This window comes from Alteromonas sp. WD8-37, from assembly GCF_055326825.1.
Map to the genome: position 1 here is coordinate 230685 of NZ_JBUZOV010000004.1, position 57671 is coordinate 288355.

53 protein-coding genes (1 of these 53 only partly in view) are annotated in these 57671 nt (G+C 53.2%); 33 read left to right on the top strand and 20 right to left on the bottom strand.

Annotation, left to right across the window (positions count from 1 at the left end):
- Both ACTUJZ_RS11695 and ruvX read left to right on the top strand, forming a co-directional pair.
- Positions 1-317: the 3' portion of a YqgE/AlgH family protein gene (locus tag ACTUJZ_RS11695; RefSeq protein ID WP_463636495.1), read on the top strand. Its footprint begins 250 nt before the window's first position; only the last 317 of its 567 coding nucleotides appear in the window; the start codon falls outside the window, past its left edge; the stop codon is at positions 315-317.
- On the top strand, positions 310-741 hold the full coding sequence (gene ruvX, locus ACTUJZ_RS11700; RefSeq protein WP_463636496.1) for a Holliday junction resolvase RuvX: 432 nt from the start codon (positions 310-312) through the stop codon (positions 739-741). Before ACTUJZ_RS11695 ends, ruvX begins: the two co-directional genes overlap by 8 nt.
- On the opposite strand, the gene ACTUJZ_RS11705 is transcribed toward ruvX, so the two are convergent.
- From ACTUJZ_RS11705 to ACTUJZ_RS11715, 3 genes are read right to left on the bottom strand one after another with little or no spacing between them, the layout of a single operon-like run.
- A complete protein-coding gene (locus ACTUJZ_RS11705; RefSeq protein WP_463636497.1) occupies positions 738-1103 on the bottom strand; it encodes a putative signal transducing protein in 366 nt (121 codons plus the stop codon). The genes ruvX and ACTUJZ_RS11705 overlap by 4 nt on opposite strands.
- 2 nt (positions 1104-1105) lie before the next feature.
- Positions 1106-2212 (bottom strand): PilT/PilU family type 4a pilus ATPase, encoded by a 1107-nt coding sequence (locus tag ACTUJZ_RS11710; protein ID WP_463636498.1) that lies wholly within the window; start codon positions 2210-2212, stop codon positions 1106-1108.
- A gap of 24 nt (positions 2213-2236) precedes the next feature.
- Positions 2237-3262 carry a type IV pilus twitching motility protein PilT gene (locus tag ACTUJZ_RS11715; RefSeq protein WP_463636499.1) on the bottom strand — a complete coding sequence of 342 codons (1026 nt, stop codon included), beginning with the start codon at positions 3260-3262 and terminating at the stop codon, positions 2237-2239.
- Between the two features lie 29 nt (positions 3263-3291).
- Between ACTUJZ_RS11715 and ACTUJZ_RS11720 the strand changes: the two genes are divergently transcribed.
- The 4 genes from ACTUJZ_RS11720 (at position 3292) to ACTUJZ_RS11735 (ending at position 5868) form a co-directional block, all read left to right on the top strand.
- On the top strand, positions 3292-3984 hold the full coding sequence (locus tag ACTUJZ_RS11720; RefSeq protein ID WP_463636500.1) for a YggS family pyridoxal phosphate-dependent enzyme: 693 nt from the start codon (positions 3292-3294) through the stop codon (positions 3982-3984).
- Between the two features lie 36 nt (positions 3985-4020).
- Positions 4021-4842 carry a pyrroline-5-carboxylate reductase gene (proC, locus tag ACTUJZ_RS11725; protein WP_463636501.1) on the top strand — a complete coding sequence of 274 codons (822 nt, stop codon included), beginning with the start codon at positions 4021-4023 and terminating at the stop codon, positions 4840-4842.
- Between the two features lie 21 nt (positions 4843-4863).
- Positions 4864-5406, top strand: a complete 543-nt coding sequence (locus ACTUJZ_RS11730; protein ID WP_463636502.1) for a YggT family protein — start codon at positions 4864-4866, stop codon at positions 5404-5406.
- Between the two features lie 63 nt (positions 5407-5469).
- Positions 5470-5868: a DUF4426 domain-containing protein gene (locus ACTUJZ_RS11735; RefSeq protein WP_463636578.1), complete on the top strand. Its 399-nt coding sequence runs from the start codon at positions 5470-5472 to the stop codon at positions 5866-5868.
- Between the two features lie 17 nt (positions 5869-5885).
- On the opposite strand, the gene yaaA is transcribed toward ACTUJZ_RS11735, so the two are convergent.
- Positions 5886-6662 carry a peroxide stress protein YaaA gene (gene yaaA, locus ACTUJZ_RS11740; RefSeq protein ID WP_463636503.1) on the bottom strand — a complete coding sequence of 259 codons (777 nt, stop codon included), beginning with the start codon at positions 6660-6662 and terminating at the stop codon, positions 5886-5888.
- A 305-nt stretch (positions 6663-6967) separates the two neighbouring features.
- Between yaaA and tal the strand changes: the two genes are divergently transcribed.
- The 3 genes from tal to ACTUJZ_RS11755 all read left to right on the top strand — a co-directional run bounded on the left by tal (position 6968) and on the right by ACTUJZ_RS11755 (position 10064).
- A complete protein-coding gene (gene tal, locus ACTUJZ_RS11745; protein WP_463636504.1) occupies positions 6968-7927 on the top strand; it encodes a transaldolase in 960 nt (319 codons plus the stop codon).
- A gap of 96 nt (positions 7928-8023) precedes the next feature.
- Positions 8024-9673, top strand: a complete 1650-nt coding sequence (gene pgi / locus ACTUJZ_RS11750) for a glucose-6-phosphate isomerase (RefSeq protein WP_463636505.1) — start codon at positions 8024-8026, stop codon at positions 9671-9673.
- Between the two features lie 214 nt (positions 9674-9887).
- Positions 9888-10064 (top strand): DUF3545 family protein, encoded by a 177-nt coding sequence (locus tag ACTUJZ_RS11755; protein ID WP_463636506.1) that lies wholly within the window; start codon positions 9888-9890, stop codon positions 10062-10064.
- A gap of 278 nt (positions 10065-10342) precedes the next feature.
- On the opposite strand, the gene ung is transcribed toward ACTUJZ_RS11755, so the two are convergent.
- Genes ung through thrA form a run of 4 tightly spaced genes read right to left on the bottom strand, consistent with a single transcriptional unit; the run spans position 10343 to position 15746 of the window.
- Positions 10343-10999: a uracil-DNA glycosylase gene (gene ung, locus ACTUJZ_RS11760; RefSeq protein WP_463636507.1), complete on the bottom strand. Its 657-nt coding sequence runs from the start codon at positions 10997-10999 to the stop codon at positions 10343-10345.
- Positions 10996-12288 (bottom strand): threonine synthase, encoded by a 1293-nt coding sequence (gene thrC, locus ACTUJZ_RS11765; RefSeq protein WP_463636508.1) that lies wholly within the window; start codon positions 12286-12288, stop codon positions 10996-10998. The genes ung and thrC overlap by 4 nt, the downstream gene beginning before the upstream one ends.
- Positions 12289-12312: 24 nt before the next feature.
- Complete coding sequence (thrB, locus tag ACTUJZ_RS11770; RefSeq protein WP_463636509.1) at positions 12313-13269, bottom strand: homoserine kinase; 957 nt, start codon at positions 13267-13269, stop codon at positions 12313-12315.
- Between the two features lie 11 nt (positions 13270-13280).
- Positions 13281-15746, bottom strand: coding sequence for a bifunctional aspartate kinase/homoserine dehydrogenase I (gene thrA / locus ACTUJZ_RS11775; protein WP_463636510.1), 2466 nt, complete (start codon positions 15744-15746; stop codon positions 13281-13283).
- 443 nt (positions 15747-16189) lie between these two features.
- Here thrA and ACTUJZ_RS11780 point away from each other — a divergent pair, with 443 nt between their 5' ends.
- Complete coding sequence (locus ACTUJZ_RS11780) at positions 16190-16972, top strand: hypothetical protein (RefSeq protein WP_463636511.1); 783 nt, start codon at positions 16190-16192, stop codon at positions 16970-16972.
- A 93-nt stretch (positions 16973-17065) separates the two neighbouring features.
- Here the strand turns inward: ACTUJZ_RS11780 and ACTUJZ_RS11785 are convergent, their stop codons facing one another.
- From ACTUJZ_RS11785 to ACTUJZ_RS11795, 3 genes are all read right to left on the bottom strand, one after another.
- Positions 17066-17275 (bottom strand): hypothetical protein, encoded by a 210-nt coding sequence (locus ACTUJZ_RS11785; protein WP_463636512.1) that lies wholly within the window; start codon positions 17273-17275, stop codon positions 17066-17068.
- Complete coding sequence (locus tag ACTUJZ_RS11790; RefSeq protein WP_463636513.1) at positions 17251-17658, bottom strand: hypothetical protein; 408 nt, start codon at positions 17656-17658, stop codon at positions 17251-17253. The genes ACTUJZ_RS11785 and ACTUJZ_RS11790 overlap by 25 nt, the downstream gene beginning before the upstream one ends.
- Positions 17659-17941: 283 nt before the next feature.
- Positions 17942-18277, bottom strand: coding sequence for a zinc ribbon domain-containing protein YjdM (locus ACTUJZ_RS11795; RefSeq protein WP_463636514.1), 336 nt, complete (start codon positions 18275-18277; stop codon positions 17942-17944).
- A 197-nt stretch (positions 18278-18474) separates the two neighbouring features.
- Between ACTUJZ_RS11795 and ACTUJZ_RS11800 the strand changes: the two genes are divergently transcribed.
- The 3 genes from ACTUJZ_RS11800 to ACTUJZ_RS11810 all read left to right on the top strand — a co-directional run bounded on the left by ACTUJZ_RS11800 (position 18475) and on the right by ACTUJZ_RS11810 (position 22431).
- Positions 18475-20505 carry a TonB-dependent receptor gene (locus ACTUJZ_RS11800; RefSeq protein WP_463636515.1) on the top strand — a complete coding sequence of 677 codons (2031 nt, stop codon included), beginning with the start codon at positions 18475-18477 and terminating at the stop codon, positions 20503-20505.
- A gap of 4 nt (positions 20506-20509) precedes the next feature.
- Positions 20510-21553: a PepSY-associated TM helix domain-containing protein gene (locus ACTUJZ_RS11805; protein ID WP_463636516.1), complete on the top strand. Its 1044-nt coding sequence runs from the start codon at positions 20510-20512 to the stop codon at positions 21551-21553.
- Between the two features lie 197 nt (positions 21554-21750).
- Entirely contained in the window at positions 21751-22431 is a 681-nt protein-coding gene (locus ACTUJZ_RS11810; protein WP_463636517.1) for an SDR family oxidoreductase, read from the top strand.
- A gap of 27 nt (positions 22432-22458) precedes the next feature.
- Here the strand turns inward: ACTUJZ_RS11810 and ACTUJZ_RS11815 are convergent, their stop codons facing one another.
- The gene (locus tag ACTUJZ_RS11815) at positions 22459-22824 is read right to left on the bottom strand and encodes a response regulator (protein WP_463636518.1); all 366 of its coding nucleotides are present in this window, start codon (positions 22822-22824) and stop codon (positions 22459-22461) included.
- A 151-nt stretch (positions 22825-22975) separates the two neighbouring features.
- Between ACTUJZ_RS11815 and aceK the strand changes: the two genes are divergently transcribed.
- From aceK to ACTUJZ_RS11830, 3 genes are all read left to right on the top strand, one after another.
- Entirely contained in the window at positions 22976-24697 is a 1722-nt protein-coding gene (gene aceK / locus ACTUJZ_RS11820) for a bifunctional isocitrate dehydrogenase kinase/phosphatase (protein WP_463636519.1), read from the top strand.
- Between the two features lie 125 nt (positions 24698-24822).
- The gene (locus ACTUJZ_RS11825; RefSeq protein WP_463636520.1) at positions 24823-25497 is read left to right on the top strand and encodes a response regulator transcription factor; all 675 of its coding nucleotides are present in this window, start codon (positions 24823-24825) and stop codon (positions 25495-25497) included.
- Between the two features lie 74 nt (positions 25498-25571).
- The gene (locus ACTUJZ_RS11830) at positions 25572-26912 is read left to right on the top strand and encodes a sensor histidine kinase (protein WP_463636521.1); all 1341 of its coding nucleotides are present in this window, start codon (positions 25572-25574) and stop codon (positions 26910-26912) included.
- A 27-nt stretch (positions 26913-26939) separates the two neighbouring features.
- Here ACTUJZ_RS11830 and ACTUJZ_RS11835 read toward each other — a convergent pair whose 3' ends face one another.
- Both ACTUJZ_RS11835 and ACTUJZ_RS11840 read right to left on the bottom strand, forming a co-directional pair.
- Positions 26940-27479 (bottom strand): DUF3833 family protein, encoded by a 540-nt coding sequence (locus tag ACTUJZ_RS11835; RefSeq protein WP_463636522.1) that lies wholly within the window; start codon positions 27477-27479, stop codon positions 26940-26942.
- Positions 27479-27991 (bottom strand): chalcone isomerase family protein, encoded by a 513-nt coding sequence (locus ACTUJZ_RS11840; RefSeq protein WP_463636523.1) that lies wholly within the window; start codon positions 27989-27991, stop codon positions 27479-27481. The genes ACTUJZ_RS11835 and ACTUJZ_RS11840 overlap by 1 nt, the downstream gene beginning before the upstream one ends.
- An 84-nt stretch (positions 27992-28075) precedes the next feature.
- Between ACTUJZ_RS11840 and ACTUJZ_RS11845 the strand changes: the two genes are divergently transcribed.
- The 4 genes from ACTUJZ_RS11845 (at position 28076) to nspC (ending at position 32057) form a co-directional block, all read left to right on the top strand.
- A complete protein-coding gene (locus ACTUJZ_RS11845; protein ID WP_463636524.1) occupies positions 28076-28993 on the top strand; it encodes a 1-aminocyclopropane-1-carboxylate deaminase/D-cysteine desulfhydrase in 918 nt (305 codons plus the stop codon).
- A 129-nt stretch (positions 28994-29122) separates the two neighbouring features.
- Positions 29123-29527: a hypothetical protein gene (locus tag ACTUJZ_RS11850; protein WP_463636525.1), complete on the top strand. Its 405-nt coding sequence runs from the start codon at positions 29123-29125 to the stop codon at positions 29525-29527.
- A gap of 182 nt (positions 29528-29709) precedes the next feature.
- Positions 29710-30912, top strand: a complete 1203-nt coding sequence (locus tag ACTUJZ_RS11855; RefSeq protein WP_463636526.1) for a saccharopine dehydrogenase family protein — start codon at positions 29710-29712, stop codon at positions 30910-30912.
- Between the two features lie 14 nt (positions 30913-30926).
- Positions 30927-32057 (top strand): carboxynorspermidine decarboxylase, encoded by a 1131-nt coding sequence (gene nspC, locus ACTUJZ_RS11860; protein WP_463636527.1) that lies wholly within the window; start codon positions 30927-30929, stop codon positions 32055-32057.
- Between the two features lie 53 nt (positions 32058-32110).
- Here the strand turns inward: nspC and ACTUJZ_RS11865 are convergent, their stop codons facing one another.
- Positions 32111-32377: a hypothetical protein gene (locus ACTUJZ_RS11865; protein WP_463636528.1), complete on the bottom strand. Its 267-nt coding sequence runs from the start codon at positions 32375-32377 to the stop codon at positions 32111-32113.
- Between the two features lie 115 nt (positions 32378-32492).
- Entirely contained in the window at positions 32493-33332 is an 840-nt protein-coding gene (gene rsmI, locus ACTUJZ_RS11870) for a 16S rRNA (cytidine(1402)-2'-O)-methyltransferase (protein WP_463636529.1), read from the bottom strand.
- 125 nt (positions 33333-33457) lie between these two features.
- On the opposite strand from rsmI, the gene ACTUJZ_RS11875 reads away from it, so the two are divergent.
- From ACTUJZ_RS11875 to prpF, 11 genes are all read left to right on the top strand, one after another.
- A complete protein-coding gene (locus tag ACTUJZ_RS11875; RefSeq protein ID WP_463636530.1) occupies positions 33458-35383 on the top strand; it encodes a penicillin-binding protein activator in 1926 nt (641 codons plus the stop codon).
- 3 nt (positions 35384-35386) lie between these two features.
- Complete coding sequence (locus ACTUJZ_RS11880; RefSeq protein WP_463636531.1) at positions 35387-35728, top strand: YraN family protein; 342 nt, start codon at positions 35387-35389, stop codon at positions 35726-35728.
- Positions 35729-35754: 26 nt separating this feature from the next.
- A complete protein-coding gene (locus tag ACTUJZ_RS11885; protein ID WP_463636532.1) occupies positions 35755-36354 on the top strand; it encodes a phosphoheptose isomerase in 600 nt (199 codons plus the stop codon).
- Between the two features lies 1 nt (position 36355).
- Positions 36356-36937, top strand: coding sequence for a BON domain-containing protein (locus tag ACTUJZ_RS11890; RefSeq protein ID WP_463636533.1), 582 nt, complete (start codon positions 36356-36358; stop codon positions 36935-36937).
- A 110-nt stretch (positions 36938-37047) separates the two neighbouring features.
- Positions 37048-38496, top strand: a complete 1449-nt coding sequence (locus ACTUJZ_RS11895) for an MFS transporter (RefSeq protein WP_463636534.1) — start codon at positions 37048-37050, stop codon at positions 38494-38496.
- A 209-nt stretch (positions 38497-38705) separates the two neighbouring features.
- Positions 38706-39362, top strand: coding sequence for a hypothetical protein (locus ACTUJZ_RS11900; protein ID WP_463636535.1), 657 nt, complete (start codon positions 38706-38708; stop codon positions 39360-39362).
- 168 nt (positions 39363-39530) lie between these two features.
- A complete protein-coding gene (locus tag ACTUJZ_RS11905) occupies positions 39531-40193 on the top strand; it encodes a GntR family transcriptional regulator (RefSeq protein WP_463636536.1) in 663 nt (220 codons plus the stop codon).
- Positions 40194-40215: 22 nt separating this feature from the next.
- Positions 40216-41097 (top strand): methylisocitrate lyase, encoded by an 882-nt coding sequence (prpB, locus tag ACTUJZ_RS11910; RefSeq protein ID WP_463636537.1) that lies wholly within the window; start codon positions 40216-40218, stop codon positions 41095-41097.
- 48 nt (positions 41098-41145) lie between these two features.
- Positions 41146-42270, top strand: coding sequence for a bifunctional 2-methylcitrate synthase/citrate synthase (gene prpC, locus ACTUJZ_RS11915; protein ID WP_463636538.1), 1125 nt, complete (start codon positions 41146-41148; stop codon positions 42268-42270).
- Between the two features lie 61 nt (positions 42271-42331).
- Positions 42332-44926 (top strand): Fe/S-dependent 2-methylisocitrate dehydratase AcnD, encoded by a 2595-nt coding sequence (gene acnD, locus ACTUJZ_RS11920; RefSeq protein ID WP_463636539.1) that lies wholly within the window; start codon positions 42332-42334, stop codon positions 44924-44926.
- 55 nt (positions 44927-44981) lie between these two features.
- Entirely contained in the window at positions 44982-46157 is a 1176-nt protein-coding gene (gene prpF / locus ACTUJZ_RS11925) for a 2-methylaconitate cis-trans isomerase PrpF (protein ID WP_463636540.1), read from the top strand.
- 1 nt (position 46158) lies between these two features.
- On the opposite strand, the gene ACTUJZ_RS11930 is transcribed toward prpF, so the two are convergent.
- From ACTUJZ_RS11930 to ACTUJZ_RS11945, 4 genes are all read right to left on the bottom strand, one after another.
- Positions 46159-47712, bottom strand: a complete 1554-nt coding sequence (locus ACTUJZ_RS11930) for a PH domain-containing protein (RefSeq protein ID WP_463636541.1) — start codon at positions 47710-47712, stop codon at positions 46159-46161.
- Between the two features lie 10 nt (positions 47713-47722).
- Positions 47723-48274, bottom strand: a complete 552-nt coding sequence (locus ACTUJZ_RS11935) for a PH domain-containing protein (RefSeq protein WP_463636542.1) — start codon at positions 48272-48274, stop codon at positions 47723-47725.
- Positions 48274-50634, bottom strand: coding sequence for an aerobic respiration two-component sensor histidine kinase ArcB (gene arcB / locus ACTUJZ_RS11940; protein WP_463636543.1), 2361 nt, complete (start codon positions 50632-50634; stop codon positions 48274-48276). Before arcB ends, ACTUJZ_RS11935 begins: the two co-directional genes overlap by 1 nt.
- Positions 50635-50927: 293 nt before the next feature.
- A complete protein-coding gene (locus ACTUJZ_RS11945; protein ID WP_463636544.1) occupies positions 50928-51098 on the bottom strand; it encodes a hypothetical protein in 171 nt (56 codons plus the stop codon).
- A gap of 552 nt (positions 51099-51650) precedes the next feature.
- On the opposite strand from ACTUJZ_RS11945, the gene gltB reads away from it, so the two are divergent.
- Together gltB and ACTUJZ_RS11955 are read left to right on the top strand one after the other, a co-directional pair.
- A complete protein-coding gene (gene gltB / locus ACTUJZ_RS11950; RefSeq protein WP_463636545.1) occupies positions 51651-56117 on the top strand; it encodes a glutamate synthase large subunit in 4467 nt (1488 codons plus the stop codon).
- A gap of 8 nt (positions 56118-56125) precedes the next feature.
- Complete coding sequence (locus tag ACTUJZ_RS11955; protein ID WP_463636546.1) at positions 56126-57541, top strand: FAD-dependent oxidoreductase; 1416 nt, start codon at positions 56126-56128, stop codon at positions 57539-57541.
- Positions 57542-57671 lie beyond the last annotated feature (130 nt).

Below are 57671 nucleotides of genomic sequence, written 5' to 3' on the forward strand. Positions count from 1 at the left end.
GGTTTGTGTTGCATTCTGACCAGGGCCAGTGGGGTTCCAGCCTGACGCTGGGGGACAACATTGTGGTGACCACCTCGCGTGATATATTATCGGCCATCGGCACGAACAAAGGCCCGGACAGCGCGCTGATTGCGTTAGGCTATGCCGGCTGGTCGGCCGGCCAGCTGGAAAAAGAATTGCAGGAAAATGCCTGGCTGACCATAGAAGCCGACACGGACTTATTGTTCAACACTCCCATCCATGCCAAATGGCAGGCTGCAGTAAACAAGCTGGGTGTGGATGTATGGCAGCTGACACCGGGTGTGGGCCATGCGTGAGGCCGGCCAGCGTACCGTGCTGGCATTTGATTTTGGCACCCGCAGTATTGGGGTCGCAGTCGGCCAGGAAGTCACCGGCACCGCCTCGCCGCTGGCAGCGTTAAAAGCCAACGACGGCATCCCGGACTGGCAGCAAATTGAAACTTTGTATAATGACTGGCAGCCGGATTTAGTGGTAGTGGGCTTACCGCTCAATATGGATGGTACCGAGCAGGATGTGACGCAGCGGGCCAAAAAGTTTGCCAACCGCCTGCATGGCCGCTTTCGTCGCCCGGTGGAAACCTGGGATGAACGGCTGTCCACCGCCGATGCCAAAGCCATGCTGTTTGAGCTGGGCGGCTATAAAAAGCTGACTAAGCAAAAAATCGACAGTGTGTCGGCCTGTGTGATCTTTACCAGCTGGGCTGAAAACCAGTACAGCTAGCCTTTTTCACCGGCGGCCTTGGCTGCCACCGGGTGGCAGCATGGCTCATGTTTGGGCGCCTGACATTGCCAGCAGATGGCAAAGGCGCCTTCATTGATTTCCAGGCACTGCTCACATTGCCAGTCAGAATTTTCGCAATAGCAACGCCCACCTTCACTTAAGCTTTCGACCACTTTGCTGGCCTGATGCAACCAGCTGTCATCCAGCAACCACACTTCTTGTTGCACATCCTGCCACGGCAGCTCCCCCACCGCGCCACCCACATATTCATTTTTAATCAAATACGGGATCCCGGCTTCTTCCAGTTCGCTGCGCAGGCGCTGAATCAAAAAGCGCTCATCGCTACCAAACAGCTTATGCATAATCAGTCCATATCAATTGACACATTACTCAGTGAGCCCAGCTCTGAGCCCCCCTGAGACGACAGCTTTATCATCAGGCGCAGGTCATTGGGTGAATCGGCATGATGCAGCGCCTGTTCTAATTCGATCACATCCTGCTGATAGAGTTCATACAATGCCATATCAAAGGTTTGCATGCCCATATCTTTGCTCTTTTTCATCGCTTCTTTGAGCTCGCCGATACGGCCGCTTTGGATCAGTTCACTGACAAACGGAGAATTGAGCAAGATTTCGATAGCCGCAGCCCGCCCGCCACTTTTGGTGGGCACCAATTGTTGCGCCACGATGGCGCGCAGGTTGAGGCTCAAATCAAACCGCAGTTTATCGTGCAAATCTTTAGGCGCTAAGTGCATGATGCGCTCAATGGCCTGGTTGGCATTATTGGCGTGCAATGTGGCCACACACAAATGCCCGGTATCAGCAAACGACATGGCATATTCCATGGTTTCCATGCTGCGGATCTCACCAATCAAAATCACATCCGGGGCCTGGCGCAGCGAGCTTTTAAGTGCTTCATCAAACGAGTGCGTGTCGACCCCCACTTCACGCTGGGTCACCACACACTGGCCATGCTGATGGACAAACTCGATGGGATCTTCGATGGTCAGGATATGGCCGTGGGAATTGTGATTGCGATGGTCAATCAGCGCTGCCAGTGAGGTGGATTTACCGGTGCCGGTGGCCCCCACCATTAACACCAACCCGCGCTTGCTCATGATCACATCTTTGAGCACAGACGGTAGACCGAGGGCGTCGGCCTTGGGGATGTCGGTGACAATCCGGCGCACCACCATGCCCACGGCATCACGCTGCCAAAATGCACTGCAACGAAACCGGCCCAGCCCATCAATGCCCACCGCAAAATTGGCTTCTTTGTGAGTATTGAGCTCCTCGATATAACGCGGCTCCATGATGCTGTGCACCAGCGCTTTGGCCTCATCAGCACTCAAACCGGTGTCGTTGAGCGGCGTCAATTTACCATTAATTTTGGCACTGACCGGAAAGCCAGACGTGATAAAAATATCTGACGCCCCCTGGGTTGTAGCTTGTTCTAAATATGGCGTGAGCACCCTGATGATCCTTATGCTGAATGATTATTTGTCGATGGCTTTGGCGGCGGCATCCTGCTGGGATACTACACCCTGGGCCACCAAGCGCTGTAGGCTTTGCTCCATGGTTTGCATGCCCTGGGCCTGACCGGTTTGGATCACCGAATACATCTGCGGCACTTTGTCTTCACGAATCAGGTTACGAATGGCCGGTACACCCAGCATGATTTCATGGGCCGCCACCCGGCCGCCGCCAATTTTTTGCAGCAGAGTCTGGGAAATTACCGCTCGTAATGATTCTGATAGCATCGAACGGATCATGGATTTTTCTTCGGCCGGGAACACATCGATGATCCGGTCGATGGTTTTAGGCGCTGAGTTGGTGTGCAGGGTGCCAAACACCAGGTGGCCGGTTTCGGCTGCTGACATGGCCAAACGAATGGTTTCCAGGTCCCGCAGCTCGCCCACCAGAATCACATCCGGATCTTCACGCAGCGCTGAACGCAGGGCAGCATTAAAGCTGCGGGTATCGCGGTGCACTTCACGCTGGTTAAGCAGGCTAAGCTTGTTATCGTGAACAAATTCGATAGGATCTTCGATAGTCAGAATATGTTCACGCTTATAGGTGTTGATATGGTCAATCATCGCGGCCAGCGTGGTACTTTTACCCGACCCGGTGGCCCCGGTCACCAGCACCAGGCCGGTAGGCTGATTGATGATCTGTTTGAAGATTTCCGGCGCACCCAGTTCATCTAAAGTCAGCACCCGGGACGGGATGGTCCGCAGGACGGCTGCCGCACCGCGGTTTTGTACAAACGCATTAACCCGGAAGCGCGACAAGTCTTTTACTTCGAAGGAAAAATCGACTTCCAGTTTTTCTTCGTATTCTTTACGCTGCGCATCATTCATCAGCTCGTAAATCAGGCCCTGGACCTGTTTATGATCAAGCTCGGGGACATTCAACCGCCGCATCTGGCCATCCACCCGGATGATAGGCGGCAGGCCGGCTGACAGGTGCAAGTCTGATGCGTTATTCTTAACACTGAATGCTAAAAGTTCGGTAATATCCACGATTACATCTCCATATCGTCAGGTGCACAATGCAAACAATAGCAGAACGACTGCAATTAGCCTACGCGCAGGTAGATGAGGCGACTGCTCAGGCTCATCGTGCAAAAAATTCGGTGCAAATACTAGCGGTATCAAAGACAAAACCGGTATCTGATATCAGGCAAGCGTATGAAGCGGGACAACGTTTGTTTGGCGAAAATTATGTTCAGGAAGGTGTTGAAAAAGTCCAGGCCCTGGCTGATTTACCCGACCTGCAGTGGCATATGATTGGCCCGATTCAGTCCAACAAAACCCGGCTGGTGGCAGAACATTTTGACTGGGTGCAGTCGGTAGACCGGCTTAAAATCGCCCGTCGGCTCAATGAGCAGCGTCCACCGCGTATGGCGCCGCTCAATATCTGCCTGCAACTCAACCTGGAGCAGGAAGCCAGCAAAGCGGGCTTGCTACCGGCGCAGTTGCCGGAGCTAATTGACGCTATCGGTGACATGCCGCGCCTGCAGTTACGCGGGCTGATGGCAATCCCGGCCACCGGGGTCAGCGACCAGCAGCAAGCCGACACCCTGGCGCAGCTGGCAGAATTATTCGGCCAATACCGTACAAAGCTGAGCAATTTTGATACCCTATCCGTAGGTATGAGTGGTGATTTGGACGCAGCCATCGCCCATGGGTCCACCATGGTTCGCCTTGGCACGGCCATCTTTGGCCCCCGCGCCGATTCGTGACGATCACCCATTTTCACATCAACATTGAGGATCCCCATGCAACAGAAAAAACTCGCTTTTATTGGTGCCGGTAATATGAGCCGTAGCATTATCAGTGGCCTGATCAGCTCTGGATACGATCCATCTCACATCGTAGCCAGCAACCCCACAACTAAGCGACTGGATGCATTGCGTGAAGAGTTTGGTATCCAAACCACCCAATCTAACGATGAGGCGTGTGTCTTTGCCGATGCCATTGTTTTATCTGTTAAACCGCAAATTATGGGTGATATGTGTAAAGCCTTGCGTGAAAATAACGCCCTGGAAGGCAAACTGTTTATCTCGATTGCCGCCGGTCTGCCCATCAAACGCCTGCGTGAAATGCTTGGCGGCGATTACCCGGTGGTACGCGTGATGCCCAATACGCCGAGCTTACTGGGCAAAGGCATGTCTGGCCTGTATGCCGATGACAGTATCAGCGATGAGGCTCGCCAGTATGTCGAAGACATGATGAATGGCGTGGGTGAAACGGTCTGGACGCAAACCGAAGATGATATTAATGGCGTGATTGCCGCTGCTGGCTCCAGCCCGGCCTACTTTTTTCTGTTTCTGCAAGCCATGCAGGAAGAAGCCATGAACATGGGCTTTGAAAAAGACGCGGCCCGTATTATGGTTCAGCAAGCCATGCTAGGCGCGGCTGAAATGGTGTGTAACAACCCGGATCTGGAATTGAGCGAATTGCGCGCCCAGGTCACCTCTAAAGGAGGCACTACTGCCGAAGCGGTCAATACACTGATTGACGAAGGCTTGTCTGACATTGTTGCCAAAGCAATGCGGGCGGCAGTCACCCGCGCCGAAGAAATGGCCAAGCAACTTTAACTACAGGCAGGATAATTACGCATGAGCGCATCGGTATTTTTGATCTCCACCATTTTCAATTTGTATCTCATGGTGGTGATTTTACGATTGTGGCTACAGTTGGCGCAGGCCGACTTTTATAACCCCTTGAGCCAGTTTGTGGTCAAAGCCACCCACCCCATCGTGGGCCCGTTGCGCCGTGTGATCCCGTCACTCGGCCGCTTCGACACTGCTACCTTTGTGCTGGCGGTGATCGTGGCCTTTGCCAAGATTGCTATTTTATACACGCTGTTTGGACCGGGCATCAACAACCCCCTGGTGTTGCTATTGTTTGCTTGTATTGATGTGGTCAAAGAAGCCTTTTCGCTGATATTTTGGGTGCTGATTTTGCGGGCCATCCTTAGCTGGGTATCGCAAGGCAACAACCCCATTGAATATGTACTGCATCAGCTGACCGAGCCGTTTTTGGCCCCCATCCGCAAAATCATCCCGCCCATTGGCGGCCTTGATCTTTCGGTATTAGTGGCTATTGTTTTACTACAATTTATTCAAATTTTACTTCAGAACACCTTTGGCCTGGTCTAGGCCAAAGACGGTGACCTAAACATGAACATCCCACACACCCGGTGGTTTTTTATTGTGTTAAGTATGCTGGCTGGCCTGGTCAGCAGCCATGCGCAAGCCGAACAAAAAGCCACCCTGGGGCCGTGGGATGTGCATTATATGGTCATCAACACCACCTTTTTGACCCCTGAAGTGGCTCAGCGCTACGACCTGGTGCGCAGTAAATACAGTGCCCTGGTCAATATCACCGTGCTGGACAAAGAGTCAGGCATGCCGCAGACGGTCAGCGTCTCGGGCACCGCCACCAATTTATTGGGTACCAAGCACAGCCTGAAATTTAAAAAGGTAGAAGAATCTCCGGCTGTTTACTATCTAGCTCCGCTGTCCTTCAACAACCAGGAAACCTTCCGGTTTGCCATCGATATTCAGCATGGCGATACCCAGCAAACCTTGCGCTTTAAACAGCAATTGCTGGTGGAATAACACCAGCCTTACTCACATTATGCTTGTTCTTCGCGCAAAAACACCGGCGCAGTCTGGGTGCTGTCCTCTTCACTGTAGTAATAGCCCTGCCAGTTAAAGGCTTGCAGGCCGGCGACATCCTCAACCTGATTCTCCAGAATAAACCGGGCCATGGCACCACGCGCTTTTTTGGCGTAGAAGCTGATTACCTTGTACTGGCCATTTTTCTTATCTTTAAATTGCGGCGTGATAATCATGCCATCCAGCTGTTTCTTTTTAACCGATTTAAAATACTCGTTGGACGCCAGGTTCACCAGCACATTGTCGCCCTGTGCTGCCAGCGCTTTATTCAATGCATGAGTGATGATGTCGCCCCAAAACGCGTACAAATCTTTGCCCCGCTCGTTGTCCAGCTTGGTGCCCATTTCCAACCGGTAAGCCTGCATCAAATCCAGCGGGCGCAGTACTCCATACAAGCCGGATAAAATGCGCAGATGCGCTTGCGCGTACTCAAGCGTGGCAGGTTGCATAGAATATGCATCAAGCCCGCTGTACACGTCCCCATTAAAAGCAAACAGCGCCTGGCGTGCATTGTCGGCGGTAAACGGCAGACTAAAGTCAGCAAAACGCTCAGCATTTAACACTGCCAGTTTGTCACTGATACTCATCAATGAGCCCAGCTGGGCCGGTGACAGTTCGCGGCTACGCTCAACCAGTTTTACCGTATCATCCATCAGCGCCGGCTGGGTGGCGGTGTTCGTCGGTACGTGTGAGTCATAGTCCAGATTTTTGGCAGGTGATAACACCACTAACATAGGTTGCTCCTCTATCTTTTGCTGGTCGCTAGTGTACTGGCCTTACGCAGGCTGATAAAGTCGAATAAATATATCGGTTTAATCAGGTAAACTGGTTGAATCATTCGCCTGGCGACCCAATGTGAATAGCTTATAGGGATTCGGCCTGGACCCATGATTAAAAAAGCCTCATGTTGGCGATCTGGATGGACATTGCGGCCATACCTAACAAGCCAGGCACCTGACCCTATGGTGACCCCAGATTTTCAGGCGGGCCGAACCCGGCACTGCCTATGCCTTATTGATGGATAAATACAGAGAGTATTATGAGTAATCAGTTACAAGCCTTACGCGATATGACCACAGTGGTTGCTGATACCGGCGACATTGAAGCAATCAAAAAATACCAGCCGGAAGATGCTACCACCAATCCGTCGCTACTGCTCAAAGCCGCCAGCCTGCCCCACTATCAGGAACTGATTGAAGATGCGGTGGCCTGGGCCAAGCTACAGTCAAAAGACTATGATCAGCAACTGGTGGACGCTGCGGACAAATTGGCTGTACTGATTGGTAAAGAGATTTCAGAAACGGTGCCGGGCCGCATCTCTACGGAGGTGGATGCGCGTTTATCATTTGATACCGAAGCCACCATCAAAAAGGCCGAGCGCCTGATTGAGCTGTACAGCGATGAAGGTATCGACAAATCACGCATCCTGATCAAAATCGCCTCCACCTGGGAAGGGATCCGCGCGGCTCAGCAGTTAGAGCAAAAAGGTATCAACTGTAACCTGACTCTGCTGTTCAGCTTTGCCCAGGCGCGCGCCTGTGCCGAAGCCGGCGTGTTTTTGATTTCACCCTTTGTGGGCCGTATTCTGGATTGGTACAAAGCCAATACCGAACAAAAAGAATACAGCGCCATGGAAGATCCAGGCGTGCAGTCGGTCACTGAAATCTACAATTTTTATAAAGACCACGGCTACAGCACTATCGTAATGGGTGCCAGCTTCCGTAATATTGGTGAGATTCAGGCGCTGGCCGGTTGCGACCGCTTAACCATAAGCCCAGCGCTGCTTGAAGAGCTGGCCAACCAGACAGATGAGTTGCCACGTCAGCTTAATACAAAAGAAGCCACCAAAACCCCGGGTGACCCGCTGACTGAAATCGAGTTTCGATGGATGATGAACGAAGATCCGATGGCAACAGAAAAACTGGCTGAAGGCATTCGTAATTTTGCTGCTGACCAGAAAAAGCTGGAAGATATGTTACAGGCTAAGCTTGAAGCGTAAGCTGCCACATTTGCACAAAATTTGATTGCTTAAAAAGGTTATACTCCACGGGTATAACCTTTTTTGTTTTTATCTATCGAGATACAGGAACTGTTTATGAGCACCTTAACCAGTAAGCCCGAGTGGCAACATTTGTCATCATTAGCCAAATCCCTTGAACAAGCACATATGCGCGACTGGTTTGCCCAGGACGCGACACGCGCCGACCGGATGCAGGCGCAGGCCTGTGGCATTTTTCTGGATTATTCAAAAAACCGGGTAACCGACGAGGTGCTGAAAGGGCTGTTTGACCTGGCTGAAGCCCAGGATGTGGCTGGCCAGCGCGATAAGATGTTCAACGGCAGCCCCATCAATGCTACTGAAGGCCGTGCGGTATTGCATACTGCATTACGCAACCGTAGCGATGAAGCGGTGCTGGTGGATGGCGAAGATGTGATGCCAGAAGTACGCGCCACCCTGGATAAGATGCGCCAGTTCACCGACGCTGTGCACAGCGGTGCACATACCGGCTATACCGGCAAGCCCATCCGTCATGTGGTAGCGATTGGCATCGGCGGGTCTTTTTTAGGCCCTAAGATCATGACAGAGGCACTGCGCCCGTATCGCAATCAAGCCCTGAAGGTGCACTTTGTGGCCAATGTGGATGGTTCACACATTCATGATGTGTTGAGCGAACTGGACCATGAAGAAACCCTGGTGGTGATGTCATCTAAGTCGTTCTCCACCCAGGAAACCCTGCAAAACACGGTGACCGCCAAACAGTGGTTTTTAGGTCGCGGCGGCAACCAGCAGGATATTGCTAAACATTTTGTAGCGGTATCATCAAACGTACACGCGGCTACTGACTTTGGCATTGCCGAAGAAAATATCTTCCCTATGTGGGACTGGGTCGGCGGCCGTTATTCCCTGTGGTCAGCCATTGGCCTGCCTATTTGCCTGGCGTTGGGCTTCAACCACTTTGAAGCCATGCTCGAAGGCGCTTTTGCCATGGACACCCACTTTCGCGAAGCCCCGGCGCAGGAAAACCTGCCGATGCTGCTAGGCTTGTTAGGTGTGTGGTATCGTAATTTTTGTGGTGCGCAGTCCCATGTATTGCTGCCCTACTATCATTATCTGCGCGGTTTCCCGGCGTATGTACAGCAGTTGGATATGGAAAGCAATGGTAAACAGGTCACGCAGGCGGGTGATGTGGTGGATTATGCCACCGGTCCGGTTATCTGGGGCAGCGAAGGCACCAATGGCCAGCACAGTTTTCACCAGCTGATCCACCAGGGTACCACCCTGATCCCGGCGGACTTTTTATTGCCGCTTAAAGTTCCTAATCAAAATCACACTCATCATGCGATGCTGGCATCGAACTGCTTTGGTCAGACCCAGGCTCTGATGCAGGGCAAAACCTTTGATGAATGCTATGCCGATCTGGCTGGTCAGGATCTGCCCGAGACAGAACGCGAGGCTCTGGCCCAGCACAAGACCATGCCGGGTAATAAGCCCAGCAATACCTTGTTGTTCGATCAGCTAGACCCCTTCACCCTTGGCGCACTGGTTGCAATGTATGAACACAAAGTGTTTGTGCAGGGTGCCATCTGGCAGGTCAATTCATTTGATCAATGGGGTGTAGAACTGGGTAAAGTATTGGGTAATCAAGTACTTGATGGTATTCATGGGCAGGCCGACACGGCCAGTTTTGATGCCTCAACCGCTCAATTGATTGCTCGCTTTAAGGGCAGAAACGCGCCCGAATAGTGCAAGCCCCGGCGGCGGGCATCGCTCGTCGCCAGCCCCCCCCCCACAGGTTCTCCTGCCTGACACTTTATGTATGTCATTAAGATGTCACAGCTTGTTAACAAAAGGTAAACTTTAATATTTTATTTTTGCCGCAGCTGTGATACAAAATTGACCAGAGGGAATGCAGACTCACTCTGTCACTGTTGTTAGTGGTAATAAAAAGGAGATGCTCGTGGATAAGTCAGATCTATTCGCCATGTTAGATATCGAAGCAACGCCAGCCAAAACCAAAAGCAAAAAGCGTAAGTGGAGAGAAATAGAAGCACTACAGGATAGATTCCGCCTCGAAAAGGAACTGGCCGAAATCGACGCCGGTTTTGAATACGAGCTGGAAACCATGGAGCGATAACAGATACTACGGCCACCTTAATTAAGGTGGCCGTTTTTGTTTGTACGCTACATTTTTTGGTTATACGGCCAGATAGGCCTTTCGGGAAGACGGGAAGTAAAGTCATCGCGGCGAAAGCCGCGATCTCCCACTACTTCCTTTGCGGGTGGTTTTACTTGCAAGGTAACGTGCCCAAGGAGACCCCGACCTGCGCCGGGTTGACGGAAATTGTTGGAGAATGAATAACAGCAATTATCACCGCCGCAGTGTCTGGCTCGAACAAGGATACAGTCTGCCTGCTATACCTGCCAGTTGACCGGCGCCTTGCCTTGTTGCTCGAGCAATTCATTGGCCTGGCTAAAATGGCCACAGCCAAAAAAGCCGCGGTAGGCCGACAACGGTGAGGGGTGTGGTGCATTAAGCACATGATGCCGGGTCGTATCAATGTGGCGGCCCTTTTTTTGTGCATGGCTGCCCCATAACAAAAATACCACCCCTTCCTGATGCTGGTTGACCGCCTCGATTACGGCATCGGTGAAAGTTTCCCAGCCCCATTTGGCATGGCTATGGGCCTTACCCTTTTCCACTGTCAGTACGGTGTTTAGCAACAACACTCCCTGCTCGGCCCAGCTGGTAAGATTGCCGTGCTCAGGAATATCAAAGTTGCTGATATCCTGCGCCAGCTCTTTATACATATTCATCAGCGAGGGCGGCGGTTTGACGCCGGCTTGCACAGAAAAACATAATCCGTGGGCCTGGCCCGGACCGTGGTACGGATCCTGGCCCAGGATCACCACCTTAACCTGTTCCAGCGGGGTGAGTTTTAACGCTTCAAACACCTGCTCACGAGGCGGATAAATGGATTTACCGCTTAGACGTTGTGCGTCCACCTGCTTGATCAAAGCCTCGAAGTAAGGCTTGTCCTTCTCCGGGCCTAGTGCCTGCTGCCAGTTCACACTTTCTCCTGCAGCACGTCATACATATGCGCTTTGAGGGCGGCATAGTCGGCGGGCAAGTCCACCGCCAGGCTGTCTTCGGTGGCCACATCGGCTAAAGCTTTAGGCAGGCTGATGGGCTGGCCCAGCACATTTTCTACCGTTTCGCGAAATTTGGCCGGGTGGGCAGTGCCTAAAAACAGGCCGGTTTCCCCATCGTTCAGATCGTGACTCACCGCGCGATATGCGATGGCTGCATGCGGCTCGCTGGTATAGCCTTGGTTGGCCAGCTGGCGCATGGCCATCTGGGTGTATTGCTCGTCCACCGACTCACCACGTAGCGCAGTCTTATCGATAAATCCGCGTTCAACCAGCGCCTCAATCCGCGGCCAGTTGTTGGGCTGGCTAACATCCATGGCATTGGACATGGTCGCCTTGGTCGGTTCAGGCGCCCATTCACCGGTTTTCAGATAGCGCGGTACGGTGTCATTTAGATTGGTGGCGGCGATAAAGCGTTTGATGGGCAGGCCCATCGCTTTGGCAATCAGGCCGGCAGTGAGATTACCAAAGTTGCCGCTGGGCACACTGACCACCAACTGCTCCCGTTGTTCAGGAGCCAATTGAGCCACGGCTTCAAAGTAATAACAAACCTGAGCCAGCAAGCGGCTGATGTTAATGGAGTTGGCCGAGTTTAAATGCAACTTCTCGCGCAGCTCAGTATCGTTAAAGGCATCTTTAACCAGTTGCTGGCAGGCATCAAAGTCGCCGTCTACCGCTACAGTGTGAATATTGCCATCCAGGGTCGAAAACAGTTTTTCCTGCAACGGGCTGATTTTGCCCTTGGGAAAGAGGATCACTACATTGATATTGTCGAGCCCATGAAACGCGCGTGCTACCGCCGCTCCGGTATCGCCAGAGGTAGCGGTTAAAATAGTTACCGGCTGGTCTTTAGCAATATGAGCCAGGCACTGGGCCATAAAGCGGCCGCCAAAATCCTTAAAGGCCAGTGTTGGGCCATGAAACAGCTCCAGAGTGTAGACCTTGTCGGTCACCTGGGTGACCGGAGCAGCAAAAGTAAATGCTTCTTCCACCACCTGCTCCAACACGCCCTCGCCCAGCTCATCACCCAGCAGGGCACGCAAAATAGCAATACTGCGGGGCACCAGCGGCTGCGCCAGCAGGCTGTCGATATCCGACAGCTGCGGCAACGAAGACGGAAAATACAAGCCTTGCTGGCGGCCCAGCCCGCGCATCACCGCCTGGCAAAATGTCACAGTATCCTGCGAATCTTTTAAGTTTTCTAATTGCACGTGGTATCCCTTTTTTCTGTGGTCTTAGCCTACCTGCGCGCCTTGGGTGGCAATGCGGCAGACATGGCTGAAACCATCTTCATTTTGTTTGTAGTGAGTATCCAGCCACTGCTGCAATGCTTCGGCCTCAGCCAGCCCCTGACATACCGCGAAGACGGTAGGCCCGGAGCCGGAAATGCCAAAAGCCTTCGCACCATTGGCCAGGCAGTGCGCCTTGGCCTGGGTAAACCCGGGCAACAGAGTCTGGCGAAATGGTTCGGCAATCACATCGTGCATCACGCTGGCGGCCAGGGCATCATCTTTGGCATGCAGAGCATGCACAAACACACCCAATTGGCGGCCAAATGCCAGGGCCGTACTCATGGGCACCTGGGTAGGCAGGATCTCTCGCGCGGCTGAGGTCGACACCGTTGCGCCAGAATAGCAGACCACCCAGTACCAACTGTCCGGCACCGGCAGAGACACACTCACCGGGCGCGTCTGGCCGGTCATCAATGCCATGCCGCCTAAAAAACTGGGCGCCACATTGTCATAATGAATAGCCCCGCTGATCTGGCCTTCCATCTCACCCATCATCAATAACAAGGCATTATCATCAAAAGGCTGACCAAAGTGCTCGTTAAGGGCCACCAGCGCAGCAGCAATGGAGCTGGCACTGGAGCCCAGGCCGCTGCCGATGGGCAGATTTTTTTCCAGATTCATGGCCACATGGTGGGTTTCATGCCCGAACTTCACACAGGCTTCAAGAAAGTGTTCGTAGCAGTGGGACACAATATTATCGCGGGTATCGGCTGGCAATTTGTGGGCAAAAGGGCCGCTGAGGGTCAGGCTGAAATTATCTGCCTGCTCAACGCTCACCCGATCGCCTAACGGGCTGCCATCCAACGGGGCCAGGGCGGCGCCCAGCACATCATACCCCAGGCTGATATTGCCGATGGAGGCCGGAGCACTGGCAATGGTTTGCGAAGCTGGCTTTGTCATCTTTGGTGTCCTTATAAATTGTGCTGTTTCCACGGCATGGTGCGCAGAATGTCGGCAAACACTCCCGCAGCGGTAACCGTGCCGCCGGCGCCATAGCCGCGGATCACATACGGAATAGGCTGATAATAATCACTGCTGATGGCCAGGGCATTTTCGCCGTCTTTAACCGCCGCCAGCGGATGATCCTGGCTAACCGCCTCAATGCTCACTTTACACTTATCCTGCTCAATGATGCCAATAAAGCGCAACACTTTATTGGTGTCACGGGCCTCGGCCACTTTTTGATCAAAGGCAGCATCCAGTTCTGGTAGTTGCGCCATAAACTCATCCACCGACGCGTCTTCGGCGAAGCCCGGCGGTAAGATAGGTTCTATCTCAATATCACTTAACTCCAGCTCCAAATCCGCCTCGCGGGCCATGATCAACAATTTGCGCGCCACATCCATGCCGCTTAGATCATCCCGGGGATCAGGTTCAGTATAGCCGTTTTCGCGCGCCGACTGCGTGGCCTGTGACAATGACATGCCCTCTTCGAGCTTACCAAACACATACGACAGGCTGCCGGATAAAATACCTTCAAACCGGTGCAGCACATCACCGGCACTGAACAGTTTTTGCAGATTATCAATCACCGGCAAACCAGCACCCACCGTGGTTTCATACAAATACTGGCGATTGGTATTGAGCGCTGTGCGGCGCAGCTTACGATAATAGGCCAGCGTGTCGGTGTTGGCTTTTTTATTGGGTGTGACCACATGAAAGCCCTGCTCCATCATTTCCACATACTGGCTGGCGATGCCGGCATGGCTGGTGCAATCCACAATCACCGGGTTGACCAGGCTATTGGCATTTACAAACTCGCGCAGCCGGGCGATGCTGAAACTTTCATCGGTTTGCAGTAACGCTGCCGGCCAGTCACCAGCAATATCAATGCCTTGGGCATCCAACAGCAACTTACGGCTATTGGCGATACCAAATACCCGCAGCTGCACATTGCGCTTTAACAATGCCGGTTGTTGGCGGGCAACCTGGCTCAGTAACTCGGTACCCACATTGCCGCAGCCAACTAAAAACACATCGATGTTATGGCGGTTGGAAAAAAAGTTTTGATGAATCACCCGCACGGCTTTTTTGGCGCGCTCGGCCTCAATCACGGTGGAGATGGAGCGCTCGGATGAGCCCTGGGCGATGGCGATATTGTTCACCCGCGCCTGTGCCAGCGCATTAAAAAAACGGGCTGCCAGGCCTTTGGTATGGCGCATACCATCGCCCACCAGGGTCACAATGGCCAGATTGCGGCGTACTTCGATGGGGTCCAGCAACTGATTTTGCAGCTCCAGGGCAAAGGCATCTTCTAACAGTGCCTGGGCTTTGTCAGTATCTTTGTCCTGAATACAAAAGCTGATGCTGTATTCTGAGCTTGATTGCGTGATCAGGCTAATAGAAATATTGGCGTTGGACATCACCTCAAACACCCGGCTGGCCATGCCCACCATGCCTTTTAACCCCGGCCCGGCCACGTTAAACATGGCAATAGCATCCAGTTGCGAGATCCCTTTGACCGATGTCCAGGTTTCACTGGCTTCATTGGAAATCAGGGTGCCGGGGGCGCTGGGGTTAAGGGTGTTGCGAATGCGACAGGGAATATGATGCTGAGCGATGGGACCGATGGTTTTAGGGTGCAGGACCTTGGCGCCAAAATAGGACAACTCCATGGCTTCCTGGTAGGTCAGCTTATCCAGCAGCACCGCCTCTTCCACCTGATTCGGATCGGCGTTGTACACTCCGTCCACATCGGTCCAGATTTCACAGGCTGTGGCATCCAGACAGGCGGCTAATATCGCCGCGGAATAATCTGAGCCGTTGCGCCCCAGGGTGACTTTTTTACCCTGCTCATTGGCGGCCACAAAGCCGGGCATGACTAATAACACCTTGCCGTCACGGGACACATCGCTAAAGCGCGCTTTACTGATAGCCACATCGGCGATGCTGTCTAAATAATCGCCCTGAGCCTGAATATAGTCCACCGGGTCGAGTACCTGATTGGCCTGTTGATGCGCACGCAGGATTGCGCTGAACAGGGTTACGCTGATGTACTCACCGATACTTAAAATTCCCGCGGCAGTGGATTCGGGACTGCAGCCGAGCAAGCGAATGCCGTCGAGTTGTTTTTTAAGCTGGGTTAGTTGCTGATTGATAAAAGTGATGACCTGGTCATAATCAAAGCCATCCAGCGTTTGCTGCAAGTCGGCCGCGATGCCACTAACCAGTGCGTTGAGCTTATCAAACAGCGGCACAAAATCTTCATCGGCTGCTGCCTGTTCACATAACAAAGAGAGTGCATTGGTAACCCCTTTGGGCGCCGAGAGCACCACAGCAGCGCCATCGGTCTGGTGGGTGGACAAACTAATCTCGGCCACCCGCAAATACCGCTGCGCATCGGCCAGTGATGATCCCCCAAACTTTAACACTTTCATTTGTTGCTCCTTTTGTCGTGCCTGTCGCCGCCAGACGTTGCCCTGAAGGTAAAAAAAAACCCGCCTTGTGAAGGGCGGGTTTTTGGTATTTGTGACTTTCGTGCACTAACCAGCGACCCCCCTCATTGAGGTGGTAATCATAAGCATGCCGGTGGTACGAATCATCATAGTCATGACTTCAATCTGCCGTATAGACGTCTATATGTCAACCAACTATCGGGTAAAAAGTGACATTATTTTTTACCACCCGCACGGGCCAATAATGACCAAAGCCTGACGCGAATCGTCCCGGTCCATGCAAATACACAAAGTCTGGCATCAGAATGTGGCAACATTCTGTCAGACTCCCCCCCCCTTTATGAGTGATCAGGTCGATATCCGTTGTCGCAAGCAGTCAATGGCTTTACAGTGGCGTATTCGCCTTTGCACATTTAAGGATAGCGATGCTGACATGGATAGTTGGTTATTTGGCAGTTGGTATGATGTTTTCTGGCCTGCTGCTACTTGGCTGGGCGCATACTCGTCATAAGCTCGATAAAGCTTATGATGCACGCACTATGTTGTGGCACAGCCTGACCTATGCCGGGTTGTGGCCCTTGTTTGTGTTGGTCGTTCTGGGCAACGGCGATTACCGCCCGCTGCTAAGAAACAACGAACCTTTGGTAATTCCCAAGCTGGATGACGCTTATTTTGCCCAGTGTAAGAAAGAAGAGCGGGACAAGGCGGTACAACTGGCCAGAGAAAAGCAAACAAAATTTGCCAATATCGGCCAGTGCGGACACAACCTGGCCTATTACGGGCTACGGGATAACAAAGCACCCACGTCAGCAGTATTTATGTTTTCCGCGGCGGAAGTATTGCCTCTTGCGCAACACAAAGCCGCCTCACGTACAAATCCTCCCTGCGATGAAGCCTATTTATTCGACTACATTGAAAAGCGGGACGACCAGCTCGAATATACTGCATTTACCAATATCTTCAATTATTTTGAAAATCTTGCGTTGGAATTAGTTAAACAAGGTAAAGGAACAGCTTATTGCAAACAGTGTGATGCGACCTACGTTTCTGAAAAATTAACTGTAGCGGAGCACGGGTTGAATGTTGATGAACAGGGTAATACCTGTGAAACCCAAACAGTAAACTGTCCGCAACATCATATGTTGATGCGTATCTCAAGCATGATTTTTATTTGTTTTTCATTACACTCAAAAAAGTTGGATATGTAGATCGAAAATAAAATATCGAAATTCAATTTGCGCTTGGAAGACACAAAAAAGCCGGTGAATCATGTTTAATTTACCGGCTTTTCTATATAAAGATTATTTTACCCGACGTCTATACATCAGCAGGCCAATTAAGCCGGCAGAGGCACCCAGGGTGGCCGGTTCTGACACATCGGCTGGCATTGGTGCGGTGGCTGCCAAACCAAATTGCGCCCCATCTAAGGCACCGTCGGTTAACTGAAAGCTTTGCTCCAGCAGATCACTGGCGGCATCTAAAAAGGTCAGTGAGATTTGCGGGTCAGACAAGTCGGTGATGGCTGCTGCATCCAGGCCAAAAAATCCAGGCTGAACAGGTCGACCATACCGCCGCCATTGACATCGGCAGACAGGATAGCGTTGGTGGTATCAATTAAAAAGTCGCTGAGTACCACAGTAACGTCGTCACTTTCATCGGCGGTACCCAGGTCACCGGTCAGGCTGATGCTGGCGCCTTCATGTTCGATGGTGCCGGCCAGCGTAGAAAAGTCCAGCTCGCCACCGGTTACACCAAATCCCAACGTAAGTGGATCAGCTGATACCAAATCGCCGCTAAGCAGAGCCGGCGTAATACCTAAATCAGCCAGTGGCGCCGTTACTTCCACATTGGTTTGGCCGCCCATAATGGGAGCGGCGAATACCTGTGCGCTCATCAAACATGCTGCGCCAACAACCGCGCCTATTATTGATTTTTCATAATCAAACCCTTTCTTCTCGAGGTTGGGGAATAGATACAAACTGCAGTGCTTAATGGTGCGTTACGCAGCGATAATTCCCTGAGCTTCAAAATCACACAGATTTAGCCTGATTTTAATAAATGCGTTTTTACCGACTATAATTATTGCTTAAATATAAAAATAATATTTAGGCAGCATTCTTTTTTTAACTGCAACTAACTAATCAAAAGCAAACTGATAGAAATACCCTTTTGGGTAATCAGGCTTTTTTCACAAATTGGGCGGTGACAATCATGTCGCCGGCACCCTCAACTTTACAATCCAACTGATGGTCTTTGCCTTCGCTGATACGCCGGATCAGCGCTTTAGTCCCAATCTTTAAAATTAACGAGCTGCCTTTGACCTTGATGTCTTTGGCCAGGGTGATTTTATCGCCCTCGCTAAGCACTGTGCCGTTAGCATCTTTGACGGTGATGGTCTCAGCCAGTGCCTGCTCTTCCGGACTCCATTCATAACCACATTCGGGGCAAAGCAACAGGCTTTGGTCGGCATACACATATTCCGACTGACACTGCGGGCAAGGGGGAAATGACATAATTATTCTCAACGCTAAAACGAAGCGCGCATCATACCCGTTTGTTGCACCTGCTGCGAATAGCTGGCAGACATCATTTTTCGTTGATATGACAACTGATAATCATTATCATTACCATATAACTCAAACAATGTTGTCTTGTTATGACCTTTCGTCTGCTTCCTATCGCTTTTTCTGTCGTCTGTTCGACAGGTGTAATGGCATCGTCGACCATTGATGATGTCATCGAAGTCACCGCTACACGCACCAAAGTACCGCAAAGTGCTATACCTGCTACGGTCACGGTAATTACCGGTGATGAAATTCGCCAGCAGCTCAGCGTGGCGCAATCACTTTCCGATATTCTTGGCAGTCAGGTGCCGGCATTTTCGCCGTCCCGCCAAAAGCTCACCAGTGCCGGGGAAACGTTGCGGGGGCGTAATCCTTTGTATTTGATTGATGGCGTTCCGCAATCCAACCCTTTGCGTAACGGGTCCCGGGCGGCCTTCACCATCGACCCTTTTATGATTGAGCGAGTAGAAGTGATCCACGGTGCCAGCGCCATTCAGGGCATGGGTGCCAGCGGCGGCATCATCAACATTGTGACCAAGCGCGCCGACGAGGGTCCGACTCATCAAATCAATGCCGGGGTGAGCATGGCGCCGGAACAGATTTCGGACTCGCTGAGCTATCAGTCTGGTTACCTGTATCGACACACCGATGAAAACTGGCGAGCAGTGCTTGGCATTCAGGCCAAGCAAACCGGCATGTATGTCGACGGCCGTGGCCAGTTAGTGGGCGTAGATACTGTGCAGGGCGACACCATGGACTCTGCCAGCTATGACGTATTTGCCAAACTGGGCTATGACATCGATGCCCGGCAATCTGTTTCTGTTATGTTTAATCGGTTTGATCTAGCCGGTCAGGGCGATTATGGCGCGGTCGGTGGTAATCGCGAAACCGGTGAGGCAACGGTTTCTGTGTCCGGGGCCCAGGAAGGCGACAGTCCTACCAATGAAGTCACCACCGCCAGCCTGACCTACCAACATGCCAATTTGTTGGACGCAGATGTAACCTGGCAACTGTTTTTCCAGGATTTTTCGGCGCTCTATGGCGGTGGCCGCTATGGGGTTTTTCAGGATCCCGAGCTGGGCAACAATCTTTTTGACCAGTCACGCAATGATTCGCAAAAATACGGCTCACGGTTAACCCTGCACTGGCAGAATATTGCCAACACGCCGTTGGATGTAACCACTGGACTGGATTATTTACACGACACCACCTTTCAGGAACTGGCCCAGACCGGGCGCAAATGGGTACCACGCACCGAATTTTCCAACTGGGCTCCGTATGTCCAGGCCCGCTATCAGCTGGGAAATCTGAATTTAAGCGCCGGTTTGCGTTACGAATATGGTCGTCTGAATGTGGATAGCTTTACCACTTTGGCTGCTTATGATCGTACCCGGGTTGAGGGCGGTTCACCGTCGTTCAATGAAGCGCTGACTAATATTGGTGCGGTATACCAGGCAAGCGAACACTGGCGAGTGTATGCCAGCTATGCTGAAGGCTTTAGCATGCCGGATGTGGGCCGTGTTCTGCGTGGTATCAATCAGCCCGGGCTACAGGTAGACACATTTTTAGATCTGCAGCCTGTGCTGGCTGATAATCAGGAAGTCGGCGTGGAATACCAGGCGGATGCGTTGAGCCTGACCCTTAGCTATTTTACCTCAGATTCTGATCAGGGTGAGCGCCTGCAGACGGATGATGATGGGATCTTTAGCGTACAGCGCGAGCGAACGGAAATTTCTGGTTGGGAAGCCGAAGCCAGTTATATGCTAAGCGCGGACACTCAGCTGTCTGCCAGCTACGCCGATACCAACGGCCAGTTTGACAGTGACAGTGATGGCCGGGTTGATGCGGATTTGTCCGGCCGCAACATCGCGCCCCGGCGGCTCAATCTTGGCTGGCAACAAAGCTGGTCAGACACCCTGGTGTCGTCGGTGCAATGGAGCCATCTGTTTGACCGGGATGCCCCGGCTGGCCAACCTTTAAATGCCTTCGACGGCTACTCGACAGTGAACGCCAGTGCAACTCTGGAGACCGCCCGCGCCGGCTCATTCACCCTGGGCATCGAAAATCTGCTGGATGAATATTACTTCACCTACTATGCCCAGACTGTTGGTCCGGACTCCCGTAATTTTACCGGCCGCGGCCGCACGTTAAGCGTTAACTGGCAATACGGTTGGTAGCCGGATGCCGCCTGCGCTAAATCGTGTCAATCAGGCCCTGCACCGCTGGCTTGGGCTGGCCTTAAGCCTGTGGGTGCTGTTGATGTCGGGCACCGGGTTGCTGCTTTACTACAAATCAGCCTGGCTGCAATGGCAGTATCCGCAACTTCAGCAGGATACGCCAATGAGCCAGCAGCAGGCTGGCCGACAGCTCGATGCCCTGCCGGCTGCACTGCAGGCCGGCTATGCGTATCTACCTAGCGCTGAAGCTCCTTATCTGGAGGTGGTAGATAAGCACGGCGTGCATCGCTATTTTGATGCCGACAGCTTGCTGTTAACCCGCCGTCCGCTGGAGGACACGTTAAGCTGGGTGGTCGGTTTGCATCACCATTTGATGCTGGGAAAAACCGGCAAGTCGGTACAAGGCTGGCTAGGCCTGGCAACAGTGTTGTTGCTAGTGACAGGTATTATTCGCTGGTGGCCAAAGCATCGTCTGTCGCGCCGCCAGTTCAGTATCCGCTGGTATTCATTGCGCTCGCGCAAAGGGCTGCAAACGTTAAGTCAGCTACACAAGGTCAGCGGCATCTTGAGCGCACTACCGCTACTGCTGATTGTTATCACCGGTACAGCGGTAATTTACTTTGCCCCGGTCAATCAGGCTCTCATTGCATTGTGGCCAGCTTCGCATAGCCAGCCAGCGCTCCCTCACCCCTTACCGGTTGCCCAAACCTGGGAGCAGCGCGTCACATTAGCCACCGACTTGATGGATGATGCGCAGGTCCGCCTGGTCTATCTGGACAGTCACCGTTTGCGCCTCAAACACAACAGTGAGTGGCATCCTAATGGCCGTAATTATATCGGCTTTGATAAACAAACTGGCCAGCTGGCTGAGCGCAAAGATGTCCGTCGCACCGCCATCGGCAACCAGTTGTCGCATACCTTGTATCCGCTGCATGCTTCTGCTGTAGGCGGCACGCCCTTTTTGCTGCTCAATACGCTGGCCGGGCTGGTGCTATTGCTCTTGCCTATCACCGGGCTGACCTATTGGTTTAAACGCCGCCGGCTGTAATTGCCCGGGCTTCTCGGGCTCTTTGGTAAAAAGCTTCTCCACCTTCGCTTCACCGCTTCTTATGCTATCCAACACAAATCCGCCCTGGTCATTTTTGTGTCACGCAGCCGTCACGGTTTTGTCATGCTGTGGTGATAAAAACTGATCTGTCTGGCGTGTTGCTGCGAAAAGGGATAGACGTTACCACGGAGAACATCATGTCAAACAGCAAACATATTTTGATTACCGGCGCCTCCAGCGGCATCGGCAAAGCCACCGCTCAGGCACTGGTCAAAGCCGGCCATAAAGTGGCCCTGACTGCACGCTCTGAAGATAAGCTTAATGCTCTGGTAGAGGAGCTGGGTAAAGACAATGCCGTCGCGTTCGCGGCCGATGCCACCTCGTTTGATGCCCAAAAGCAAGTGGTTGAGCAAACCGTGGCGCATTATGGCCAGTTGGACGTGGTGTTTGCCAATGCCGGGATCGGCTTATCCACGCCGGGCACAGAAAATGGCGATCCGGATGAGTGGGATGCGCTTATAGATATCAATGTAAAGGCTTTATTGTGGACCGCCAAGCTGACCCTGCCCCACCTGCGTAAAACGCAAGGGCACTTTATCTTAACCAGCTCAGCAGCCGGCCGGCGCGCAATCAAAGGCTCAATTTATGGTGCAAGCAAATGGTTTGCATATGGATTTGGAAACAACCTGGCGGAAGAAATGAAAGAGTGGAATGGTCGTTGTACAACAATTTGCCCTGGGGTCGTGAATACCCCGTTTTTTGATGAAGCCAAAGACGATAAATTACAGCCGGAAGATGTGGCAGAGGCTGTGGCATTTGCGGTCGATGCGCACCAGCGAAATTCGATCCGCGAAATTTATCTGATGCCCACAAATTAGTTTATTAGTGGTGAACCGGGCCTACCCTTAGTAGAGCCCAAACTGGGTCAGTGTGCGCTGCAAGCGATCGGCGCACACTGGCTTAGGCAAAAAGCCTAAGGTATTGTACTGGCGCAGGCGTGCCTGCATCTGTGGCTGTACATCACCCGATACCACCAATACAAACACTTCGTGCAACGCTTGTTTCAGCGCAGCCAACACTCCCAGCCCGTCTAGTTGCGGCATGGTCAGATCCAACAACAGTAAATCAAAATGCTGGCTGTTAAGTAGCGCCAGGGCATGGGCACCGTCGGTGGCCTGTTCCACCTGTGCCGGTAACCCTGCAGGTAATGACCGGATCACCATTTTACGCGCGATGGCCGAATCATCGCAGACTAAAATTCTAAAATTCACGGTTTTCTCTGTCCCGCTTCCCTGTGGTATAACCAGTACAGGGCGTAACCGGCCTGTCTGATATTTGTACTGCTTAACTTACTGCAGGCTGCTAAAAATGCAACACTTTTTAGCCGCCTGCCTGGTGAAACTCACATTACGGCACGATCTTATGCTTCAACCTATGCGCAACACGCCAGCCAAAATCGCCTATCGCATCATTCAGCATTTTGACCAAAGCTATCGCTGGTTTACCCGCATCACCCGCGGCGCCCAGGAACGCTTTGAAAAAGGCCAGTGGACAGCGACTCAGTCAGCTTCGCGAGAGCGCATCACCATCTATGAGCAAAGCCTGGCGGATGCGGTGGCAGACATTTATCAAGATGTGGCGGTCCACCAGACCAACGATGCGTTCTGGCACACCATGAAGCAAGCCTATGGGCGCATGCTCGAAGGCCACCCCCAATTTGAACTGGCCGAAACCTTTTATAATTCGGTCATCGGCCGGTTGTTTCGGCACCGAAAAATCGATGACGAGGTGATGTTCATGCTGCCTAGCCGCTGCTTTTTACCCGGCCGCGACCGCCATAAAGTCATCAACAGCTTTGATCCAAGCACTACAGTGGCGAACATGTATGAAGCTATTTTTAAAGTGTACCGTTTTGCCATTGCCTTTGAGGATAAAGCACGTGACATGGCGGGGTTAGATGCAGCGCTGCGCGCCCGCCTGACGCCGTCTCAGCTGGCCAGCGTCACCGCGGTGGAGATGCTAAAACCGGTTTTTTACCGCTCCAAAGCGGCTTACGTGGTCGGCCGTATATGCATGCCGGACGAAACGTTACCGTTCGTGATAGCCTTGCACACCCGCCCCGACCAGACCCTGTATGTAGATGCATTGCTCACCGAACGACGCGACCTGAGTGTTATTTTTGGTTTTGCCCGCAGCTACTTTATGGCTGACACCCAGTATCCGGCGGAGGTGGCCGCTTTTTTACAAGAACTGCTGCCGCACAAAAAGCATTTTGAGCTATACATGGCACTGGGCCATTTTAAGCACGGCAAGACTGTGTTTTACCGCAACTTTTTACAGCATCTGGAACGCAGTGACGACCATTTTTGCCGGGCTCCGGGGGTGCGCGGGCTGGTCATGATGGTGTTTCACCTGCCCTCTTATGGCGTGGTGTTCAAAATTATTCGGGATGAATTTGCCGAGAGCAAAAAAATTACGCGGGAGCAGGTAAAAGAATGCTACAAACTGGTCAAACTATCTGATCGGGTAGGCCGCATGGCCGATACCCACGAGTACGTTAATTTTCGCTTTCCACTTAACCGCATCGCCCCGGATCTGCTGGATGAGTTGCAAGCCACCTGTGCCTCCAGCGTGGAAATCTGCGGCGAGGAGCTGATCATCAAACATCTGTACATTGAGCGAAAGATGACGCCGCTGAATCTGTACCTGGAACACGAAACCGATCCGGTGAAAATCCGCCACGCCATCAACGAACTGGGCTTGTGCATCAAGCAAATTGCACTGGCCAATATTTTCCCGGGCGACATGCTGCACAAGAATTTTGGTATCACCCGCTTAGGCCGGGTCATTTTTTATGATTATGATGAAATCTGCCTGATGAAAGATCGCACCTTTCGAACGCTGCCTCGCAATGATGATCCTTACGCCATCGACACCCTCTCGGTGGGCCCCAACGATGTGTTCCCCGAGCAGTTTGAGCATTTTATTGTAGGCAAAAAAAATCTTAAGGCGCTGCTTAAAGAGCTGCATGGCGACCTGATGACCGCGGAATACTGGCAGCAAATTCAGGCCATCACTGCCCGCGGCGACGTGCCCAATTTCACTCCCTATTCGGCCGATGCCCGCTTGTCTTTCAACGGCTGATTGGTTGTACAGGCAAAAACCCGCCATTTTGTCAGTTGAGTGATCGGTTTACATCCGCTTTGATGTATCACAAAAGGTTAGATACAAAAAAAACGGACAGTGGATTGACAGAAGAATCTCGAATCATGAAAGCGTTAATTATTGAAGATGACAATACCGTTGCTGAACATGTCAAAAAAGGCCTGACCTCAGCCGGGCACGAGTGCACCACCAAAGATAACGGCAATGATGGCTTGCAGGCAGCCCGCTCGGACGATTTTGACATTATTATTCTGGATATCATGCTGCCCGGGCAAGACGGTATCAGCGTGCTGAAATCCCTGCGCGAAGAAAATATCAGCACCCCGGTGCTGTTGCTCAGTGCCAAAAGCCAGGTGGAAGACAAAGTACAGGGCCTACGGACCGGTGCCAATGATTATCTGACCAAGCCATTCGCGGTTGAAGAGCTGTTGGCCCGGGTAGAAGGGCTGGTTGGGCGTCAGGCGGATACCACCACATCGCTCAAAGTGGGCGACTTGACGCTGGATCTGCTTAATCGAAAAGTCACCCGGGGTGACACTGAGATTGATTTGCAGGCCAAAGAATTTCAGCTGCTGGAATGCCTGATGCGCAATCGCGGCAAAGTGGTGACCCGCAGCATGTTGCTTGAACATGTTTGGAATTACCATTTTGACCCGCAAACCAACGTGATTGATGTACACATCAGCCGACTGCGGCAAAAAATTGATAAAACCTTTCATGTACCGCTGATTGAAACAGTTCGCGGCACCGGCTATCGGATCGCTGAACATACCTCGTGATCGCTATTCGCACCTTCACCCGAAGCTCCAGCTTTCGGGTGGGGGTTTTATTCACCCTGCTTTCTGGCGCCGCTATGGCGTTTATTATTTATCTGTGGGGGGTGACCAACAAAGATGTGCTGATTGAAGAAGCGCGCAATGCTGCGCGGGCGCAATTATGGGCATATGAAAAAGTGTATCAGGCACAGGGCGCCTCCGGTCTGGTCGCCCTGACCGAGGACAATCTGCAACAAGCTTTGCTGAGCTGGGTAGCGATCACCGCCCCCGACGGCCAGTTTATTGCCGGCAACAGCCTGGCCCTGGCCAACCTGGCCTTATCCGCGCAAAACGATATTTATACCGTCGACTTTGCCATGACCGCCAATGATATCCCGGCCACGGAAAAAGTGATTCTGGTCCGCCGCCAGGTGCTGGCCGATGGCACTACAGTGACGGTGGCCCGTAATATTGATGAATTATATAGTGCCCAAACCTTGAGCCGTTCGCTTAGCTGGGTGTTCATTGCCATCTTAGGCTGTATCTCAGGGCTTAGCTTCGGCGTGGCCATGTATGTGGTGAACCGTATCAATCGCATGTCAGCCACCGCCGATTCGATTATGCAAACCGGTAATCTGACTGAGCGGCTGGATATCGATAGCAACTGGGACGATTTAAGCAAGCTGGCGGTGGTACTTAACCGCATGCTCGATAAAATCGAAACCTCGGTTCAGAACATAAAATCGGTCACCGATAATATCGCCCACGATCTACGCACTCCCTTATCCCGGCTGCGTTCGCGACTGGACGAAATGCCCCCCAGTGAATTGCGTCAACAGGCTCAGGCTGAAGCCGACAACTTGCTGGGCATGTTTAGCGGTCTGCTACGAATTGCCGATATCGAAAGTAAGCGCCAGCGCCAGGGCTTTATGGATTTTGACTTGGGCGATGTGGTGCGCGATGTGGTGGATTTGTATGACCCTTATATCGAAGAAAAACAGATGCAGTTGCAAGCAGTAATTGAGCCCATGCCGATGCGCGGTGACAATAATCTGCTGTTTCAGACCATGGCTAATCTGGTAGACAATGCTGTTAAATATGCCGGTCAGGGTGCCACCATCAAAGTGGAAGCCAGGCCCTATGGCAATCGCTATGTGGTCAGTGTCAATGATAACGGCCCGGGGCTGGCTACCAGTCATTATGAGAAACTCGATCGGCGTTTTTACCGCGCTCAGGCTAGCCGCACCACTCAGGGTAATGGCTTAGGCTTATCGATGGTAAAAGCCGTAGTAGAGTTACACGAAGCAGCCATCTATTATGTGGCTGACCCGCTATTAAGCGGATCAGGGCTGGGTGTTACGCTGACTTTTGCCAGACCGGCTGAATCGGATCCCGCCCAGGCAACAAGCGCGTCAAAAAAGGCCTCTGGCGCTGTATAAAAAGCCGCTGGCGCATCCTAAAAAAAGCTACTGGCGCTGCATAAAAATGGTTACTTCTGCCACGCGCACGCCAAATTTGGTGATATAGGAGCGGTTCATCAACGTGCTATCATCAAATGCAAAAAACCAATCGTCAAACTTCACGCTGTAGGTGGTATCGCCCACCGGCAAATCCATGGCGTATGAGAAATTAAAGGCATTGCCGTGACTGATACCGGTAGCCGGGCCATCCACATCTCCGGCACGGCCAATAAAACGGCCTTGCCCATCGGGAGTGATGCGCCAGGTACGCTGGGTGGGGCCCTCTCCCACACCATAAGTAAACGTTTCGTCCATCACCAGTGTGTCACCTTCCATGCGTCCGTCGATGGTCACGATGAATCGCTGCACCACTTCGCCAAAGCGATCCTGAGCAATGCCCCAGGCTTTGACATTGCCGTTAAAAAATTCCTGAATATTTAGATCCGGCTGAACGGACGTGTAATCTTCGCCATCGGGGGTGCCGGAACAACCCGACAACACCAGTCCGGTAACAGCAACGCCAAGTAATGCGTAAGTTTTTGTCATTAGTCTTTTCCTAATAATTGCTTGCGAAGCTCCGGTTCGGAAGTATCGTCACTTAGCCATATATCAAAAAAAGCACTGACAAATGCCGGATCATCGATTTGACCAATTTGCTCGCCATTAAAAAAGAATTCCACTTTCTGGCCGTAGTGCGCGATGCCGGTTAACGAATCGCCTTCCGTTACATCCGGAAAGATGCGCTCCAGATCTTTTGTCCACTGGTCCAGCTTTGCTTTGTCTTTCACGCCCTGCTTTTTCATTTCTTTGATGCTGCGGCGGGCAATCTTTTTGCCTTCCAGATCGCGCAGGTAGTCCAGCTTCAGAGCAAAATTTTCAGATTTGTTGTATTGGCCGCTGGAGGCGTACAAAGTGGCATCGTACACATCCCAGAAATAGTAAGAAAAACGCCCCTGCCCCACCTGCTGAGGATTATCCAACGCCGACTTGATCGCGTCGGTCATCGCCATGGCTGGCACAGCAAGTAAAGTCAGCAGCAGAAAACATACACGTCGCATGATAAGATCCTGGTTTATTTATATGCTGATCAATACCAGTTGCTTACCGGTTGTGATCATTCATTACACGATTGTAAAACCACCATGGACACCTCTGATTTAACCGCTGCGCTGGCCGCCCGTTTGGATATCCAGCACTTCAGCCCGTTGCAGCCTCTGGACCTGCAGCATTTAGGCTGGCCCAATCCCGCTAATATTAAAGTGTATGTTAAACGTGATGATTTGTTGCACCCGGTGGTATCGGGGAATAAATGGCGCAAGTTAAGTGCTTTGTTGGGCGCTTTGCCGACTCTGCCGACGCATATTGTCAGCTTTGGTGGCGGCTATTCTAATCATTTACACGCACTGGGTTATGTGTGCCAGCGTTTGAGGATCCGCTTTACCGCCATTGTTCGTGGCCACTATCAGCATCATCTGACTCCCACCCTGCAGGACATTGCTGCCTGGGGCGGCGAGCTGGAATTTGTCGATAAGCTGGTGTATCGCCAGCGCAATGAGCCTGCGTACCTGGCCGCGCTGCAGGTTCGTTTTGGTGATGCGCTGATCATCCCGGAAGGCGGTAGTGCACCGGCTGCATTAGCCGGTATGCAGCAGCTGGTGGCTGAATTGCCGGCCGGGATCACGCATCTACTGTGCCCGGTGGCCAGCGGGGCGACCCTGGCCGGACTGGCCAAGGCTGCTCCTGCCGGCTGCCAGGTACAAGGCATTGCTGTATTAAAAGGCCGGGATTATTTGCAACAACTGGTTACCGAGCTGGCCGGCCCGCAAACACCATCCTGGCACATTGAGCATGCGTATCATCATGGCGGCTACGCAAAAGCCAGCCCACAATTACGTCAATTCTGTCAAACATTTAATGCACATAGCCAGATTCCTGTTGAGCCGGTCTACTCCGGCAAGCTGTTTTTTGCGCTGTGTGAAAAAATTACTCAGTCAGCCTTTGCTGCTGGATCTCAGGTAGTGGCCTTACATACCGGCGGTTTGCAGGGTGCACGAAATTGATCTTGCCCTGCCAGTGTTACGTTTTTACCTATGCAAGGCAGGTCTGATTCCATTTTGATAAAACCGGTCATAAACCGGTGTTACTGTGAGCACAGCGTTCTGCCTACGCTGATGCCGGAGGGTATTCTTGTGATTAATGGTCCAACGCAGCTGTCCACCCCAGTACAGACGCTGGTTGATCGTGCGCTATCGCTGTGCCAGTTGATGCTGGCGCACGGCCAGACGATGTATCCATTTGCTGCTATTTATGAAGACGGCAAAGTGGGCTGCCTGTTTGCCGATGACACCTCATCGGAAAAAAATGAAAGTTATCTGATCGAACAGTTGCAATGGCGTATTATTGATACCACCACAGACACCAACAGTTACAGCATTCTGGTGTATGCCGCCACAGTCAACACTGATCACCACAAACAAATCGACGCCATCGCGATCAATGCAACCGATCCCGCCGGCAACGAAACATTGTTGATTTATCCTTATCTTACTGTGGGCCACCGGGTGGTTATTTCACCACCGCTGCAACATGGTTAATAAGATTTAAGAGCCGGTTAGTTATCTGATACAGGTAGCTAACCGGCTCTCTCCACTGCTGATTTGTCCTTGATATATCATCACAACCCCGGGCGAGCGCCTGCCGGCGATGTTCTTTACTTGCCAAAACTATGATGTCTGCTAGGATTCAGCGCAAATTTCAATGTCTTGGGAATCAATTTATGTCTCGGGTTTTAATTATCGGCGCCGGCGGCGTCTCTACGGTTACTGTGAAAAAATGTGCACGTCTGCCAGAAAAATTTGATGAAATTTATCTGGCCAGCCGCACTGTGTCTAAGTGTGAAGCGCTGCAGAACGAAGTAGGCGCGGACCGCGTCAAAGCAGTATTTGCGTTAGATGCAGATAATGCCAGCGAAGTAGAAGCACTGATCAATGAAGTGAAGCCGGATTTGGTGATCAACCTGGCCCTGCCCTATCAGGATCTGCCAATCATGGATGCGTGTCTGGCCACCAAAACCGACTACCTGGATACCGCCAACTACGAGCCTAAAGATGAAGCTAAGTTTGAATACAAGTGGCAGTGGGCGTATCAGGATAAGTTCCAGGAAGCCGGCATCATGGCCCTGCTGGGCTCCGGCTTTGACCCGGGTGTGACAAACGTATTTACCGCCTATGCAGCCAAGCACTATTTTGATGAAATCCACTATCTGGATATCGTTGACTGTAACGGCGGCGATCACGGCCAGGCGTTTGCCACCAACTTCAACCCGGAAATCAACATTCGTGAAATTACCCAGCGTGGTAAGTTTTATGAAAATGGCGAGTGGAAAGAAACCGATCCACTGAGTGTGCGCGAAGATCTGGATTATCAGAACATTGGCGTGCGTGCCTCGTACCTGATGTACCACGAAGAGCTGGAATCCATTGTTAAGCACATTCCTACCATCAAGCGTGCGCGCTTCTGGATGACCTTTGGTGAAACTTACCTGAATCACCTGCGAGTACTGGAAGGCGTTGGCATGACCAGCATCGAGCCGGTGGAATTCCAAGGCCAGAAAATTGTCCCGCTGGAGTTTTTAAAAGCAGTATTGCCAAATCCAGGTTCGCTGGCAGAAGGCTATACCGGTATGACCTGTATCGGTACCTACATCACCGGTATCAAGGATGGCAAAGAAAAAACCATCTTTATCTACAACAACTGTGACCATGCCAAAACCAATGAAGAAGTGGGTGCGCAGGCAGTATCATACACCACCGGTGTACCGGCAATGATCGGCGCCATGCTGATGCTAAACGGCACCTGGAAAAAACCCGGCGTATGGAACATGGAACAGTTTGACCCAGACCCGTTCATGGAAGAGCTGAATCAGCACGGCTTGCCATGGCATGTGCTGGAATGTGATAAGAGCCCGTTCAGCCAGTAAGCAGGAGACCGGCATTGACTGATTTAACCCAACGGGCGGACATACCTTCGCCCTGCTATGTGCTGGAAGAAACCCGGCTGATTGAGAACCTGGAGCTGATGCAACGGGTTCAGCAGGAATCCGGGGCACGCATTATTTTGGCTTTAAAAGGCTTTTCGATGTGGTCCAGCTTCGACATCATCCGGCCGTACCTGTATGGGGCGACCGCCAGTTCGGTGTGGGAAGCGCGGCTAGCCAGCGAAATGGGTAAAGAAGTGCATGCCTATGCGCCGGCCTACAAGGCAGCTGACATTGAACAGCTCAACACGCTGGTCAATCATTTGTCGTTTAACAGTGTCAATCAGTGGCAGCAGTACAAAGATGCCCTGCCCGATGTGTCACTGGGCTTGCGCATCAACCCTGAACATCAGGAAGCCGACACCCCGTTGTATGATCCGGCGGCGCCCGGATCACGCTTAGGGGTGCGGGCCAGCGAACTCAATGGCCTGGACTTACGCGGTATCGATGGGTTTCACTGTCACAATCTGTGCGAATGTGACTCGTACGCCACTGAGCGTACCTTAGGGGCGATTGAGGAGCGTTTTGGTCCCTGGCTGGGCCAGCTCAAATGGCTCAACCTGGGCGGCGGACATCTGATGACCCGCGCAGGCTATGACGTTGAGCATCTGATTGAAACTCTGAAAAGCTTCAAACAGCGCTATCCGCATCTGGATGTGATTCTGGAGCCAGGGTCCGCAGTAGCCTGGCAAACCGGGCCGTTAATTGCCGAGGTGGTGGATATTGTGCAAAACGAAGGGGATATCGCGATTTTGGATATTTCTGCCACCGCGCATATGCCCGACGTGCTGGAGATGCCTTATCGTCCGGCGGTACGCCACGCGGGCCACCCGGGGGATAAAGCCCACAACTACCGGTTAGGCGGCAATTCGTGTCTGGCTGGCGATGTGATTGACACCTATTCGTTTGATAAGCCGCTGGCGATTGGCGATCGGCTGCAATTTGAAGACATGATGCATTACACCATGGTCAAGACCACCTTTTTCAACGGGGTGGAGCATCCGGCCATTGGGATTTTGCGTAAAAACGGTGAGTTTGAGCTGGTACGCCAGTTTACCTATGAAGACTTCAAAGGGCGCTTGTCCTGAGTATGAATCATAAAAAAGCCCGGTACTAACCGGGCTTTTTTGTCTCTGGCGGTTTATAACACTCCTTTGCCCCGGGCAACCCCGGAGTCCGAGACCTCGCCTTCGGCCAGTACCATATCATCTAACAACAGCTTAAACGGTGTGCCGGCATGCGCTGTGATGTTGTATTCAAAGCCCTGCATCCGGGTATCATCGACCTCGATTTGGGTCTCTTTGTTAGGGTGCAGCAATTCATACACCCCATCGTCATCTTTTTTGTCTATCACGTTGACCATCCAGGTGCCCTCATGGATGTCCAGTTTGAGTGTCCGGGTTGTCATACACTTCTCCTGCTTGAAACGGTATGGATGGGTACGCAGGGTTGGCCGGTTCTGATTATTTTTATCAGATCAGCGCGGGCCAGCAGGACCGGCGATGTTAATTTGTTAAGGCTGTTTACTCACTCAAAGCTAAGCCGGCCTGATACAAGGCATTCTTTTTCAGTTGATAATGCGCGGCCACCACCGCGGCGGCTTTTTTCAGCGGCAGTTCGGCCATTAGCGCCTGTAGCAGGCTCAGCGCCTCCGCTGGCAGCTCGGTGCTTTTAACCGGCGCGCCGGCTACCATCAGCACAAACTCCCCTTTCTGGCGAGCAGGGTCTTCCTGCAGCCAGGCCAGGATGTCAGCCGGGGTACCGGCCACATAGGCTTCAAAGGCTTTGGTCAACTCTTTGGCCAGTACCAGCTGGCGCTCGTTACCCAGCGTGGCGGCCATCGCCTCAATGGTACTGACAATGCGCCGCGGCGCTTCGTAAAAGACACTGGTGCAGGTGCGGTCCAGCAAGGTTTCCAGTACCGATGTTTTGGCTTGCGCTTTTACCGGCAAAAAACCTTCAAAGATAAACCGGTCGGTGGCCAGCCCGGCGCCACTTAAAGCAGTAATGGCGGCACAAGGGCCCGGCAAGGCAACCACTGGAATACCCTGTTCACGGCACGCGCGCACCAGCACAAAGCCCGGGTCACTGATGAGCGGCGTACCGGCATCACTGACCAGCGCTACAGACTCGCCAGCCAGCAAGCGCTGACAAAGCATGGCAGTGCGCTTATCTTCATTATGTTCGTGCAACGATAAGGTGCGGGTGGTAATACTCAAATGTTGAAGTAGTCGCTGGGTATGCCGGGTATCCTCAGCAGCAATCCAATCCACCTCACCAAGCACGGATATTGCACGGGCAGTGATGTCCTGCAAATTGCCAATGGGCGTGGGCACAATAAATAATGAAGCGGGCGTAGACATAAACAGCAACCAGAGTAGAAAAAGCGCCAGTGTACCACGCCTTTGGGACGGTTTATGCCTGCAGGCATAGATTTTCCTGTGTGTTCAGATAAACTTGGCGGCTCTACCATAAAGGGGGAATTGAAGTGCGTCGTACCAATGTCTTAGCGGGGTTGCCCCGACTGCTGGTGGCCGGCTGTGTGCTCGGGCTAACTGCCTGTACCACCTCCACGGTAACAACACCGCGGTCAGCTCCGCAGGTGTCCCAGCCTAGCCAGGCGCCACAGCCGGATGTGTCACCGCAGGCGTTATTGCGCCAGGCGCGCAATGCCGATGACCAGGGCCAGTTAGCCCAGCGCAACCAGCTGTTATTACAGGCAGCCGCCGGCTTTATTGCCCAGCAGGATCTGTTAAGGGCCCAGGCGGTGCTAACGACGCTGGCCGAAGAACCCCTGCCTCGCGAGGACCAGCTGTTGCTGCAGGCGCTGATGGTAGAAAGCGCTTTGACTCAGTCACCGGTTGAGGTGGCCAAATTGATGCCCTTGTTATCGCCGTTGGCCAGTGATCCGGCGATACGAAGCCGCCAGTTGACCCTGCAAAGCCAGTTGCATCAGCAAAATAAGGAGTGGCTGGCTGCCGCTCAGGCTTATGCGCAGGTGATGCCGGATACCGAGACCGCTGTGGCGCAGGTATGGCAATGGCTCAAACAAGCTTCCGCCGCCGATAGAAAGCTGGCCGGTTCGCCAAATTCCGCACTGGCGCCCTTTTTAGCCCTGCATAATCTTTTAGCCGAACATGGTCATGATCCAGGCGAGCTGCGTCGGGCGCTGGATCAGTTTACCCGGGTCTATCGTGGCACCGCGCTGGTCAATCATTTACCGGCCGAGGTCACTACCGCGGCCAATGCCCGCCCGCAGTCAGTGGACCAGGTGGCGGTGCTATTGCCGTTAAGCGGCCGGTTTGCCGCCAGTGGGATGGCGGTCAAAGAAGGCATTCTGGCGGCGTATTATCAGCAGCTGCAAACGCAGGGCCAGGCACGCTCCCCGCAACTGACCTTTCATGATACCCAGCAGCTCACCCCGCAAAATCTGGCTGGCGAAATCGGTAATGCACAGTATGTGATTGGCCCGCTGCTCAAAGACAGCCTGGACACCCTGGTGCCGGCCATGCCCACAGGGGTCCGGGTGCTGGCGTTGAATCGCCCGGATGACGATCCCATGGTGAGTATTGGCACAGTAGATAGCCCGTTGATTCCGCCCGCGCTGGCGCTGCCCCAGCTCGACCGCCAGGCCACCTGGTTCGCCCTGGCCCCCGAAGATGAAGCATATCAGCTGGCCGAGCACATGGCAGCCCAGGGCTATCGTTCACCCATCGTGGTAGCCGCGCAAGGCGCGATTTATCAGCGTCTGTTGGATGCCTTTGAACGCCGCTGGCAAGCGCGCCAGCCGCCAGGCACAGACAACCGCCTAAACATTGTTACTTTTAACGACAGCAGCTCGCTCAAAGACGGCATCACTGCCGCATTGGGCGTGGCGCAAAGCAAAGAGCGTATCGACCAGATCCGTTACATGGTCAACGAAAAGCTGCACAATGTGACCCGCAACCGGCGCGATATCGATGCCATCGTCGTGTTTGCCTCGCCCGAGCAAACCGAGCTGCTTAACCCCATGGTCGAAGCCAGCCTGAGCCCGTTTGACGGCTCTATGGTGCCGGTGTATGCCACCTCGCGCTCGATGGAATACGACAGCAGTAAAAATCAGTGGCGCGATCTGCAAAATGTGCGCTTTATCGATATGCCCTGGATGATGCCGGGTAACCCGTGGCAGAGCCTGAGCCAACAGGCCAGCCAGCTGTGGCCGGACCGCCCCACCCCCTATGCGCGCTTTTTTGCCTTTGGGGTGGATGCTTTTGAAATGCTGCCTAAAACCGAACAGATGGCATTGTTGCCACAAATTAGCCATGCTGGCCTGACCGGCACTCTGTCAGTCAATGGCAAAGGTCAGGTGATCCGACGCTTGCCGCAAGCCATCATCAGCGATCAGGCGATCAAACCTGTGGTCAGCGGCGAATAACAGATGTCACGTCAGCGCGGCCAGCAGGCTGAAGATCACGCCCTGGCCTATTTGCAGCGTCAGGGGCTGGTGTTACAGGCGCGCAATTTTCACACCCGCTTTGGTGAGCTGGATTTGGTGATGCTGGAGGGCAGCGTCTGGGTGTGTGTGGAGGTAAAGGCCCGGGCGTCGCGGCACCATGGCCAGGCCAGTGAGTTTGTTACACAGGCCAAGCAGCAGCGGCTGCGCATTGCCTTTGAACAATATGTGCAAAGCCAGGGTCATAACCCAAATCACACACCCATGCGCATGGATGTGATAGCATTAGATAACAACAATCTGCAATGGATAAAAAACATTGCCTAACCCCATTGCACAGGTAGTAAACACATATGATAGAACAAATTAAAGCCAATTTTACTGAAAGCATTCAGACCAAGATTGCCGCATCTGAAGTGCTGCCCGAGGCCATCGAGAAAGCCGCCAATATGATGGTGGAAGCGCTGATTCGGGGCAATAAGATTCTGAGTTGTGGCAACGGTGGCTCAGCCGGCGATGCCCAGCATTTTTCGTCTGAAATGCTTAACCGCTACGAGCGTGACCGCCCTAGCCTGCCGGCGATTGCGTTAAGCACCGATACTTCTACGCTAACCTCCATTGCCAATGACTACAGCTATGATGAGATTTTTGCCAAACAGGTACGCGCTTTGGGCCAGCCCGGTGACATCTTGTTAGCCATCTCCACCAGCGGTAATTCGCGCAATGTTATTGCGGCGATGGAAGCTGCACTGTCCCGCGATATGACTATTGTCGCCCTGACCGGCAAAGATGGCGGCGAAATGGCTGGCTTTTTAAATGAGCACGATGTGGAAATTCGCGTTCCGTCTAATCGTACTGCGCGTATTCAGGAAGTGCACCTGCTGGTGATCCACAACCTGTGTGAATGTATTGACGATAGTCTGTTCCCGGCTGATCACGGTGACCAGGACTAGTATGCGCGCATCTCGTCACACAGCAATCAGCCTGACCCTGCTGTTGGCGCTTAGCCAGCTTCAGGGCTGTGTGGTTATGGCCGTGGGTGCCGGCGCGGCAGCTGCCAAGGTGGCACACGACCGGCGTACAGTGGGTACCCAGCTGGATGATCAAAATGCAGAAGGCAAGGTGTCTTTTCGCTGGGCCAAATTTGACCGCCTTAAGGAAGAAACCAACCTCAACATTGATATCTACAACGGGGTGGCGCTTATCACTGGCCAGGCACCGGATAAAAGCCTGATCGACCAGGCGGTGGAAGAGGTTCGCCAGGTGGCTTATGTGCGCAAAATCCATAACCAGGCCCGGTTAGGCCAGCCGCAGAGTGCGGCCGACCAAGCCTATGATATCTGGCTGGCTAATAAGATCCGTGCCAAATTGGTGACCGATGACAATGTCCCGGCTCTGCAGGTGCGTGTGGTGGTGGAAAATGCCGAGGTCTTTTTAATGGGCCGGGTCAATAATCAGGAAGCCACCTATGCCGTCGACATTGCGCGCAATGTCGATGGCGTTAAACGCGTAGTGCGCGCCTTTGAGATTGTCTAGCCGCCAGGGTTGATCCAAACCCTGCGAGAGACGCTATAGAAGCCTGCGAATCAGCTGGCTGGTGGTGACCTGGCGGCCACAGGCTGAGTTTTATTTTCGGGTAATCAAGATTGCCCCCGGCGCAAGAAACTATCACCGTGATCCCACAGTTATCCCGACGCACTGCCACTGCCTTACTGGTAGCCGCCGCGCTATTTATGGAAATTCTGGATGCCACCATCATCACCACGGCGTTGCCGGCTATTGCGGCTGACTTTGGTGTGCCCGCCACGCATTTATCGGTTGGCGTAAGCGCCTACCTGGTGGCAGTGACCATATTTATTCCTTTAAGTGGTTGGGCTGCCGACCGCTTCGGCGCAAAAACCATCTTTATTCTGGCGATAGTCGTGTTTATGTGCGCCTCGGTACTGTGTGGCTTAAGCACCAGCCTGGCCGAATTTACTGCTGCCCGGGCCCTGCAAGGGCTCGGCGGTGCTATGATGGTGCCGGTGGGCCGACTGGTGGTATTGCGCGATGTGCCCAAAAGCCAATTAGTGCGGGCCATGGCCATCCTGACCTGGCCGGCGCTGGGCGCGCCGCTGATTGGCCCGGTGTTGGGCGGCTGGATTGCCGAGACCTGGCACTGGTCATGGATCTTTTTTATCAATGTGCCGCTAGGCATGCTGGCACTGGTGGCCAGCTATCTGCTGTTAACCAACCATAAAGGCAGTCACCAGCATTTTGATTTAGTCGGGTTTGCATTAAGTGGCTGTGGCTTTGGCTTGCTCATGAGTGGGCTTGAGATGTTAAGTGGCACGCCCTCTGCCTGGCAGATACCCAGCGTGCTAATTGGCACCGGGGCCGGCTTATTGCTTCTGGCAATACGCCACATGCGCCGCGCCGCCAATCCTCTGTTTAGCTTGTCCGCCTGGCGGGTTCCCACCTTTCGCACTACCCTGTTAGGCGGTGCAATAATCCGTATTGCCCTGTCCAGCGCACCGTTTATCATTCCACTGATGCTGCAACTGGGGCTGGGGTACAGCGCAGTGCAGGCCGGTACGCTGCTGCTATGGCTGTTTATCGGTAATCTGGCAATCAAACCCGCCACAACCTGGCTGATGAACCGCTGCGGCTTTAAACTGCTTTTAATTAGCAATACCCTGCTAGTGGCACTCGGCTATGCCATTTTAGCTACAGCCACGACCACCACCCCTACCTGGGTATTGGCGGTGATGCTATTGTTCTGTGGCATGGCCCGTTCGGTGCATCTGACAGTGCTAAATACCCTGGGCTTTGCGGATATCCCGGCCGAGCGAATTCGTGATGCGAATACCTTAAGTGCAGCAGTGATGCAAATGACTCGTGGCCTGGGCATTACCGCTGCGGCGCTGGCGCTGGCCTTGACCGGGCTGATAAACAGCAACGGCAGTACCGATCCCAGTCTGGCAGATTTTCAGCTGACCATGCTGATCATGGCCGCCATTGCAGCCTGCTCTACCATTGATAGCCTGCGCCTGGCCCCGGATGCCGGTAGCAGTGTACTGACCCGCCGGCGAGCAACTTCCGATAAGGCCGGGTAATCCCGCCCTGCTCACTGTGTAGAGCTTACAGCCTGACCCTCGCCACTGCTGGCCTCACTTTTGCTAACTTGTTGATTTTAATTGCCGGTACGTTTTGTGCAAATGAGCTTGTGCGATGCGCATCGGCAGCGCATTCAGGCAGCTTGTACATTTGCCTGGTTGCCCTGGCTCGCATGCAAACAAACGGTTAGCTTAGAAAAGGAGGTTGTATGAAAGGTTCAACACTTATGCTGTCTGGTTTAGTGGCATCGGCACTGTGGGCTGCACCTGTCCAGGCCAGCGAGCAGTCTACCCACAGCCATGCTCAAAGTGACACCACCTGGGCCAGTATCAGCGGTCTGATCCATAAGGTCGAGCCGGGCTTTATTATGGTCGACTATGGCTACGGAATTGTCACGGTAAGTACAAATCAGCTCAATTTTAGTGACCAGGCAAAAAGCGAACTTAAGCAAGATGCCAAAGTGACTATCACCGGCCCGATAACCGACGAATTTTTGGTTAAAAATAGAATGCATGCATATAGCGTATATATGCAGGAATCAAATACCGCCGTAGTGGCTGCCGGCCAGCAATCTGCTCATGCTGATTTGATGTTATCGGCAGTGGACAGTGATACTGACAAAGGCCAGTTGACGCTTATCGGTACAGTGGGCGATTTTACCGATGATGGTTTTGCCTTAAAGCTGGGTGAAAAGCAGCTCGGCGTAGAAACCGATGATATGGATAACGACCCGCGTGACAATGAAGGCTTCGGTCAGCTTCAGGTCGGCGATCGGATCCGGGTAAAAACCAAAATCGATGAAGATTTTTCGTCAGAATATGAGGTGGATGCCGAATCCTTTATCCGCCTGCATTTGGCCGACTAATATCTGTGAACACGCCGGCGTCGCCGGCGTTTTTTTTCTTTTTCCACTCACAGAGCTGTTCGACCGCACCTAGGGGTTGTTGTCGACAATATAACCACCCTATCTTGACCCACCAGCCTAAAACACCTATATTGTCGACAAGCTACATTTTACCTACATATTATTTACATGGCTTTACCCATCGAAAACCCGGTGACCAGCGCCGATAAGACCTTTTATCAGCTGCGTCGCGACATTGTGGAAGGCGTAATTGCTGCCGGCGCTAAATTAAGCGAAACCGACTTGTCGACAAAATATGCGGTCAGCCGGGCAGTGATCCGTGAAGCCATCAACCGGCTGATGAATTGTCATCTGGTGGAGCGCAAAGCCAATGTTGGCGCAAAGGTGGTGACCTTATCACCGGCCGGACTTGAACAGCTGTATCAGGTGCGTGAGGCCTTAGAAGGCATGGCCGCCCGGCTGGCGGCGGCCAATATGGCCGATGAGGATATACGCAGCCTTGAGGCATTGCTGGCGGAACATTCAGATACTGTCAGTGGCAGCCAGTCGTATTATCAGGAAGCCGGCGATGTGGATTTTCATTACCGCATCGTGGTGGGCAGCGGCAATGCGCATCTCATCAGTGTATTAATCGATGGAATTTATCATCTGGTGCGCATGTACCGGGTGCAACTGGGCATGGCCGGTCCGCGGGTCACTACCGCGTTTGAAGAGCACCGTAACATTGTGCGGGCCATTGCCCAGCGCGACGGTGAGCTGGCCGAGATCCTAATGCGCCGGCACATCCATTATTCCAAACACAATATTGAACACAAACTCGAATCCTTTTAACCCTACATTACAAGGCTTTGCTATGCACAGTGCAGGAAAAAAATTTCGTGACGCCCTGGCGGCGCATCATCCATTACAGATTGTTGGCACCATCAACGCCTATTCGGCCATCATGGCGCAAAAAATCGGTCATCATGCGATCTACCTGTCTGGTGGCGGTGTAGCCAACGCCTCCTACGGCCTGCCGGATTTGGGCATGACCTCCCTAAACGATGTAATTGAAGATGTGCAGCGCATCACCCGGGCTAGCGATCTGCCCCTGTTGGTCGACATTGACACTGGCTGGGGCGGTGCATTTAACATTGCCAAAACCATTCAGGATATGGAAAAAGCCGGCGCGGCAGCCGTGCATATGGAAGACCAGGTGGCGCAAAAACGCTGCGGCCATCGCCCTAATAAAGAAATTGTCTCGACCGAGGAGATGGTAGATCGCATCAAGGCAGCGGTAGATGCCCGCACCGACCCGGACTTTTTCATTATGGCCCGCACCGATGCCTTTGCTCAGGAAGGCTTAGACGCAGCCATTGCCCGTGCCAAAGCCTATGTAGAGGCCGGCGCTGATGGCATCTTTGCCGAAGCCATTCAAACTGAAGAGCACTACCGCGCCTTTGCTGATGCACTGTCGGTGCCCATTTTGGCCAATATCACTGAATTTGGTAAGACTGAGCTGTGGAATGCCAAACAGCTGGGCGACTGGGGCGCTGCCATGGTGCTGTACCCGTTAAGTGCCTTCCGCGCCATGAACAAAGCCGCCGAGATGGTCTACACCCGAATTTTAGAAGACGGTGACCAGCAGGCTGTGGTGGATCAGATGCAGACCCGTCAGGAGCTTTACGACTATCTGGGCTATCACCACTATGAAGACAAATTAGACGCCTTATTTGCACAAAATAAAAATAAATAATTTCTTAATAACACCTTTGTACTCTACCTATTAGAAGCGGAGATTTTCATGGCAAAACAACTCAGTGGTGCCGGCCTGCGTGGCCAGGTTGCCGGTAAAACAGCATTGTCCACAGTGGGCGTATCCGGTTCGGGACTGACCTATCGCGGCTACGATGTCAAAGAACTGGCCGAACAGTGCCAGTTTGAAGAAGTGGCCCATCTTATCCTGCGCGGCAAGCTGCCCAACGAGCAGGAACTGGCTGCTTACAAACAACGCCTGCAATCGCTGCGTGCGCTGCCTGACGCTTTAAAAGAAGTGCTTGAGCGCATCCCAAAAGACGCCCACCCTATGGATGTGATGCGTACCGGCTGCTCCATGTTGGGCAATTTAGAAGGTGAGCACGACTTCGAGGCGCAGCACGAAGTGACCGAACGTATGCTGGCCTGCTTCCCCAGCATCATCTGCTATTGGTACCGCTTCTCTCATGATGGCGTGCGCATCAACGAGAACACTGATGATGACTCCATCGGCGGCCACTTTTTACATTTGCTGCACGGCGAAAAGCCCAAAGCGCTGCATGAAGATGTCATGCATGTGTCGCTGATTTTGTACGCTGAGCATGAGTTTAATGCATCGACCTTTACCGCCCGGGTGTGCGCCTCGACCTTATCCGACATGCACTCGTGCATCACCGGTGCCATCGGTTCGCTACGTGGTCCGCTACATGGCGGCGCCAACGAAGCAGCCATGGACATGATTGAAAAATTTGACTCGCCGGATCATGCTGAGCAGGAAATGCTGGGCATGCTGGAGCGCAAAGAAAAGATCATGGGCTTTGGCCATGCGGTATATTCCACCAGCGATCCACGCAATGAAATTATCAAACAGTGGTCGAAAAAGCTGTCCGAAGATGTGGGCGACGACACCCTGTACGCGGTATCTGAGCGCTGCGAAGCAGTGATGTGGCGAGAGAAAAAGCTGTTTTGTAATGCTGATTTTTTCCATGCCTCAGCCTACAACTTTATGGGGATCCCTACCAAGTTGTTTACGCCTATCTTTGTGATGTCACGCCTGACCGGCTGGGCTGCCCATGTGATGGAACAGCGCGCCGATAACCGCATCATCCGCCCGTCTGCTGAGTACACCGGTGAAGAATTACGCCCGGTACCGCCGATGGCAGAACGCGGCTAAGCAGACCGACCTCGCCGTCGGGCTTGTCTGTCCGGCGGCCATGCACCACAGTGAGATTTGTATGAATAACGACTATCGCAAACCCTTGCCGGGCAGTCATCTGGACTATTTTGACACCCGCCAGGCGGTCAATGACATCGAGCCGGGCGCTTATGACAGCATGCCGTATACCGCCAGAGTGCTGGCCGAAAACCTGGTCAGAAAATGCCCGCCGGATATTTTAACCCAATCGCTGGAACAGCTGGTCTATCGCAAGCGCGAGCACGATTTTCCGTGGTTTCCATCACGGGTAGTGTGCCACGATATCTTAGGCCAGACCGCCTTTGTGGACCTGGCCGGCCTGCGTGATGCCATTGCCGCCAAAGGCGGAGACCCGTCCAAGGTCAATCCGGTGGTGCCTACCCAGCTGATTGTCGACCATTCACTGGCGGTCGAGCACGCCGGGTTTGAAGCCGATGCCTTTGAAAAAAACCGGGCGATTGAAGATCGCCGCAACGATGACCGCTTTCACTTTATCAACTGGACCAAAACCGCATTTAAAAATGTGGATGTGATTGGTCCGGGTAATGGCATCATGCACCAGATTAATCTGGAAAAAATGTCGCCAGTGGTGCACGCCCGCGATGGTGTGGCCTTCCCCGATACGCTGGTGGGCACCGACAGTCACACTCCGCATGTGGATGCGCTGGGTGTAATTGCTGTGGGCGTGGGCGGCCTGGAAGCCGAAAGCGTCATGCTGGGCCGTGCGTCTTACCTGCGCCTGCCGGACATTGTGGGGGTTGAGTTAACCGGTAAACCGCAACCGGGCATCACCGCCACGGATATTGTACTGGCCTTAACCGAATTTTTACGCGCCGAGCGCGTGGTTTCTGCCTATTTAGAATTTTACGGCGAGGGTGCTGCCCAGCTCACCGTAGGCGATCGCGCTACCATTTCTAATATGACACCTGAGTACGGCGCCACCGCTGGCATGTTTTATATCGACGAGCAAACCATCGACTATCTGCGCCTGACCGGCCGCGAAGACAGTCAGGTTGCTCTGGTGGAAAACTATGCCAAACACACAGGGCTGTGGGCCGATGACTTGGCCTCGGCCAAGTACGAGCGGGTGTTAACCTTTGATTTATCCAGCGTGACCCGCAACATGGCGGGGCCGTCCAAACCCCATGCCCGTCTGCCCACCAGCCAGCTTAAAGAACATGGTCTGTTAGGCTCGGTGGAACACGAAGCCAACCAGATGCCCGATGGTGCCATCATTATTGCTGCCATCACCAGTTGTACCAATACCAGCAACCCGCGCAATGTGGTGGCAGCCGGCCTGTTGGCCAAAAAAGCCAATGCGCTAGGCCTGGCGCGTAAACCCTGGGTGAAAACCTCGCTGGCACCAGGCTCCAAAGCCGTGAAATTGTATCTGGAAGAAGCCAACCTGTTAGGCGAGTTGGAACAGCTGGGTTTTGGCATTGTGGCCTTTGCCTGCACTACCTGTAATGGCATGAGCGGCGCGCTGGACCCGGCCATCCAACAAGAATTGCAAGAGCGCGATCTCTATTCGGTGGCGGTATTGTCCGGTAACCGAAATTTTGACGGCCGCATCCATCCTTATGCTAAGCAAGCCTTTTTGGCCTCGCCAGCCCTGGTGGTGGCCTATGCCATTGCCGGCTCTATCCGCTTCGATATCGAAAAAGATGTCTTAGGGCATGATGCAAATGGCACCCCGGTGACCTTAAAAGATTTATGGCCCAGCGAGCAGGAAATTGATGAGGTCGTGGCCCAGTCGGTCAAGCCCACCCACTTTAAGCAGGTGTACGAGCCGATGTTTGATTTAAAAGTCGACTACGGCAAAGACTTAAACCCGCTGTACCAGTGGCGTGAGAACAGCACCTATATCCGTCGCCCGCCCTACTGGGAAGGCGCACTGGCCGCCGAGCGCAGCCTCAGTGGCATGCGTCCGCTGGCGATTTTGCCGGACAATATCACCACCGATCATTTGTCACCGTCCAACGCTATCCTGCCCACCAGTGCGGCCGGAGAATACCTGACCAGCATGGGCGTACCCGAGGAAGACTATAACTCGTATGCCACCCACCGCGGCGACCATTTAACCGCGCAGCGCGCGACCCTGGCCAACCCTAAGTTGTTCAACGAGATGGTGACCGACAATGGCGAAGTGGTACAAGGCTCACTGACCCGGCTGGAGCCAGAAGGCAAGGTGATGCGCATGTGGGATGCCATTGAAACCTACATGGAGCGTAAGCAGCCGCTGATTATCATTGCCGGGGCCGACTACGGCCAGGGCTCATCACGGGACTGGGCCGCCAAAGGCGTTCGCCTGGCCGGAGTGGAAGTGATTGTGGCCGAAGGCTTTGAGCGTATCCACCGCACCAACCTGATTGGCATGGGTGTGCTGCCGCTGGAGTTTATGCCCGGTACTACCCGCATCACGCTCAAACTGGATGGCACCGAAACCTATGACGTCAAAGGTGAGCCGGCCCCGGGCGCCGAACTCACTCTGGTGGTGAACCGTCAGGACGGCAGCCAGGAAGAGGTGCCGGTGGTGTGCCGCCTGGATACATTTGAAGAGTTATCCATTTATTCGGCCGGCGGGGTATTACAACGTTTTGCCCAGGACTTTTTAAACGCCGAAGCGGCACATTAATCATGTTGCGTGTGGTGGCCCGGTTTGGGCAGCCACACGCCTACAGGAGTGTTTTATGGCGCATTCGCCACAACTAAAAATCCCTGCCACCTACATGCGAGGTGGCACCAGTAAAGGGGTGTTTTTTAATCTGACCGATCTGCCGCAAAAAGCCCAGACACCGGGCCCGTACCGCGACGCGTTGCTATTGCGGGTGATCGGCAGCCCGGATCCCTATCAAAAGCATACCGATGGCATGGGCGGGGCCACCTCCAGTACCAGCAAGACAGTGATTTTGTCGGCCAGCCAGCGCGACAGCTTTGATGTAGATTATCTATTTGGCCAGGTGGCCATTGATAAACCGGTCATCGACTGGAGCGGAAATTGCGGCAACCTGACCGCCGCAGTGGGTGCATTTGCCATTGCCAATGGCCTGGTGGATGCATCCCGGGTCCCGGATAATGGCATCGCCACCATCCGTATCTGGCAGGCCAATATTCAAAAAGCCATCATCGCCCATGTGCCCATGACCGATGGCCAGGTTCAGGAAACCGGCGATTTTGAACTGGATGGGGTGACCTTTCCGGCGGCCGAGGTACGCATCGAGTTTATGGATCCGGCTGATAGCAGCGAGCCGCTGTTCCCCACCGGAAATGTAGTCGATACGCTCAGTGTACCGGATGTGGGCGAGCTACCGGCCACCCTTATCACTGCTGGCATTCCGACGATTTTTGTCAACGCAGCGGATATTGGCTATACCGGCACTGAGCTGCAGGAAGTCATTAATGGTGATGCCGCCGCGCTGGCCAGGCTGGAAAATATCCGTGCCCACGGCGCGCTGAAGATGGGCCTGATTAATGAACTGGGCCAGGCCGCCAGTCGCCAGCACACGCCTAAGCTGGCATTTGTGGCACCACCGGCTGACTACACGGCTTCTAGCGGCAAAGCCGTATCAGCAGCCGATATTGACGTGTTAGTACGAGCCATGTCCATGGGTAAACTGCATCATGCCATGATGGGCACCGCTGCAGTCGCCATCGCCACTGCGGCAGCCATTGAAGGCACGCTGGTGCATCAGGCCGCCGGTGGTGGCAGCCGCGAAACCGTCACCTTTGGCCATCCTTCCGGTACCTTGCAGGTAGGCGCCAAGGCCAGCTGGCAGGGCCAGCACTGGCAGGTCGATAAGGCCAGCATGAGCCGCAGTGCCCGGGTCTTAATGGAAGGCCATGTGCGGGTGCCAGATCCCCAATAAACTACATCCAGGACCGGGCGCTGTGCTCAACCGTGTGCACCACGGTGCGGGCCAGCGTGTCGGCCTGGGATTGAGGTAAAAACGGAATGGTCACACTGCCACTGGCCATGGTCAGGCGCACCGAAGCCACCTGCCGGCGGCGCATCATCACACTTTGTAGCACAGCTACCTGCTGCACCTTATACAGCGGAAAAATCTGATACACCTGCCCCACCAGCCCTTTTTTCACATACACATGATCTGCATCATACGCCAGCCCCCAGCGCCGGTAGCGCAGATACATCATCCCGGCGATAAGCACAGTACCGGCAGCCACCACCAGCCCCAGATCCAGCTTGTCACTTAGTATCGTCACCAGCGCGGCGAGCGTTGCTACCGGAAGTAGGCGCACCAACCACAAATGGCTTAAAAATAACGGTGAAAGCCGTGTATAGGTTTGGCCAAACACCTCGCTACCAGGCAGTACTTCAGTGCTTAACTCGGCCGCCTGGGCCAGGGTCACCGACGGCACCAGCAACTTATTGGGAGCCATCAGTTCATGATCTTGTTTGTAGCCGGTCTTGTTTTGCTCAAAAAACACATTGGCCCGGCCCAGTACCCGATCCAGCCAATCTTGCTTGATGCGCACCAGCTGCACCCGGGAGCGCCGCACACTGACCTCTTGCTGGCTAAGCAGCCCGCTTTGGCGAACATAGCGCTCGCCATGCCGGGTCAGCGTGTAGCCATAATAGGTGAGTAACGAGCCGGCCACGGAGACCATTGCCATCAGTGCCATAATCACCATCAGCAGGGTAAACACATACAGGCCCCACTGCCACCAGCTTACATTGGCCGAGCCCACCAGTTGTTCGGGCTGCCAGCCCTGGCGCTCCAGCCAGGCAATGACATAATTGGCCAGTTCATCATAAAATGGCGCCAGCGCCCCCAGCACAATCCACACCCGATTGTTGGTGATGCCATGGATAATCAGGTCGCGCACCGAACGGGTGTTTATCACTGTGCCGCTTTGCGCATCGGTTGGCTTATCGATAGTGTCAGATTCAGCGTCGGTCTCTGGCGCGTCATGCTCAGCCAGAATCTGCGTGCGCAGGGCCTGAGCATAGTGCTGGGTCACTGCCACAATCTTGGCTTCTTCTTTAGCCGAGCCAGCGGTGTCGAGCACCACCACCGCAAAGCGGGTCGCCCGATAATAAAAGGGCCGCTCCACTTTCACATTCTGAATGCGCCAAAATGGCAGATTGGTGTGCACCCGGTTAAATAAGCCACGGCGAATTTCTACATGGCTGTCACGCACCCGAAACTGATAAAACACATAGCTGACAATACTGCTGATGAGGATGAGCGCGACCACCGCGCCACCCACAGGCAAAAGCCAGGCCGTGTTGAGCCAACCGGACGTTTGCGCGCCGATAGCCAGCGCCGGAATGATGTAGAGCGCACTTTGCACGGTCTGACGAAGGTTGCTGGCAATAAAATACAGCAGGGCAATCGGGGCCAGCCGGCGCCACTGGCTACCCGTATCCACCTCAATATGAGCCACCTGTGGGCTGGCCATGCTGGGATCCTTATTTGGCATCAAGCTCTTTATGATTAAGAATAAACTGACGCAATTGCTGCGCCTGGGCTAGCGGCAGGCCGGGGATCTCAAAGGTGTGCATGGCTCCGCCGGCGGAAAAAACCTGCAAGGTCGCCAGCTCGGCCAGGCGCTCGAACGGGCCTCTTTTAAGCTCAATATGTTGCACTCGTAAAATCGGCTGGCAGGCTATTTGTTTAAAAACCAGCCCTTTTTGCAACACCAGATCCTGCTCGCGCACACAAAAGCGAATACGTTTATCCGCCAGCCAGTGATAGCCAAACAGCACACTGGCGACCCCGACGATTATAGTTACCAGCAGTGGGTAGGCCGAATGCCAGTGTGACGGCAGGGCCAGCCAGGGCTGAAAGCGCAGAATGCTGAGCACTATTATTAGCAGCGTAGCGCCGCCGGCAATTAACGCCAGGTTCAGCACCCGATAGCGAGGTGACACCGGTTCGGTGGGCAGGTCTAAAAACGGCGGCAAACTGGCCGGGTCAATCACCTGATTAGAAAAATCCTGCGCCGGTGTCGGTTCATCCATCAGTCATCCACCATTTGTTCGTTAAGCCAGCCGTGCAGCGCTTTCATATCATGGGCCACCGCCATTTGCAGCTCTTCCACCCAGTCATGCACATTCTGCCACCAGGCCGGATGATCGCCCTGCTGAATTTGATTGGCAATACGCTGCACCCGCGAGAGGCCCACCGAGCCGGCGGCACCTTTGATTTTATGCGCCTGCGCGCACACTTCCGATTTTTCATCGGCGCTTAAGTTGAGCTGCAGAATCTCCATGTATTCCGGCATCTTGTCCTGGAAGACTTTCACACTGGCCCGCACCATATCCTCGCCTATGGTGTCCACCAGCATCTGCAGCAGGTCCATGTCCAAAATGGTGTTCAGCGACTTTTGGTTGTCATTGCTTTCACGCGGTTTTTCAAGCTGCGCGGCATCCGGGGCCGCTGGCTCAGTGAACAGACTGTTGAACACTTCGATCACGCGGCTTTTTTTAATCGGCTTGGCAATCACATCGTCCATGCCGTTTTGCAGATATTCTTCACGCTTTTTAATCACATTAGCGGTCAGCGCCACAATCGGCGTTTGCATCACCAGGTCTTCTTCATGCAGCACGTTGGCCACATCAAAACCGGTCATATCGGGTAGCTGAATATCCAACAAGATGAGGTCGTACTGATTCTGGCGTGCCTTGTCGATGGCTTCCTGGCCGGTCATGGCCACATCCACTTTCTGGCCCAGTTTTTCCAGCAATGCTTTGGCCACCATCACATTAAGCTCGATATCTTCAACCAGCAAAATGGATAAATCTGTCACCAACAGCTTGGACACCTGCATGGGTTGAGACGATACCTGTACCGGCAATTCAATTTCAAATCGTGTGCCTTTATTTTCCTGGCTGGTCACGCGGATGGTGCCGTTCATCAGCTCCACCATTTGTTTACAGATGGCCAGGCCAATACCGGTGCCGGTGGCCGACTGATGATTAGGATGATCAACCTGATAATACATGGCGAAGATTTTATCTAATTCATCTTCGGGGATCCCCACCCCGGTATCCTCCACCACATAAGTAACCATGCTGATATTATTGGCCGGCTCAGTGGCACTGACCGACAGACTCACCTGGCCTTTGGGCGTGAATTTCACCGCGTTGAACAAAATATTCCACAACACCTGCCGTAACCGGGTGCCATCCACTTCCACCATCTGCGGCAGCGGATCATTGATGGTGGTCACCAGCTCCAGACTTTTGTCAGCCGCCAGCAGGCGAATAATGCTAGACAACTCTTCGGTAAAATCACGCAGCGACACGGTTTTTAAACTGAGCTCCAGTTTGTCCCGGTCGAGCTTATCCAGATCGATAATGTCGTTAAAAATGTTACCCAAGGTAATGGCACTGGCATAAATAGTACTGACCCAGTTAAATTGCTCTTCGGACAGATCGGTATCACGCAGCATCCGACTTAAGCCCACAATACCGTTAAGCGGCGTGCGCAGCTCATGGCTGATAGTGGCAATAAAGCGTGTCTTATCGGTGCTGGCTTTAGCGGCGGCACTTTCAGCCTGTTTGCGTTCGGTCATATCCCGACCAAAGGCCAGCAAGCCTAAGCGGTTTCCGGCTCCATCGAAAAACGGCACGCGCTTCATTTCAAAGTAACGGCGCCGGCCATCAGCAAAGCGTAACCACAATTCTTCAGTCATGCTGGCATTGGTTTCCAGTACCTCGCGGTCACTGGACAGGATTTGGCTGGCCAGGTCTTCTTCAAACACATCGTGTAAGGTCAGGCCCATCAGCTCGGCTTCGGTTTTACCGGTTAGCATTTCTGCGATGCGATTACAGCCGGCAAAACGCCCTTCTTCGTTGCGGTAATAAATCAGATCAGGTGAGGCATCGATGATCGAACGCAACAGCGTGGATAAGCGGCGGGCTTGCTCTTCGGAGGACGACTTATCTTCAATTTCGCGCTCCAGCTCCTGAAACACTGCTTCGCGCTCTTCCTGAGCTTGTTTGCGCTGTTCGATTTCATGATTGAGCTGGCGAATATTGCGCTGTAATTCGCGGTTCAAAAACACATCTTCTTCACGCAACCGTTCCAGTTGGCTGACCACTTCTTTTAAGTTGGTCCGTGAATTTTCCAGCTGTTTAACCAGCTCACTGAAAAAGTACAACACCCAGGGCGCGGACAACAAAGTGATAATGATGGCGATAATAAAATCATCGGGTTGCACCGACTTACCCAAGCTGATCCGTACCACATACGACCCGCCCAGCGTGAACACCAGTGTGATTAGAACAAACAAAATACTAAGTTTTAAGGTGCCAAAACGCTTAACAAACTGGGCAATACGAATCGCCCATGAGTCGTTCGGTGAATCCTGATGCATAGCTACCATCGGTTATTTTATTCTGGTGGCATAGTAATATGCCCGTTAGCTAAGTGCCAGACTTTCTCCGGCCTCCTCAATGAAGGCAGGGCGGCGAAACTGCACCAATCTGGCGACACTTTGCACAATAACATGGCGTGCAAGATGTGCAGGGCTGGCGGTAGGTAGTGACCAAATCTTTCAGGCGGACATAAAAAAACCGGTGGTATCAGCAGGCTGACGATACCACCGGTCCGGTTGGGATAAGGGCTTTAGGCTAAAATAAAATGAGAAGTTAACGTTCTGATTTTATTTCAGTTATAGCCTAATACTGCAATGTCTTCGATATCTTCTTCGTCAAAATAAGTTGCTACCAACATAATCATCACCTTTGCGTTTTCTCTGGGTCTATGTTGCAGCCTGACATCCAGCGGGGCTGCCGTGTGCTGCTGTCTGGCCGGGTGAAAGCCCTGGGCCGGCAGCATGCTCTTTGACTAATGCAAAACACCGACCAATTTGTGCTCGGTAGCGGCTCCCTTAATACTGGACGGATCTCTCTACTTTGCTACCGCCCCTCCCCGGCACCTTGCCCTACTGTTTTAACATGACCAAAATCGCAGTAAATACGACTTTTTATGCATAAAGTCCCGCACCATAGTGCACAAAATTGAGGATAGACATCCTAATATCGCAAAAAAGTGAAATTTTCTTTCACCTCACAACAAACAAACAACTCATTGTTATTAATAATAAATATTTATAAACAGCTGAAATTGCCAGTTTCTTAATCTGTTATGAATTGATTTTATCCGGCATTCTGGTTATTTTGTATCACCCGCGCTGCAGAAATGCATAATAATGCGGCGCACATGGCTGGAATCCTCAAAAAATTAATAACAAGACAAACAGACACACATCACAATAGGCCCTATGCGCCTGCTTATAACAAGAATGTCTGACACTGTTGCGGCGTACGCACCTCAACGTACAGTGGCGACCTGTACCTTGCCCAGTCGAAGGTTGAAGGAGTTTAAGAGATGAGTTTATACAATCCCAATGATTCCCGGGATAATTGCGGGTTCGGCTTAATCGCCCATACCCACGGAGAAGCCAGCCATCAGCTGGTGAAAACCGCGATTCACGGCCTGGACAGGATGCAACACCGCGGCGGAATCGCTGCTGACGGTAAAACCGGTGATGGCTGCGGCCTGCTACTGCAAAAGCCGGATGCCTTTTTTAAAGCCATTGCCGACGAGCACGGCTGGCGCTTAAGCAAAAAATATGCGGTAGGCATGATTTTTCTTAACCGCGATCCGCAGGCAGCCCAGCGCGCCCGCGAGGTGCTTAATGCCGAACTTGAACACGAAACCCTGGAAGTAGTGGGCTGGCGTGAAGTGCCGGTCGACGAATCCGTATTGGGAGAGCTCGCTCTGACCGGCGTGCCCAGAATTGAGCAAGTGTTTGTCAACGCCCCGGCGGGCTGGCGTAAGCGCGATCTCGAGCGCCGCTTATATATGGTGCGCCGCCGTGCTGAAAAGCAACTGGCCGACGATGAAGACTTTTATGTGGCTTGCCTGTCAGGACTGGTCACTATTTATAAAGGCCTGGTGATGCCCAAAGATCTGCCGGCCTTTTATGCGGATCTGGCCGATGAGCGCATGCAAAGCGCCATCTGTGTTTTCCACCAGCGTTTTTCTACCAATACCTTGCCCAAGTGGCCGCTGGCGCAGCCGTTTCGTTTTTTGGCCCACAATGGTGAAATCAATACCATCAAGGGTAACCGGGACTGGGCCACGGCGCGGACCGGCAAATTTGCCACTCCGCTGATCCCTGATCTCAAGGATGCTGCACCGTATGTAAATAGCGACGGCTCAGACTCTTCGTCGCTGGATAATATGCTGGAGCTGTTTTTAGCCGGCGGTATGGATTTGTTCCGTGCCATGCGCTTATTGGTACCACCCGCCTATCAGAACAACCGGACCATGGATGACAGCCTGCGGGCGTTCTACGAGTTTAACTCCATGCATATGGAGCCGTGGGACGGCCCGGCTGGCATTGTATTGACCAACGGCCGTCATGTGGCCTGTAATCTGGACCGCAACGGCTTGCGTCCGGCCCGCTATGTGATCACCAAAGATGGCTTTATTACCCTGGCTTCAGAAGTGGGGATCTGGGATTACAAAGAACACGATGTACTGGAAAAAGGCCGCGTCGGCCCCGGCGAGATGCTGGCGGTCGATACCTATACCGGCAAGATTTGGCGCTCCACCGAAATTGATAATGAGCTTAAAGACCGCCACCCCTATCGCGAGTGGTTGGACAAGCATATTCGCCGTCTGACGCCGGTGGAAAAAGCCGATGCATCACAGATTGGTAAGCGGGTGTTTGATGATGACACCATGGCGGTTTACCACAAGCTGTTTAACTATAGTTATGAAGAGATCCAACAGGTTATCAAGGTGCTGGCCAAAGACGGTCAGGAAGCCGTGGGATCCATGGGTGACGATACGCCTATGGCGGTGATGTCATCCAAAACCCGGACCCTGTACGATTATTTTCGTCAGCAGTTTGCCCAGGTCACCAACCCGCCCATCGATCCGCTGCGGGAAAACCACGTGATGTCACTGGCCACCTGTATTGGTCGCGAGCAAAATGTGTTTAGCGAAACCTCCGGCTATGCCGACCGGGTATTGTTTGAATCGCCCATTTTGATGTACACCGACTTAAAACAGCTGCGTGAATTTAGTCCCGAGCACTATTATTCTGAAGTGGTCGAGCTGCAGTACTCGCAGGAAGAAGGCTTACGCAAAGCCATCGAGCGCATCTGTAATGAAGTGGAGTATCTGGTTAAATCCAAGCATGCTGCATTTGTGGTGCTTTCGGATCGTAATATTCGCAAAAACCGCATGCCGATCCCGGCTGCTATGGCGGTGGGAGCAGTACAGCGTCGCCTGGTCACCAAAGCATTACGCTGTGATGCCAACATTGTCGTGGAAACCGCTACCGTACGCGACCCGCATCACTATGCGGTGTTGATTGGCTTGGGCGCCACGGCTATCTACCCATTCCTGGCCTACGAGACCATCGAGCAGCTGTGCGAAAAAGGCCAGCTGGAAATCCCGGTTATGGACGCTACGCTCAATTACCGCAAAGGCATCAATAAAGGCCTGTATAAGATCATGTCCAAGATGGGCATCAGTACGGTAGCCAGTTATCGCTCTGCCAAACTGTTTGAAGCGGTGGGCATCAACAATGAAGTGATGGAGTTGTGCTTTGCCGGTATCACCTCGCGGATCCAGGGCGCCGGCTTTGGCGACTTTGAGCAGGACAATATCAACTTAAGCCGCGTAGCCTGGCTGAAACGCAAAGCCCTGTCACACGGCGGCCTGCTTAAATATGTGCATGACGGCGAGTACCATGCTTATAACCCCGGTGTGGTGATGTCGCTGCAAAAAGCAGTAGTCAGCGGGAACTACGAAGATTATCAGGACTATGCGCGTCAGGTGAACGAACGCGACCCGGCGCATCTGCGCGATCTGCTGGGCTTAAAAGGCAAAGATGAAGCCATCAGCGTGGATGAAGTGGAAGAAGCTGAGCATTTGTTCCCGCGCTTTGACACTGCTGCCATGTCGATTGGCGCACTAAGCCCTGAGGCGCACGAAGCGCTGGCTATTGCCATGAACCGGCTGGGCGGCCAGTCCAACTCCGGCGAAGGCGGTGAGCATCCCTCACGCTTTGGCACCGAGAAAAACTCCAAGATCAAACAGGTTGCTTCCGGCCGCTTCGGCGTGACCCCGCATTACCTGGTCAATGCTAATGTTATCCAGATCAAGGTGGCCCAAGGCGCCAAGCCCGGTGAAGGCGGCCAGTTGCCCGGTGATAAGGTCAATCGCTACATCGCCACCTTGCGCTTTTCAGTGCCCGGCGTGACTCTGATTTCACCACCCCCGCATCATGATATTTATTCCATTGAAGATTTGGCGCAGCTGATTTTTGACTTAAAACAGGTTAACCCGGCCGCGCTGATCTCAGTCAAACTGGTGTCTGAGCCGGGTGTCGGCACCATCGCCACCGGCGTGGCCAAAGCCTATGCTGATTTGATCACCGTGTCTGGCTACGACGGCGGCACCGGCGCCAGCCCGCTGACTTCGGTGAAATATGCCGGTAGCCCGTTTGAGCTGGGCCTGGCCGAAACCCAGCAGGCACTGGTGGAAAATGGCTTGCGTCATAAGGTGCGGCTGCAAACCGATGGCGGCTTAAAAACCGGCCTGGATGTGGTGAAAGCCGCCTGTTTGGGCGCCGAAAGCTTTGGCTTTGGCACCGGCCCCATGGTGGCCTTAGGCTGTAAATACTTACGCATTTGCCATTTGAACAACTGCGCCACTGGTGTAGCCACTCAGGATGAAAAACTGCGCGAAGAGCACTTTATCGGCCTGCCCGAAATGGTAATGAACTACTTTAGGTTTATTGCCCAGGAAGTGCGCGAGATCATGGCCTCACTGGGTGTGCGCAAATTTGATGATTTGGTCGGCCGCACCGACTTGCTGCAGGTACTTGATGGCATCTCTGCCAAACAAAACCGGCTGGATTTGTCGCCGCTGCTGGCCATGCCGCATCCGGGCGAACATACCCGGCTGTTTAATTCGCAAACCACCAATCAGCCTATGGATAAGGGCGAATTGAATGCCCAGCTGTTCAAAGATGGCCAGGAAGCCGTACAGCATAAAACCGGAGCGAGCCTAAGCTACCCGATCCGCAATACTGACCGCTCGGTGGGTGCTTTACTGTCTGGTGAGATTGCCAAGCATCACGGCAATCAGGACATGGAAGACTACCCCATCACCGTGCAGTTTACCGGCACCGCCGGGCAAAGCTTCGGGGTGTGGAATGCCGGCGGCTTACACATGCGCATTGAAGGCGATGCTAACGACTATGTGGGCAAAGGCATGACCGGCGGCAAGCTCGTGATCTACCCGCCTCACGGCGTTCCGTTTGATGCACCTAACTCGGCCATCATGGGCAACACCTGCCTGTATGGCGCCACCGGCGGTAAATTGTTTGCCGCTGGCCGGGCCGGCGAACGCTTTGGCGTGCGTAACTCTGGTGCCGTGGCTGTGGTCGAAGGCATTGGTGACAATGGCTGTGAATACATGACCGGCGGCATTGTGGCGGTACTGGGTAAGATCGGCGTCAACTTTGGTGCTGGTATGACTGGTGGCTTCGCCTACTTGTACGATGTCGATGGGGATCTGGACAACCGCGTCAATATGGAGCTGGTTGAGGTTATGGAAGTGGCCGACAAAAATATTTTGGTGGAGCATCTGCGTGGGTTGATTAATCAGCACTACGAAGAAACCGGCAGCGAACACTCGTTGCGTTTGCTGACAGACTTCACCCACACACTGAGCAAGTTTAAGTTGATTAAACCCAAGACCAGTGACGTGAAAAACTTGCTGGGCCATATCAGCCGCTCCAGCGACGAACTTCGCATTCAGGCGCAGTAGGAGGTTTTATGGCTAAGAATGTATATCAGTTTGTAGATGTTGAGCGTATTGATCCGCCTAAAAAACCTATTCAGGTCAGAAAGTCGGAATTTGCTGAAATTTATCAGCCGCTGAGCCAGTCGCAAACCGAAGGCCAGGCCGATCGCTGCCTGGACTGCGGTAACCCGTACTGTGAATGGAAGTGTCCGGTGCACAACTATATTCCGCAGTGGCTGGCGCTGGCCAACGAAGGCCGTATCATGGAAGCGGCGGAGTTGTCTCACCAGACTAACAGCTTGCCGGAAGTCTGTGGCCGGGTGTGCCCACAGGATCGCTTATGTGAAGGCGACTGTACCTTAAATGACGAGTTTGGTGCGGTAACCATCGGCAGTATCGAAAAATACATCACCGATACCGCGTTTAAGATGGGCTGGCGGCCAGACATGTCTGATGTGGAATGGACCGACAAAAAAGTGGCCATCATCGGCGCAGGGCCAGCCGGTCTGGCGTGCGCCGATGTATTGGTGCGCAATGGCATCAAACCGGTGGTGTACGACAAATACGAAGAGATTGGCGGTCTGCTAACCTTTGGGATCCCGTCGTTTAAGCTGGAAAAAGATGTGATCAAACTGCGTCGGCAGATCTTTTCTGACATGGGCATCGAGTTTCGTCTGAACACCGAAATCGGCAAAGATGTTGAGTTTGACGATCTGATGGAGCAGCATGATGCGGTGTTTTTAGGCATGGGCACGTATAAATCCATGCAGGGTGGCTTTGAGCATGAACGGGTAGAAGGTGTGTTTGAAGCCCTGCCCTTTTTAATTGCCAACACCAACCGTGTCATGGGCATTGAAAAAGATCCAGCCGACTTTATCGATATGAAAGGTAAAACGGTGGTGGTCTTGGGCGGTGGTGACACCACCATGGACTGTGTCCGTACCTCGATCCGTCAGGGTGCCAAAAAAGTGATTTGTGCTTACCGCCGTGACGAGCAGAGCATGCCCGGCTCGCGCCGTGAAGTGGTCAATGCCCGCGAAGAAGGCGTCGAGTTTCGCTTTAACCTGCAGCCGCTGGATATTGCCGTGGACGAGAACGGCAAGGCCGTTGGCGTTAAGCTGGTGAAAACCGAGATGGGCCCGCCGGATGTGAACGGCCGGCGCCGCCCGGTAGAGGTCGATGACTCTGAGCATGTACTGGAAGCGGATGCGGTGATCATCGCCTTTGGTTTTCAGCCCAGCCCGGCCAGCTGGTTTGCCGACTATGGCATCATTCTGGATGAAAAAGGCCGGGTTATCGCCCCGTCCAAAGGCAAATTTGCTTACCAGACTGCCAATCCGAAAATCTTTGCCGGCGGCGATATGGTCCGTGGCTCTGATTTGGTGGTGACCGCCATTGATGAAGGCCGTAAAGCCGCCCATGGCATGCTGGATTTTCTGGGCGTTTAACCACCCTTAAGCCAGCAGTCTGTGGCAGTGCTAATAAGCCGGTATCTTGATTAAACCAAGGCACCGGCTTTTTTGTTTGCCAATCTGCTTGGCCGGCCCCCCGGCATACCCAGCTATCATCTTACATACC

Bases quoted from the DNA above. Each gene is read 5' to 3' on its own strand.
- rsmI (WP_463636529.1), bottom strand. From the start codon at position 33,332: ATGTCTACGCCCGCTTCATTATTTATTGTGCCCACGCCCATTGGCAAT.
- ACTUJZ_RS11885 (WP_463636532.1), top strand. From the start codon at position 35,755: ATGATAGAACAAATTAAAGCCAATTTTACTGAAAGCATTCAGACCAAG.
- ACTUJZ_RS11705 (WP_463636497.1), bottom strand. From the start codon at position 1,103: ATGCATAAGCTGTTTGGTAGCGATGAGCGCTTTTTGATTCAGCGCCTG.
- ACTUJZ_RS11790 (WP_463636513.1), bottom strand. From the start codon at position 17,658: ATGAGCGCACAGGTATTCGCCGCTCCCATTATGGGCGGCCAAACCAAT.
- ACTUJZ_RS11845 (WP_463636524.1), top strand. From the start codon at position 28,076: ATGGACACCTCTGATTTAACCGCTGCGCTGGCCGCCCGTTTGGATATC.
- prpC (WP_463636538.1), top strand. From the start codon at position 41,146: ATGGCAAAACAACTCAGTGGTGCCGGCCTGCGTGGCCAGGTTGCCGGT.
- ACTUJZ_RS11900 (WP_463636535.1), top strand. From the start codon at position 38,706: ATGAAAGGTTCAACACTTATGCTGTCTGGTTTAGTGGCATCGGCACTG.
- arcB (WP_463636543.1), bottom strand. From the start codon at position 50,634: ATGCATCAGGATTCACCGAACGACTCATGGGCGATTCGTATTGCCCAG.
- ACTUJZ_RS11945 (WP_463636544.1), bottom strand. From the start codon at position 51,098: ATGCTGCCGGCCCAGGGCTTTCACCCGGCCAGACAGCAGCACACGGCA.
- prpF (WP_463636540.1), top strand. From the start codon at position 44,982: ATGGCGCATTCGCCACAACTAAAAATCCCTGCCACCTACATGCGAGGT.
- ACTUJZ_RS11730 (WP_463636502.1), top strand. From the start codon at position 4,864: ATGAGCGCATCGGTATTTTTGATCTCCACCATTTTCAATTTGTATCTC.
- thrA (WP_463636510.1), bottom strand. From the start codon at position 15,746: ATGAAAGTGTTAAAGTTTGGGGGATCATCACTGGCCGATGCGCAGCGG.
- prpB (WP_463636537.1), top strand. From the start codon at position 40,216: ATGCACAGTGCAGGAAAAAAATTTCGTGACGCCCTGGCGGCGCATCAT.
- ACTUJZ_RS11810 (WP_463636517.1), top strand. From the start codon at position 21,751: ATGTCAAACAGCAAACATATTTTGATTACCGGCGCCTCCAGCGGCATC.
- ACTUJZ_RS11865 (WP_463636528.1), bottom strand. From the start codon at position 32,377: ATGACAACCCGGACACTCAAACTGGACATCCATGAGGGCACCTGGATG.
- ACTUJZ_RS11800 (WP_463636515.1), top strand. From the start codon at position 18,475: ATGGCATCGTCGACCATTGATGATGTCATCGAAGTCACCGCTACACGC.
- ACTUJZ_RS11955 (WP_463636546.1), top strand. From the start codon at position 56,126: ATGGCTAAGAATGTATATCAGTTTGTAGATGTTGAGCGTATTGATCCG.
- proC (WP_463636501.1), top strand. From the start codon at position 4,021: ATGCAACAGAAAAAACTCGCTTTTATTGGTGCCGGTAATATGAGCCGT.
- acnD (WP_463636539.1), top strand. From the start codon at position 42,332: ATGAATAACGACTATCGCAAACCCTTGCCGGGCAGTCATCTGGACTAT.
- ACTUJZ_RS11855 (WP_463636526.1), top strand. From the start codon at position 29,710: ATGTCTCGGGTTTTAATTATCGGCGCCGGCGGCGTCTCTACGGTTACT.
- ACTUJZ_RS11880 (WP_463636531.1), top strand. From the start codon at position 35,387: ATGTCACGTCAGCGCGGCCAGCAGGCTGAAGATCACGCCCTGGCCTAT.
- ACTUJZ_RS11780 (WP_463636511.1), top strand. From the start codon at position 16,190: ATGCTGACATGGATAGTTGGTTATTTGGCAGTTGGTATGATGTTTTCT.
- ACTUJZ_RS11835 (WP_463636522.1), bottom strand. From the start codon at position 27,479: ATGACAAAAACTTACGCATTACTTGGCGTTGCTGTTACCGGACTGGTG.
- ACTUJZ_RS11795 (WP_463636514.1), bottom strand. From the start codon at position 18,277: ATGTCATTTCCCCCTTGCCCGCAGTGTCAGTCGGAATATGTGTATGCC.
- thrB (WP_463636509.1), bottom strand. From the start codon at position 13,269: ATGACAAAGCCAGCTTCGCAAACCATTGCCAGTGCTCCGGCCTCCATC.
- ACTUJZ_RS11935 (WP_463636542.1), bottom strand. From the start codon at position 48,274: ATGGATGAACCGACACCGGCGCAGGATTTTTCTAATCAGGTGATTGAC.
- ACTUJZ_RS11720 (WP_463636500.1), top strand. From the start codon at position 3,292: ATGCAAACAATAGCAGAACGACTGCAATTAGCCTACGCGCAGGTAGAT.
- ACTUJZ_RS11805 (WP_463636516.1), top strand. From the start codon at position 20,510: ATGCCGCCTGCGCTAAATCGTGTCAATCAGGCCCTGCACCGCTGGCTT.
- ACTUJZ_RS11890 (WP_463636533.1), top strand. From the start codon at position 36,356: ATGCGCGCATCTCGTCACACAGCAATCAGCCTGACCCTGCTGTTGGCG.
- tal (WP_463636504.1), top strand. From the start codon at position 6,968: ATGAGTAATCAGTTACAAGCCTTACGCGATATGACCACAGTGGTTGCT.
- pgi (WP_463636505.1), top strand. From the start codon at position 8,024: ATGAGCACCTTAACCAGTAAGCCCGAGTGGCAACATTTGTCATCATTA.
- ACTUJZ_RS11830 (WP_463636521.1), top strand. From the start codon at position 25,572: ATGGCGTTTATTATTTATCTGTGGGGGGTGACCAACAAAGATGTGCTG.
- ruvX (WP_463636496.1), top strand. From the start codon at position 310: ATGCGTGAGGCCGGCCAGCGTACCGTGCTGGCATTTGATTTTGGCACC.
- ACTUJZ_RS11905 (WP_463636536.1), top strand. From the start codon at position 39,531: ATGGCTTTACCCATCGAAAACCCGGTGACCAGCGCCGATAAGACCTTT.
- ACTUJZ_RS11825 (WP_463636520.1), top strand. From the start codon at position 24,823: ATGAAAGCGTTAATTATTGAAGATGACAATACCGTTGCTGAACATGTC.
- aceK (WP_463636519.1), top strand. From the start codon at position 22,976: ATGCTTCAACCTATGCGCAACACGCCAGCCAAAATCGCCTATCGCATC.
- yaaA (WP_463636503.1), bottom strand. From the start codon at position 6,662: ATGTTAGTGGTGTTATCACCTGCCAAAAATCTGGACTATGACTCACAC.
- ACTUJZ_RS11735 (WP_463636578.1), top strand. From the start codon at position 5,470: ATGCTGGCTGGCCTGGTCAGCAGCCATGCGCAAGCCGAACAAAAAGCC.
- ACTUJZ_RS11930 (WP_463636541.1), bottom strand. From the start codon at position 47,712: ATGGCCAGCCCACAGGTGGCTCATATTGAGGTGGATACGGGTAGCCAG.
- gltB (WP_463636545.1), top strand. From the start codon at position 51,651: ATGAGTTTATACAATCCCAATGATTCCCGGGATAATTGCGGGTTCGGC.
- ACTUJZ_RS11840 (WP_463636523.1), bottom strand. From the start codon at position 27,991: ATGCGACGTGTATGTTTTCTGCTGCTGACTTTACTTGCTGTGCCAGCC.